51 protein-coding genes, 4 tRNA genes and 2 pseudogenes (1 of these 57 only partly in view) are annotated in these 57,303 nt (G+C 71.1%); 48 read left to right on the plus strand and 9 right to left on the minus strand.

The window, feature by feature from the left end; translation table 11 throughout:
• Positions 1-616, minus strand: a 616-nt coding sequence (locus tag IF83_RS0103505; RefSeq protein WP_037678567.1) for a sensor domain-containing protein, incomplete at its 3' end; no start/stop codon positions are given.
• Between the two features lie 424 nt (positions 617-1,040).
• On the opposite strand from IF83_RS0103505, the gene IF83_RS0103510 reads away from it, so the two are divergent.
• The 13 genes and pseudogenes from IF83_RS0103510 (at position 1,041) to IF83_RS0103570 (ending at position 15,844) form a co-directional block, all read left to right on the plus strand.
• Positions 1,041-1,451 (plus strand): NADH-quinone oxidoreductase subunit A, encoded by a 411-nt coding sequence (locus IF83_RS0103510; protein ID WP_030542530.1) that lies wholly within the window; start codon positions 1,041-1,043, stop codon positions 1,449-1,451.
• The gene (locus tag IF83_RS0103515; RefSeq protein WP_030542531.1) at positions 1,442-2,116 is read left to right on the plus strand and encodes an NADH-quinone oxidoreductase subunit B; all 675 of its coding nucleotides are present in this window, start codon (positions 1,442-1,444) and stop codon (positions 2,114-2,116) included. Before IF83_RS0103510 ends, IF83_RS0103515 begins: the two co-directional genes overlap by 10 nt.
• Entirely contained in the window at positions 2,113-3,624 is a 1,512-nt protein-coding gene (locus IF83_RS0103520) for an NADH-quinone oxidoreductase subunit C (RefSeq protein WP_078843137.1), read from the plus strand. Before IF83_RS0103515 ends, IF83_RS0103520 begins: the two co-directional genes overlap by 4 nt.
• Positions 3,621-4,586, plus strand: coding sequence for a complex I subunit 1/NuoH family protein (locus IF83_RS0103525; RefSeq protein WP_030542533.1), 966 nt, complete (start codon positions 3,621-3,623; stop codon positions 4,584-4,586). Before IF83_RS0103520 ends, IF83_RS0103525 begins: the two co-directional genes overlap by 4 nt.
• Positions 4,586-5,170 carry a NuoI/complex I 23 kDa subunit family protein gene (locus tag IF83_RS0103530; RefSeq protein WP_030542534.1) on the plus strand — a complete coding sequence of 195 codons (585 nt, stop codon included), beginning with the start codon at positions 4,586-4,588 and terminating at the stop codon, positions 5,168-5,170. Before IF83_RS0103525 ends, IF83_RS0103530 begins: the two co-directional genes overlap by 1 nt.
• Positions 5,167-5,937: pseudogene (locus IF83_RS34000) on the plus strand (NADH-quinone oxidoreductase subunit J family protein); the annotation flags it as partial. The gene IF83_RS0103530 and the pseudogene IF83_RS34000, both read left to right, overlap by 4 nt.
• A gap of 240 nt (positions 5,938-6,177) precedes the next feature.
• The gene (gene nuoK / locus IF83_RS34005; RefSeq protein WP_244176834.1) at positions 6,178-6,495 is read left to right on the plus strand and encodes an NADH-quinone oxidoreductase subunit NuoK; all 318 of its coding nucleotides are present in this window, start codon (positions 6,178-6,180) and stop codon (positions 6,493-6,495) included.
• Entirely contained in the window at positions 6,492-8,783 is a 2,292-nt protein-coding gene (locus tag IF83_RS34520; protein WP_244176814.1) for an NADH-quinone oxidoreductase subunit 5 family protein, read from the plus strand. The genes nuoK and IF83_RS34520 overlap by 4 nt, the downstream gene beginning before the upstream one ends.
• 30 nt (positions 8,784-8,813) lie before the next feature.
• The gene (locus tag IF83_RS0103550) at positions 8,814-10,448 is read left to right on the plus strand and encodes a complex I subunit 4 family protein (protein ID WP_030542536.1); all 1,635 of its coding nucleotides are present in this window, start codon (positions 8,814-8,816) and stop codon (positions 10,446-10,448) included.
• Positions 10,445-12,049 carry an NADH-quinone oxidoreductase subunit N gene (locus IF83_RS0103555; RefSeq protein ID WP_030542537.1) on the plus strand — a complete coding sequence of 535 codons (1,605 nt, stop codon included), beginning with the start codon at positions 10,445-10,447 and terminating at the stop codon, positions 12,047-12,049. The genes IF83_RS0103550 and IF83_RS0103555 overlap by 4 nt, the downstream gene beginning before the upstream one ends.
• Positions 12,050-12,500: 451 nt before the next feature.
• Positions 12,501-13,358 (plus strand): zinc metalloprotease HtpX, encoded by an 858-nt coding sequence (gene htpX / locus IF83_RS0103560; protein ID WP_030542538.1) that lies wholly within the window; start codon positions 12,501-12,503, stop codon positions 13,356-13,358.
• A gap of 474 nt (positions 13,359-13,832) precedes the next feature.
• Positions 13,833-15,209 (plus strand): SGNH/GDSL hydrolase family protein, encoded by a 1,377-nt coding sequence (locus IF83_RS0103565; protein ID WP_078843139.1) that lies wholly within the window; start codon positions 13,833-13,835, stop codon positions 15,207-15,209.
• A 242-nt stretch (positions 15,210-15,451) separates the two neighbouring features.
• Positions 15,452-15,844: a YccF domain-containing protein gene (locus tag IF83_RS0103570; RefSeq protein ID WP_030542540.1), complete on the plus strand. Its 393-nt coding sequence runs from the start codon at positions 15,452-15,454 to the stop codon at positions 15,842-15,844.
• A 127-nt stretch (positions 15,845-15,971) separates the two neighbouring features.
• Here IF83_RS0103570 and IF83_RS31615 read toward each other — a convergent pair whose 3' ends face one another.
• On the minus strand, positions 15,972-16,760 hold the full coding sequence (locus IF83_RS31615) for a GNAT family N-acetyltransferase (protein ID WP_078843164.1): 789 nt from the start codon (positions 16,758-16,760) through the stop codon (positions 15,972-15,974).
• 413 nt (positions 16,761-17,173) lie between these two features.
• On the opposite strand from IF83_RS31615, the gene IF83_RS0103580 reads away from it, so the two are divergent.
• Entirely contained in the window at positions 17,174-18,010 is an 837-nt protein-coding gene (locus IF83_RS0103580) for an AAA family ATPase (RefSeq protein ID WP_030542542.1), read from the plus strand.
• Between the two features lie 194 nt (positions 18,011-18,204).
• Here IF83_RS0103580 and IF83_RS0103585 read toward each other — a convergent pair whose 3' ends face one another.
• Positions 18,205-18,693 carry a YajQ family cyclic di-GMP-binding protein gene (locus tag IF83_RS0103585; RefSeq protein ID WP_030542543.1) on the minus strand — a complete coding sequence of 163 codons (489 nt, stop codon included), beginning with the start codon at positions 18,691-18,693 and terminating at the stop codon, positions 18,205-18,207.
• 193 nt (positions 18,694-18,886) lie between these two features.
• On the opposite strand from IF83_RS0103585, the gene IF83_RS0103590 reads away from it, so the two are divergent.
• Positions 18,887-18,968 (plus strand) — tRNA-Tyr (locus IF83_RS0103590).
• 99 nt (positions 18,969-19,067) lie between these two features.
• On the opposite strand, the gene IF83_RS0103595 is transcribed toward IF83_RS0103590, so the two are convergent.
• Together IF83_RS0103595 and IF83_RS0103600 are read right to left on the minus strand one after the other, a co-directional pair.
• Entirely contained in the window at positions 19,068-19,730 is a 663-nt protein-coding gene (locus IF83_RS0103595; RefSeq protein WP_030542544.1) for an NAD(P)H-binding protein, read from the minus strand.
• 323 nt (positions 19,731-20,053) lie between these two features.
• Positions 20,054-21,370 (minus strand): amidohydrolase family protein, encoded by a 1,317-nt coding sequence (locus IF83_RS0103600; RefSeq protein WP_030542545.1) that lies wholly within the window; start codon positions 21,368-21,370, stop codon positions 20,054-20,056.
• 273 nt (positions 21,371-21,643) lie between these two features.
• On the opposite strand from IF83_RS0103600, the gene IF83_RS0103605 reads away from it, so the two are divergent.
• The 6 genes from IF83_RS0103605 (at position 21,644) to IF83_RS0103630 (ending at position 24,645) form a co-directional block, all read left to right on the plus strand.
• Positions 21,644-21,716: transfer RNA gene (locus tag IF83_RS0103605), tRNA-Thr, on the plus strand.
• 46 nt (positions 21,717-21,762) lie between these two features.
• A tRNA-Met gene (locus IF83_RS0103610) sits at positions 21,763-21,835 on the plus strand.
• Between the two features lie 83 nt (positions 21,836-21,918).
• Complete coding sequence (rpmG, locus tag IF83_RS0103615) at positions 21,919-22,083, plus strand: 50S ribosomal protein L33 (RefSeq protein WP_003948671.1); 165 nt, start codon at positions 21,919-21,921, stop codon at positions 22,081-22,083.
• A 155-nt stretch (positions 22,084-22,238) separates the two neighbouring features.
• Positions 22,239-22,691: a MaoC family dehydratase N-terminal domain-containing protein gene (locus IF83_RS0103620; protein WP_030542546.1), complete on the plus strand. Its 453-nt coding sequence runs from the start codon at positions 22,239-22,241 to the stop codon at positions 22,689-22,691.
• Position 22,692: 1 nt separating this feature from the next.
• Complete coding sequence (locus tag IF83_RS0103625) at positions 22,693-23,127, plus strand: MaoC family dehydratase (RefSeq protein WP_030542547.1); 435 nt, start codon at positions 22,693-22,695, stop codon at positions 23,125-23,127.
• A gap of 462 nt (positions 23,128-23,589) precedes the next feature.
• A complete protein-coding gene (locus IF83_RS0103630) occupies positions 23,590-24,645 on the plus strand; it encodes a UDP-N-acetylmuramate dehydrogenase (protein WP_030542548.1) in 1,056 nt (351 codons plus the stop codon).
• Between the two features lie 31 nt (positions 24,646-24,676).
• Here the strand turns inward: IF83_RS0103630 and IF83_RS0103635 are convergent, their stop codons facing one another.
• The gene (locus IF83_RS0103635; RefSeq protein WP_051722428.1) at positions 24,677-25,735 is read right to left on the minus strand and encodes an adenosine deaminase; all 1,059 of its coding nucleotides are present in this window, start codon (positions 25,733-25,735) and stop codon (positions 24,677-24,679) included.
• 309 nt (positions 25,736-26,044) lie between these two features.
• Between IF83_RS0103635 and IF83_RS0103640 the strand changes: the two genes are divergently transcribed.
• From IF83_RS0103640 to IF83_RS0103685, 10 genes are all read left to right on the plus strand, one after another.
• Positions 26,045-26,117, plus strand: a tRNA-Trp gene (locus IF83_RS0103640).
• 107 nt (positions 26,118-26,224) lie between these two features.
• The gene (secE, locus tag IF83_RS0103645; RefSeq protein WP_030542550.1) at positions 26,225-26,515 is read left to right on the plus strand and encodes a preprotein translocase subunit SecE; all 291 of its coding nucleotides are present in this window, start codon (positions 26,225-26,227) and stop codon (positions 26,513-26,515) included.
• 73 nt (positions 26,516-26,588) lie between these two features.
• The gene (gene nusG / locus IF83_RS0103650) at positions 26,589-27,482 is read left to right on the plus strand and encodes a transcription termination/antitermination protein NusG (RefSeq protein WP_030542551.1); all 894 of its coding nucleotides are present in this window, start codon (positions 26,589-26,591) and stop codon (positions 27,480-27,482) included.
• 203 nt (positions 27,483-27,685) lie between these two features.
• Entirely contained in the window at positions 27,686-28,120 is a 435-nt protein-coding gene (gene rplK, locus IF83_RS0103655) for a 50S ribosomal protein L11 (RefSeq protein WP_019707809.1), read from the plus strand.
• A 91-nt stretch (positions 28,121-28,211) separates the two neighbouring features.
• Positions 28,212-28,928, plus strand: coding sequence for a 50S ribosomal protein L1 (gene rplA, locus IF83_RS0103660; protein WP_030542552.1), 717 nt, complete (start codon positions 28,212-28,214; stop codon positions 28,926-28,928).
• Positions 28,929-29,360: 432 nt separating this feature from the next.
• The gene (gene rplJ, locus IF83_RS0103665) at positions 29,361-29,921 is read left to right on the plus strand and encodes a 50S ribosomal protein L10 (RefSeq protein WP_019707811.1); all 561 of its coding nucleotides are present in this window, start codon (positions 29,361-29,363) and stop codon (positions 29,919-29,921) included.
• Between the two features lie 99 nt (positions 29,922-30,020).
• Positions 30,021-30,410, plus strand: a complete 390-nt coding sequence (gene rplL / locus IF83_RS0103670) for a 50S ribosomal protein L7/L12 (RefSeq protein ID WP_030542553.1) — start codon at positions 30,021-30,023, stop codon at positions 30,408-30,410.
• 613 nt (positions 30,411-31,023) lie between these two features.
• Positions 31,024-34,506 (plus strand): DNA-directed RNA polymerase subunit beta, encoded by a 3,483-nt coding sequence (rpoB, locus tag IF83_RS0103675; RefSeq protein ID WP_030542554.1) that lies wholly within the window; start codon positions 31,024-31,026, stop codon positions 34,504-34,506.
• Between the two features lie 141 nt (positions 34,507-34,647).
• Complete coding sequence (locus IF83_RS0103680; protein ID WP_030542555.1) at positions 34,648-38,553, plus strand: DNA-directed RNA polymerase subunit beta'; 3,906 nt, start codon at positions 34,648-34,650, stop codon at positions 38,551-38,553.
• Positions 38,554-38,793: 240 nt separating this feature from the next.
• The gene (locus IF83_RS0103685) at positions 38,794-39,276 is read left to right on the plus strand and encodes a DUF1707 and DUF4190 domain-containing protein (protein WP_030542556.1); all 483 of its coding nucleotides are present in this window, start codon (positions 38,794-38,796) and stop codon (positions 39,274-39,276) included.
• Between the two features lie 37 nt (positions 39,277-39,313).
• Here IF83_RS0103685 and IF83_RS0103690 read toward each other — a convergent pair whose 3' ends face one another.
• The gene (locus IF83_RS0103690; RefSeq protein ID WP_078843141.1) at positions 39,314-40,132 is read right to left on the minus strand and encodes a L,D-transpeptidase family protein; all 819 of its coding nucleotides are present in this window, start codon (positions 40,130-40,132) and stop codon (positions 39,314-39,316) included.
• A 652-nt stretch (positions 40,133-40,784) separates the two neighbouring features.
• Here IF83_RS0103690 and rpsL point away from each other — a divergent pair.
• The 5 genes from rpsL (at position 40,785) to IF83_RS0103715 (ending at position 46,995) form a co-directional block, all read left to right on the plus strand.
• A complete protein-coding gene (gene rpsL, locus IF83_RS0103695; protein WP_003948652.1) occupies positions 40,785-41,156 on the plus strand; it encodes a 30S ribosomal protein S12 in 372 nt (123 codons plus the stop codon).
• A 2-nt stretch (positions 41,157-41,158) separates the two neighbouring features.
• On the plus strand, positions 41,159-41,629 hold the full coding sequence (gene rpsG / locus IF83_RS0103700) for a 30S ribosomal protein S7 (protein ID WP_019707816.1): 471 nt from the start codon (positions 41,159-41,161) through the stop codon (positions 41,627-41,629).
• 38 nt (positions 41,630-41,667) lie between these two features.
• A complete protein-coding gene (fusA, locus tag IF83_RS0103705) occupies positions 41,668-43,806 on the plus strand; it encodes an elongation factor G (protein WP_030542558.1) in 2,139 nt (712 codons plus the stop codon).
• 213 nt (positions 43,807-44,019) lie between these two features.
• The gene (gene tuf, locus IF83_RS0103710; RefSeq protein WP_030542559.1) at positions 44,020-45,213 is read left to right on the plus strand and encodes an elongation factor Tu; all 1,194 of its coding nucleotides are present in this window, start codon (positions 44,020-44,022) and stop codon (positions 45,211-45,213) included.
• A 192-nt stretch (positions 45,214-45,405) separates the two neighbouring features.
• Entirely contained in the window at positions 45,406-46,995 is a 1,590-nt protein-coding gene (locus tag IF83_RS0103715; RefSeq protein WP_037678573.1) for a DUF1254 domain-containing protein, read from the plus strand.
• A gap of 126 nt (positions 46,996-47,121) precedes the next feature.
• On the opposite strand, the pseudogene IF83_RS31020 reads toward IF83_RS0103715, so the two are convergent.
• Both IF83_RS31020 and IF83_RS0103725 read right to left on the minus strand, forming a co-directional pair.
• Positions 47,122-48,822, minus strand: a pseudogene (locus tag IF83_RS31020) (SpoIIE family protein phosphatase); the annotation flags it as partial.
• Positions 48,823-50,733: 1,911 nt separating this feature from the next.
• Positions 50,734-50,967: a hypothetical protein gene (locus IF83_RS0103725; protein WP_244176816.1), complete on the minus strand. Its 234-nt coding sequence runs from the start codon at positions 50,965-50,967 to the stop codon at positions 50,734-50,736.
• Positions 50,968-51,198: 231 nt separating this feature from the next.
• On the opposite strand from IF83_RS0103725, the gene panD reads away from it, so the two are divergent.
• From panD to rpsQ, 12 genes are all read left to right on the plus strand, one after another.
• On the plus strand, positions 51,199-51,630 hold the full coding sequence (gene panD / locus IF83_RS0103730) for an aspartate 1-decarboxylase (protein ID WP_030542563.1): 432 nt from the start codon (positions 51,199-51,201) through the stop codon (positions 51,628-51,630).
• 479 nt (positions 51,631-52,109) lie between these two features.
• Entirely contained in the window at positions 52,110-52,418 is a 309-nt protein-coding gene (rpsJ, locus tag IF83_RS0103735; protein ID WP_004571821.1) for a 30S ribosomal protein S10, read from the plus strand.
• A 13-nt stretch (positions 52,419-52,431) separates the two neighbouring features.
• Positions 52,432-53,076, plus strand: a complete 645-nt coding sequence (gene rplC / locus IF83_RS0103740) for a 50S ribosomal protein L3 (protein ID WP_019707822.1) — start codon at positions 52,432-52,434, stop codon at positions 53,074-53,076.
• A 7-nt stretch (positions 53,077-53,083) separates the two neighbouring features.
• The gene (gene rplD, locus IF83_RS0103745) at positions 53,084-53,758 is read left to right on the plus strand and encodes a 50S ribosomal protein L4 (protein ID WP_030542564.1); all 675 of its coding nucleotides are present in this window, start codon (positions 53,084-53,086) and stop codon (positions 53,756-53,758) included.
• A complete protein-coding gene (gene rplW, locus IF83_RS0103750; protein ID WP_030542565.1) occupies positions 53,758-54,090 on the plus strand; it encodes a 50S ribosomal protein L23 in 333 nt (110 codons plus the stop codon). Before rplD ends, rplW begins: the two co-directional genes overlap by 1 nt.
• A 39-nt stretch (positions 54,091-54,129) precedes the next feature.
• Positions 54,130-54,966: a 50S ribosomal protein L2 gene (gene rplB, locus IF83_RS0103755; RefSeq protein ID WP_030542566.1), complete on the plus strand. Its 837-nt coding sequence runs from the start codon at positions 54,130-54,132 to the stop codon at positions 54,964-54,966.
• Between the two features lie 12 nt (positions 54,967-54,978).
• A complete protein-coding gene (rpsS, locus tag IF83_RS0103760) occupies positions 54,979-55,260 on the plus strand; it encodes a 30S ribosomal protein S19 (protein WP_019707826.1) in 282 nt (93 codons plus the stop codon).
• Positions 55,261-55,303: 43 nt separating this feature from the next.
• Positions 55,304-55,651 (plus strand): 50S ribosomal protein L22, encoded by a 348-nt coding sequence (gene rplV / locus IF83_RS0103765; protein ID WP_030542567.1) that lies wholly within the window; start codon positions 55,304-55,306, stop codon positions 55,649-55,651.
• Positions 55,651-56,490, plus strand: coding sequence for a 30S ribosomal protein S3 (gene rpsC, locus IF83_RS0103770; protein ID WP_019707828.1), 840 nt, complete (start codon positions 55,651-55,653; stop codon positions 56,488-56,490). Before rplV ends, rpsC begins: the two co-directional genes overlap by 1 nt.
• A 3-nt stretch (positions 56,491-56,493) precedes the next feature.
• Complete coding sequence (gene rplP, locus IF83_RS0103775) at positions 56,494-56,913, plus strand: 50S ribosomal protein L16 (RefSeq protein WP_006604880.1); 420 nt, start codon at positions 56,494-56,496, stop codon at positions 56,911-56,913.
• The gene (gene rpmC, locus IF83_RS0103780) at positions 56,913-57,137 is read left to right on the plus strand and encodes a 50S ribosomal protein L29 (RefSeq protein WP_030542568.1); all 225 of its coding nucleotides are present in this window, start codon (positions 56,913-56,915) and stop codon (positions 57,135-57,137) included. The genes rplP and rpmC overlap by 1 nt, the downstream gene beginning before the upstream one ends.
• Positions 57,137-57,303, plus strand: the 5' portion of a protein-coding gene (gene rpsQ / locus IF83_RS0103785) for a 30S ribosomal protein S17 (RefSeq protein WP_030542569.1). The gene runs 118 nt beyond the window's last position; 167 of the gene's 285 nt are visible here — the first part of the coding sequence; the start codon lies at positions 57,137-57,139; its stop codon lies off the right edge, out of view. Before rpmC ends, rpsQ begins: the two co-directional genes overlap by 1 nt.

Consider the following 57,303-nt stretch of genomic DNA (forward strand, 5'->3'; position numbering starts at 1 on the left):
CGAGGCGGGCCTGTGCTCCGTCGTGGAGGTCGCGTTCGATGCGGCGGAGGTCCGCGGCGGCGGTGTCGATGACCGCCCCCCGCCCCGACTCCAGCTCGGCGATGCGCCGCTCCAGTTCGTCCGAGGGCGACAGCAGACCCCGCACCATCGCGCGGTCGCCGTGCGTCAGCGCTCGCGCCGTCCAGCCCAGCACGGGCCAGGCGACGAAGAGCGAGACGAGGGCGACGGTGAAGGTGAGCACCCCCCACGGCAGCCTGATCAGCGAGTACAGCACGGTCCGCCAGCCCACCGGATCCTTCAGGGCGGCCCACAGCCAGGGGAGGAAACCGCCGTGCGCACGGCCCCGGATGGGGCTCGGCTCCTCGACCGTCAGGCCCAGCAGCACCCGCGCCCGCGCCCGCTCCAGCTTTCCGAACTGGCGTGCCCCCAGCAGTCCGAGCGCCAGGATCGGCAGGCCGACCACCGTCAGGGAGAGCGCCGCGCCCGCGTACAGCCACACCGACACGTAGACGAACCCCGCCAGGTCCAGCGGCAGATTGGCGAGGAGATGCGTGATTTCCCGCCAGGTGCGCGCGCCGTACGCGAAACCGGGGGACGGGAGGCGTCCGCCGTCCACCCGGTCCGCGGGAGCCGGGCTCGCTGGGCCCGTTCCCTCCGCCCGGCTCCCCGGGCCCGTCGCGTCCCCCCGGCCCGTTCCGTCCGCACGTCCTCCCCGGCGCCCGGGACGGCCGGCGGCGCGGGGAGGGGAACTGAAGGTCATGCGCTCAGCCTGCCGGAGGCGGAGGGGCCCGCGCCATGGGGAAGCCCGGGGTGCCGGGGTGGGGACAACCCCACCGTTCCCCCACCACGTGCGGTACGGGCTGCTCACACGCGGACGGGCAGGCCCTAGACTCCCTGCGTACAGATCGTCGGACGGGCGGACGACCGGCCGGGAGGGCGCCCGTACGGGCGCCGTCAGAGAGCGCCGCGAGAGTGCGGACGGCGCCGGTGAGACGTCCGGACGACATGGAGACAACGCAGCCGAGTCACGAGGGGCGGACGTGCTGGAGCCGACCGTACGCACGGCACCTGTCCAGTTGGCGGCGGACTACTTCGAGGGCTACGCGGTCGTCGGCGTGCTCGCCGCGGCCGGGGTGCTCTTCGTCGTCGTCGCGTTCACGGCCGGACGGTTGCTCCGGCCCGTGGTGCCGACACCCGAGAAACTGCTGACGTACGAGTGCGGGGTCGACCCCGTGGGCGAGGGCTGGGCGCACACCCAGGTCCGCTACTACGTCTACGCCTTCCTGTACGTGATCTTCGCGGTGGACTCGATCTTCCTGTTCCCGTGGGCGACGATCTTCGCCGCGCCGGGCTTCGGCGGCGTCACCCTGGCCGAGATGTTCGTCTTCCTCGGCTTCCTCGCCGTCGGCCTGCTGTACGCCTGGAAGAAGGGCGTCCTGGAATGGACGTGACGAACAAGGCCGGTACGGCCGGAAACGGCGGCGGTACGGCCGGAAACGGAAGCGGCGCGGCCGGAGGCCCCGAGTTCCTGCCCGAGCCGCGCCGCCTCGGCGTGCTCTCGCGGCTCGCGCCGGAGCCGATGAAGGTCGTCCTCAACTGGGGCCGCCGCTACAGCCTCTGGGTCTTCAACTTCGGACTCGCCTGCTGCGCCATCGAGTTCATCGCCGCCTCGATGGCCCGGCACGACTTCATCCGGCTCGGCGTGATCCCCTTCGCGCCCGGCCCGCGCCAGGCCGACCTGATGGTCGTCTCCGGCACGGTGACCGACAAGATGGCGCCCGCGGTACGCCGGCTGTACGAACAGATGCCCGAGCCGAAGTACGTGATCTCCTTCGGCGCCTGCTCCAACTGCGGCGGCCCGTACTGGGACTCGTACGCGGTGACGAAGGGCGTGGACCAGATCATCCCGGTCGACGTCTACGTCCCCGGCTGCCCGCCCCGGCCGGAGGCGCTGCTCCAGGGCATCCTCAAACTCCAGGAGAAGATCGCGCGGGAGTCGCTGGGCGAGCGGTACGGGCCCGGCGCCGGGACCACCGCCGGACGCCGTCCCACGGCGGACCGGCTCCGCGGCGGACTGGTCCAGCCGCCGGCCACCCCCGAGGAGGACGGCCGATGACCGAGCCGAACCGGCCCGACACGGCGGGCGGGGCAGGCGGGACGGGCGCGGCGGGCGCGGCGGGCGCCGCCGCCGGGCAGCCCCCCGCCGGCTGGCTGCCCGGGGACCCCGAGGAGCTGTTCGGCGCCGGGGCGACGGCCGTGGACGCGTACGACCTGCTCACCGTGGACGTGCCCGCCGCCTCCTGGCTGCTCGCCCTGGAGATCGCCCGGGACGCGCTCCGCTGCACGTACTTCGACTGGCTGAGCGCCGTCGACGAGCCCGGCACCGGTTTCCGGGTCGCCGCGCACCTCGTCGCCCTGCCCGACACCGCCTCCGGCGCCGGCGTGCGGCGGCTGCTCGTCCGGACGACCGTCCCGCACGAAGCGGCCGAACTGCCCACCGCCACCGGCGTGTACGCGGGCGCGGCCTGGCACGAGCGCGAGACGCACGAGATGTTCGGCATCGGCTTCACCGGCCACCCCGGACTGGCGAAGCTGCTGCTCCCCGAGAACTTCGAAGGGCACCCGCTGCGCAAGGACTTCGTGCTGGCGGCCCGGGTCGCCAAGGCGTGGCCGGGAGCCAAGGAGCCGGGCGAGTCCGGACACGGCGGGCCCAAGCGCCGGCAGATGCTGCCACCGGGCGTGCCCGACCCGAACGAATGGGGCCCGCTGAAGGGCCAGTTGCCCCCGGCTCCCACCCGCGCCGCCCGTGGCGCGCGGGCGGCGGGGGCCGCGGGCCGCGCCGGTGCGGCGGGCGCGGGCGGTGCGGCGGGCCCGGGGGCGGCCGCCCCGGGAGCGGCCGAGCGCAGGCCGCGCCGCGCGCGCAGCGCGAGCGCGGGCTCCGCGAGCCAGCGGGCGGCGGCAACGGAGACGGAGACGGCCGCGGGCGGCGGCGCGGACAGCGGTGCTGCCACGCCGGGCGGCGGTGGTGCCCCGGCGGGTGGTGCGAGGGCCGGTGGTACGAAGCCGGGTGGCGCGGAGGCCGATCGCGGAGCGCCGGAGGGTGCCACGGCCGGTGGCGCGGCCCCCGGTGAATCCGTGGCCGGACAGACGGCAGCGACAGGAGACGCCGCCCCGGGCCCGGCGGCCGGACGACCGCCCCGCCGGACCAGCGGCGCGAGTGAGGGCTCGGCGAGCCGGCGAGGCGGACGCCCGGGGGAGAAGGCCCCGGACGACGGGACGGCCACGCCCGCGGCCGGAACCGGCGAGCCCGCCCGGGACGCCGGCACGCCGGAGAGCGGCCCGCGCGGCACCGCCGGCGCGGCGGGCAGCGGCCCGGCGGGGGAGTCCGCCGGGCGGAAGCCCGCGCCGCGCTCCACGGACGCGCCCTGGCTCAACCCCCGTCCGGCCTTCGACGAACCGAGCCCGACGGGCGGCGAGAGCACGCCGGACGCGGAGTCCGGACCCGGGACGTCCGGACACGCGAGCCCCGAGCACGGGACCCCCGGACCGGAGCACCCCGAACAGAAGCCCGGCCGGGACCGCAGGCCCGGCACCGGCCCCGACTCCGCGGGAGGCGACTCGTGACCGACGTGCTCGACGTCGTATGGCGGCTGCTCGCGGTCTTCGTGGCGTTCCTCGTGCTGCCGCTCGTGGTGGGCCAGACCGAACACAAGGTCATGGCCCATATGCAGGGCCGGCTCGGCCCCATGTACGCCGGCGGCTTCCACGGCTGGGCTCAACTCGTCGCCGACGGCGTCAAGTTCGCGCAGAAGGAGGACATCGTCCCGGCGAACGCCGACCGGCGCGTCTTCCGGCTCGCGCCCGCCGTGGCGCTGCTGCCGTATCTGCTGGTGCTGGTCGCCATCCCGGTCGGACCGGGGGACGCCGTCGGCCAGTCCCTGGACGCGGGGATCTTCTTCGTGCTGGCGGTGCTGGGCGTCGGCGTGCTCGGCTCGCTGATGGGCGGCTGGGCGTCGGCGAACAAGTTCTCGCTGCTCGGCGGGCTCCGCACGGCCGCCCAGTTGCTGGCGTACGAGCTGCCGATGCTGCTGGCCGCCGCCTCCGTGGCGATGGCCGCCGGGACGGTGTCCCTCACCGGCATCCTGGACGGCTTCCAGTGGTGGTGGGTGCCGTGGCAGATCGCCGGCGCGCTGGTCTTCTTCACGGCCGGGCTCGCGGAGCTGCAGCGGCCGCCCTTCGACATGCCGGTGGCCGACTCCGAGATCATCTTCGGCGCGTACACCGAGTACACCGGTCTGCGCTTCGCACTGTTCCTGCTCGCCGAGTACGCGGGCATCGTCGTGCTCTGCGCGCTGACGACCGTCCTCTTCCTCGGCGGCTGGCACGGACCCTTCGCGGACGCCGGGCTCGGGTGGGTCTGGACACTCCTCAAGACGGGGCTGCTCGCCTTCGTCGTCATCTGGCTGCGGGTCAGCTATCCGAGGCTCCGCGAGGACCAGTTGCAGAAGCTCGCCTGGACCGTGCTCGTCCCGCTCGCGCTCGCGCAGATCGCGCTCACCGGTGTCGTCAAGGTGGTGATTTCCTGATGTCCCCCATGCCGGGCAGCGGCCTCGCCAAGGGGCTGGCCGTGACGCTGCGGACGATGACGCGGCGCGCGCACACCGCCCGTTACCCGGACGTGCAGCCCGAACTGCCGCCCCGCTCGCGTGGAGTGATCGGGCTGTTCGAGGAGAACTGCACGGTCTGCATGCTCTGCGCCCGCGAGTGCCCCGACTGGTGCATCTACATCGACTCCCACAAGGAGACGGTGCCCCCGGCCGCGCCGGGCGGGCGCGAGCGCAGCCGCAATGTGCTGGACCGCTTCGCCATCGACTTCGCACTCTGCATGTACTGCGGTATCTGCATCGAGGTGTGCCCCTTCGACGCGCTGTTCTGGTCGCCGGAGTTCGAGTACGCCGAGACGGACATCCTCGAACTCACTCACGAGCGCGACAAGTTGCGCGAGTGGATGTGGACGGTGCCCGCTCCGCCGGCGCTCGACGCGGCGGCCGAGGAACCGAAGGAGGTCGCGGCGGCGCGCAGGACGGCCGACAAGATCGCGGCGGCCGAAGAGGCGGCGGGTGGAGAGCAGCCGGGGCAGCCGGAACAGCGGCGGGAGGGCGGCGCATGACCGGGACCGGTCCGGCGCTCCTCGCCGCCGGCACCCTGGCCGCCGACGCGTACGCCGGTCTGCGGGCCGCCGCGCCGGCCGCGGTGTCCGCGGCCGCATCCGCCCAGACCCGGGGTTTCCTGTCGCCGTCCGGCGTGGAGATCGCCTTTCTGCTGGTCGGCCTGGTCACCCTGGGCGCGGCCGTCGTCACCGTCACCACCCGGCAACTGGTGCACGCCGCGCTCTGGCTGGTGGTGGCGCTCGGCGGGCTGGCCGTCGAGTACCTGCTGCTGACGGCCGAGTTCATCGCCTGGGTGCAGGTGCTGATCTATGTGGGCTCGGTGGTGGTCCTGCTGCTCTTCGGGCTGATGCTGACCCGGGCTCCCATCGGCCGCTCCCCGGACGCGGATTCGGGCAACCGCCCGGTCGCCCTGGCGGTGGCGTCGGTGGCCGCGGTGACCCTGGTCTGGGTGGTCGCCGACGCCTTCCGCACCACCTGGATCGACCTCGACGGGCCCGCGCGGGGCAGCACGGAGGCCTCCGGCAGGATGCTGTTCAGCCACTGGGTGCTGCCGTTCGAGGCGCTGTCCGTGCTGCTGCTCGCCGCCCTCGTGGGAGCGATCGTCCTCTCCCGCCGCAACGGCACTCCGGCCACCTCGCCGGCCGCCGCCCGCACCGCGGGCCTCTCCGCCCCGTCGCGCGGCAAGCCCTCGGGCTCCTCGGGCACCTCGGCCCGGGGCCGGAACGGTGACGGGACCAGCGCCGGCCCCAGCGGCAGCGCGGCCGACGGCGGCGCGGGCAAGGGCAGCACCGGCAACAGCGCCGCCCCCGGCAGCGTCGGCAACAGCGCCGGCACGGCGGACGCAGGCGGCGCAGGCGCCGGCACGGCGGACACCGGCACGGCGGACACCGGCACGGCGGACACCGGCACGGCGGACACCGGCACGGCGGACACCGGCACGGCGGACGCCCTCCTCTTCTGCACCGGCCTCTACGGCGTCCTCGCCCGGCGCAACGCGATCCTGGTCCTGATGTCGGTCGAGCTGATGCTCAACGCCGTCAACCTCAACCTCGTCGCCTTCGACGTCTGGCTCCGCGACACCCTGCACGCCGGGCAGGCGCTGACCCTCTTCACCATCACCATCGCCGCCGCCGAGATCGGCATCGGCCTCGCCATCGTCCTCCTCGTGTACCGCAACCGGGGCAGCTCCGACATCGACCGGCTCCGGGACACCGCCGACTCCGGCGGCCCCGACCCGGACACGGACCCGGACGGGGCCGCGGCCGCCGCGGCGGCGGACGGCACCCAGCAGGCACCGGAACAGAAGGCAGAGGCCGCCGCGTGACGACCACGACCCTCGCCGTCCTCGTCCCCCTCCTGCCGTTCCTCGGCGCCGTGGCGATCCTGCTCCTCGGCCGGCGGGCCCCCGGCTTCGTCCAGCCCCTCGCCGTGCTGCCGACGCTCGCGGCCGCAGTCCTGGCCGCGTTCACCGCCGTGCGCCAGGGCGGCGGCGAGGCCCTGGACGCCGGGACCCGGCTGACGCCCACCGGCTCCGTCCCCATCGACCTCGCCCTGCACCTGGACGGGTTCGCGGTGCTGGTGGCCGTGCTCGTCGGCACCGTCGCCACCTGCGTGCAGCTCTACTCGGCCGGCTACCTCCGGGACGACCCCCGCTACGCCTCCTACGCCGCCCTGGTCTCCCTCTTCACCGCCGCGATGCTGCTCGTCGTCTACTCCGGCGATCTGATGGTGCTGCTGGTCGGCTGGGAGGTCATGGGCATCTGCTCGTACTTCCTGGTCGGCCACTACTGGGAGACGGAGGCCGCCCGCGCCGCCTCCCTCAAGGCGTTCCTCGTCACCAAGCTCGGTGACGTCCCCCTCCTGATCGGCCTGTTCGCGCTCGCCGACGAGGCCGGCACCTTCCGCATCACCGGCATCCTCACCGCCGCCTCCTCCGGTGACGGGCTCGAGCACCCCACCCTGATCGCGCTGCTGCTGCTCGCGGGCGTGGCGGGCAAGTCCGCGCAGTTCCCGCTGCACACCTGGCTGCCCGACGCGATGGCCGGCCCCACGCCGGTCTCCGCGCTGATCCACGCCGCGACCATGGTCGCCGCCGGTGTCTACTTCGTCGCCCGGCTGCTGCCGGTCTTCACCTCCTCCGCCGTCGCGCTCACCGTCCTCGGGCTGATGGCCGCCGTGACGATGGCCGGCTCCGCGCTCGCCGCGCTCGCGCAGGACGACATCAAACGCGTCCTCGCCTACTCCACCCTCGGCCAGCTCGGCTATATGACCGGGGCGCTGGCCGTCGGCGAGCGGGGCGCCGCCGTCTTCCACCTCCTCACCCACGGCGCGTTCAAGGCTCTCCTCTTCCTCGGCGCGGGCGTGCTCATCCACGTCGCCGGGACCAACTCGCTCGCCGCCATGTCCCGCATGCCGGAGCTGCGCCGGCGCGCGCCCGACGCCTTCTGGACGATGACGGTGGCGCTGCTCGCCCTGGCCGCCGTTCCGCCGTTCAGCGGCTTCTTCTCCAAGGAGGCCGTGCTCGGTGCCGCCGAGCACGCCGCCCTCGGGGACTCCCCGGGCATCCCGGCCGCCGCGGGCTGGACCGTGCTCGCCGCCGGCCTGCTCACCGCCCTCCTCACCGCCGCCTACGCCACCCGCCTCTGGCTCCTCATGGGCGTCCCCGGCGCCCGCACGGCCGCCGCCCCCGGCTCCGGCCGCGACACGGAGCCGGGCGCGGCCGCCGCCGGCGGTGACGCCCGCGCCGCCGCCGACGCCGCCAACCCCGACGCCGGTGACGGCGCGCGGCCCGGGACAGCCGCCGTCCCCGCCGCCGAGGAGGGCGCGCACCCCGGGCCGCCGGCCACTCCCGCCGCGAGCTCCGCCCCCGGTCCGGCCCCCGCCGAGGTCTCCGCCCCCGGCCGAGGCCGGGAGTCCGGGACGGACGCCGCTCCGGGGCTCGCCCCGGAGGCCCCGCACCACGCCCGCACCCCGGTCGTCATGAACGCCGTCCTCTGGGTGCTGTTCCTTCCCGCCGCCGGGCTCGGCGCCGCCGTCGGGTGGCTGCCCCGCTGGTTCGACGGCGACTCGCTCGCCCCGACCCTGGTCACCTCCGTCCTCGGTACCGGTCTCGCCCTCGTCGGCATCCTCCTCACCTACGCCACCTGGCGGCACACCACCGCCCTGGCCGCCCGCCCGGCGCCCCGCCCCCTCCCGGTGGCGGCGGTGGCCGCGCACCCCGGAACCCCGGAGCCCGCGCGGTCCGAGGCCGAGGCCATCGCCACCCACGAACCGGCGTACGGCGACATCGCCTCCGCCCCCGACCCGGCCGACCCGGGGCGGCTCCTCCTCGGCCCGCTGCACCGGCACGCCGCCGCCGGCTTCCACCTCGACCGGCTCTACTCGGCGGTCTTCGTCCGCCCCGTCCGCGCCGCCGCGCGGCTGGTGGGCTTCCTGGACCGCGAGGTCGTCGAGACCTGGGTCCGGGGTGCCGCCGCCGGACCGGGCCTCCTGGGCGCGGCCGTCCGCCGGGCCCAGACCGGCAATGTGCAGAGCTATCTGGGCGCCCTGCTGGCGGGCTCCGTCGTCCTGGCCGTAGCCGCCGTCCTCGTCGCCACCGGAACCGGAGCGTGACCCGTGAGTGGCCTGCTCAATGACACCGTGATGCGGTACCTCCTCGTCGCGATCGTCCTCCTCCCCCTGCTCGGCTCCGCCGCCGCCCTGCTCCCCGCACCCCCCGGCCTCAAGGGCCGCGGCCCGGAGCAGGCCGTGCTCCGCCACGGCGTCACCGTCACCGGCGCCGTCCTCCTGCTGTCCATCGCCCTGGCCGCGGGCTTCGACCGGGACGACCCGGCGCGGATGCAGGCCACCACGGACGTCAGCTGGATCCCCGCCCTGGACACCCGGATCCATCTGGGCGTCGACGGCGTCTCGCTCCCCCTTCTCGTCCTGACCGCGTTGCTGACCTTCCTGTGCGCGGTGCACGCCTACTACCGCGGGCCCGCCGGAGCCCGGGCCTCCTCCGGCTCCGCCGCTTCCGCCGCCGAAGCCGCCGGCTCGCCCGATTCCGCCGGCTCCGCCCATTCCGCCAAGGGCTATGTCGCGCTGCTCCTCCTGCTGGAGGGCGGCACCCTCGCCACCTTCGCCGTCCTCGACCTCCTCCTCTTCTTCCTGGCCTTCGAGACCGTCCTGATCCCGATGTACTTCCTCATCGCCCGCTGGGGCGGCGAGGGCCGGGAGCGGGCGGCCTGGAAATTCATCCTCTACACGCTGCTCGGCTCCGTCGTGATGCTGCTGGGCCTCCTCCTTCTCGGACTCCGCGGCGGCACGTTCGACATGGTGGCACTCGCCACTGACAACGGGTCGTCGATCGGTCACACAACGCAACTGATCGCGGTCCTCGCGGTCGGCATCGGCCTCGCCGTGAAGACCCCGATGTGGCCCCTTCACAGCTGGCTTCCCGACGCCCACACCGCCGCCCCCACCACCGGCTCCGTCCTCCTCGCCGGTGTCCTGCTGAAGATGGGCACCTACGGCTTCGTCCGCATCGCGCTGCCCATCGCCCCCGACGGGATGCTCACCCTCGCCCCCTACTTGGCCGCCTTCGCCGTCGCCGGCATCGTCTACGGCTCCCTCGCCTGCCTGGCCCTGGCCCGCAGCGGCGCGGGCGGCGATCTGAAACGCCTCATCGCCTACTCCTCCGTGGGCCACATGGGCTTCGTGCTCCTCGGCATCGCCACCCTCACCCCCACCGGCGTCAACGGCGCCCTGTTCGCCAACGTCGCCCACGGCCTCATCACCGGCCTCCTCTTCTTCCTCGTCGGCGCGGTCAAGGAGCGCTACGGCACCGCCGACCTGGACCGCCTCGCCGGCGTCTCCGGGGGCGCCCTCTACGGCCGCGCCCCGCGCCTCGGCGGGCTGCTCGCCTTCGCCGCCGTCGCCTCCCTCGGCCTTCCCGGACTCGCCGGATTCTGGGGCGAGATGCTGACCCTCTTCGGGGCCTTCCGGCCGGCCGAGGGCCTGAGCCGCCCCGCCTTCCTCGTCTTCATGTCGGTGGCCGCCTTCGGCACCCTGCTCACCGCCGCGTATCTGCTCGTCGTCGTCCGCCGCGTCTGCATGGGCGACGGGCCCGACGGCGGCGAGGCCGCGCCCGCCGTGTTCACCGACGTCCGGGGCCACGAGTTCGCCGCTTGGACGCCGCTCGTCGTCCTCACCGTCCTCGCCGGCCTCTGGCCCGCCGTCCTCCTCGGCCTGACCGATCCGGCCGTGCAGACGCTCCTGACCGGAGGCAGCCGATGACCTCCCTCGTCCAGTCCGTCGACTGGCTCGCGATCGCCCCGCCCGCCGTCGCGGCCGGGGCCGCCCTCGTGGTGCTCGTCGCCGACCTCTTCCTGCCCGAACGCCGCAAGCCGCTGCTCGGGGCCCTCGCGTGCGGCGGCCTCGCCCTCGCGACGCTGGCCCTGCTGCCGCTGCTCGACGGCGGCCGGCGCACCTTCTGCCTGACGACCGCGCCGGACACGTGCAGTTACGCGGCCGACCCGTTCGCGCTCGCCCTCCAGTTCCTGGTGCTCGGCGGGGCGCTGCTGACGGCGCTGCTCTCCGTGCACACCGTCCGGGACCTCGGCCTCCCCGCCGGCGAGTACTGGTTTCTGCTGCTCGCCTCCGCCGCCGGCGCCGCCCTGCTCCCCGCCTCCCGCGATCTGGCCACTTTGGTCGTCGCCCTGGAAGTCGCCTCGCTGCCCGCCTTCGCCCTCGTCGGCCTGCGGCGCGGGAGCCGGCTCTCCTCGGAGGCGGCGCTCAAGTTCTTCCTGTCGTCCGTGGCCGCCACCGCCGTCATGCTGCTCGGCGTGAGTTTCGTCTACGCGGCCACCGGCTCGATGCACCTCTCGCGGGTCGCGGACGGTCTCGACGCGGTGCCCGCGCAGTTGTCCACCCTCGCCACCGCGGGCGTCGCCCTCACCCTCGTCGGTTTCGCCTTCAAGACGGCCGCCGCGCCCTTCCACTTCTGGGTGCCCGACACCTATGTCGGCGCGCCCGTGCCCATCGCGGGCTATCTGTCGGTGGTCGGCAAGGCGGCGGGGTTCTCCGGCCTGATCCTGGTGGCCGTCCTGGCGTTCCCCTCCCACGCGGAGGTCTGGGGCCCGGTCGTCGCCGTGCTCGCCGCGCTCACCATGACGGCGGGCAACGCGGCCGCGCTGCGCCAGCGCCCCGAGCGCGCGCACAGCGCCGTCCGCCTGCTGGCCTGGTCGTCCGTCGGTCAGGCCGGTTACCTGCTGGTGCCGATCGCCGCCGCCGCGTACACGGACGACCCGAACGACGCCATCGGCACCACCGTCGCCTACGCCCTGATGTACGCGGTGGTGAACCTCGGTGCCTTCGGCGTCACCGCCCTGGTCGCCCGGACGCACCCGGCGGGCCGGATCACCGACTTCCGGGGACTGTGGGCCGGCCGGCCGCTGGCCGCGCTGTCCCTCGGCTTCTTCCTGCTCGCCCTCGCCGGGCTGCCCCCGGGGATCATCGGGCTCTTCGCCAAGGTGGCGGTCTTCTCGACGGCGGTCGAGGCCGGGCTCGGCTGGCTCGCGGTCGTCATGGCCGTCAACGTCGTGATCGCGCTCTACTACTACCTCCGCTGGACCGCGGTGCTCTTCCGGGGACCGGCGGCGGAGGCGGAGCCGGCCGCGGAGCCGGCCGTGGCGGCGGCGACCACGGCGGCGTCGCGGACGGTGACCGAGCGGACGGCAGGCGAAGGACCCGCGGCCCCACCGGCCGCCGCCCCGCCCCGGCCGCCGAGGGCCCCGGCCTCCCTCGCCGCGGCCATCGCCCTCGCCGCCGTCCTGGGCATCGCCCTCTCCGGCGCGCCCCAGCTCGTCCTGCGCTTCGCCACCGCCGCCCTCCTGTGAGCTGACCGCTCCGGGGCCGAGCCGCGCGGACACAGACCGCTGCCGTCCGCCCGGCGCCGCGCCCGGTGACTCCGCCCGCGCCGCCCGCGCCCCCGTGCCGGGACCGGTCTGCCCGCTCGCGCACGGACCGTCCTCGCCACGGCCGCTTCTCCGACGCGGCTGCCCGCGCCCGGCGCGGGGCGGGGAAGGGCGCCGCGCGGAAGCCCGTCGTGCGCCCAACCGCGGCACCCGGGGCGTGCGCCTGAGCGCGTTCCCCGGGCGCACAGCTCCGGCACGCCGCGCCCGCGGACGGCCGGAAGCCCCCGCGCCCGGCTCGGCGGCGCCCCGGCACCCCGGCGTCCACCTGGGAACTCACCGCCCCCGCCCCGCGTTGACGGGGAGAACAACGGGGCCACTGGAAGGTGGAGCACGCAGCGGCAAGTTCCCCACCACAGCACCAGGAGGGCGTACAGTGCACCGCCGGCACAACGGGCTGAAAACCGCCGTACTCCTCGGCGCGCTGTCGGCACTGATCATCGTGATCGGTGGGCTCTTCGGCCGTACGGGCCTCGTCGTCGCCGTGTTCGTGGCGCTCGGTACCAACGCCTACGCGTACTGGAACAGCGACAAGCTCGCCCTGCGCGCGATGCGCGCCCGGCCTGTGAGCGAGTTCGAGGCCCCGCAGCTGTACCGCATCGTGCGCGAGCTCTCCACCGCCGCCCGGCAGCCCATGCCGCGGCTCTACATCTCCCCGACGCAGGCACCGAACGCCTTCGCGACCGGCCGGAACCCGCGCCACGCGGCCGTCTGCTGCACCGACGGCATTCTGCGCATCCTCACCGAGCGTGAGCTGCGCGGCGTCCTCGGCCATGAGCTCAGCCACGTCTACAACCGCGACATCCTGATCTCCTCGGTCGCCGGCGCCCTCGCCTCCGTCGTGATGTTCCTGGTGAACTTCGCCTGGCTGATCCCCTTCGGCCGCACCGACGACGACGAGGGCCCGGGCCTCTTCGGCTTTCTGCTGATCATGCTGCTCGGTCCGCTCGCGGCCTCCCTCATCCAGCTCGCGGTCAGCCGGTCCCGGGAGTACGAGGCCGATGCGTCCGGCGCCGGGATGACGGGTGACCCGCTGGCCCTGGCCAGCGCCCTCCGCAAGCTCGACGCGGGGGCGAAGCAACTGCCGCTGCCCCCCGAGCCGCGCCTGGAGACGGCGAGCCACATGATGATCGTCAACCCGTTCCGCCCCGGCACGGTGTCAAAACTCTTCTCGACCCACCCGCCGATGGCCGAGCGCGTCGCCCGGCTGGAGCGCATGGCGGGCGGCCGCTGACGGAAACGCCGGCCCGCTCGGCTCGCCCGGCCGGCCCGGCGGACCGCGGATCCCGGGCCCGTGGACCCCGGGTCTCCTGCCCGGGGCCGGGGCAACCCCGCACCCCGCTGTCACCGCCGGTGGCCGGAGTCGGCCTCGTCCACCGCCTCCACGACCGCGACAGGCCAGGTGGGAACCCCTCGCCGGTCGCACGGCGGCCCGAGCCCACCGGGACGCGAGGGCAGCCGGAGGACCGGGCGCGGCCGGCGAAAGGGCACAGCGGCTGCCCGGTCGTAACGAGGCCGCCCCTTTTTCCCGTGATGAGCCCGGCGTACGATCCCGAATTGCGCCGCGCTGCCCCGTAACTCCGAACAGACCGCGAGAAGCCGCACCCCTGCTCCGCACACTCCGTACCGGCGCCCGCGCCGCCGACACCGGCCACGGGGCGCCCCGTCCACGCCCCGCCCCGACGCCAGCGAAGGAAAGTGCCAGCAGATGACCCTGATACGGCGGCTCACCCGCTTGTCCCGCCCCGCGCGCACCGCGCGCCCCGTGGTCCCCGCGCCGTCGACCGCACAGGCCCCCGCCGGCGGCGGCCGGGGACCGGCGAGGCGACGAACCTCCCCCAGCCCCGGACTCCGGGGCGGCGGACTGCTCGCAGCCGCCACCGCGGCCGTCCTGTTCAGCACGTCCGGGGCGGCGGCCGCCGACTGCGCGGACGGAGCGGACGGAGGCACGGCCGGCCAGGGCGCCACCTACTACATCTCCCTCGGCGACTCCCTCGCCTCCGGCTACCAGCCGGACGCCGGCAAGGACACGGACACCGCCTACACCGACAAGCTGTTCGAGACCCTCAAGAAGAGCAACCCCGGTCTCGAACACATACGCCTCGGATGCGCGGGGGAGACCACCGAGACGTTCATCGGCGGTGGCAAGTGCGACTACCCCGACGCGACCTCCCAGCTCGACGCCGCCCTCAAGGCGCTGGAGAAGCACGAGGGCAGCGTCGCCTACGTGACCATCGACATCGGCGCCAACGACATCAGGGCGTGCTCCGCCGCCACCGGCGCGATCGACCCCGTCTGCATGGCCGAGGCGTCCCAGGCGATCGGGACCAACCTGACCGGGATCACCGGCAAGCTGCGCAAGGCCGGTTCGGCGAGCACCCAGTACGCGGGCATGACGTACTACAACCCGTTCCTGGCCGCCTGGCTCCTCGGCGAGTCCGGGCAGCAGACCGCCAGGAGCTCGGCAGCCGTCGTCAAGGCCGGCAACGAGGCCATCGCGGGGGTCTACCGCACCGCGGACTACAAGGTCGCCGACGTGGCCGCCGCCTTCGGCTCGGACGACTTCGACACCCGCGTCGAACTGCCCGGCATGGGGTCGGTTCCCGCCAACGTCGCCAAGATCTGCGAGCTGACCTGGCAGTGCACGCATCAGGACATCCACGCCAACGCCGCAGGCCACGAGCTGATCGCCGGCACCTTCGCGAAGGTCCTGCCGCGGACTCCGCCGGGCGACGACTGCACACCCCCGGAGGCGACCCCGTCCACGGAGCCGTCCGGGGGCGGCAACGCCCCGGGGACCGAGACGGACGGCAAGAAGCCCGCCCCGGGCACCGAGGGCACCGACGGCGGCGACGAGGACGAGGACCAGGACAGGGACAAGGCCGGGACGACCGGCTCCCGCGACGGCTCCGCACCCGGCCCCAAGGGCGACCTCGCCGACACGGGCTCGTCGAGCACCACCCCGATCGTCGCGGGCGCGGCCGCACTGGTCCTGGCGGCCGGCGCGGGCATGGTCTTCGCGGTACGCCGCCGCGGCGGACGGCCGGACGGCAGCGGAACGACGGAGCCGCCGCGGTCCGGGTGACGCGGACGAGCCGCGCCGGCGCACCGGACGACGCCGAAGCGGCGCGTCCGGACACCGAGTGAACGACCGAGGGCGCCCGTGCACCAGCGGGCGCCCTCGGCCCGCCCCGGACGAGCCCGCCCCGGACGAGCCCAAGCCGCCGTACCCGCGACGAGCACCGATGGCGCCGCCCACCGGCCGCGGCAGGCACCGGTCGGGCGACGGGCCGGGCACGAGGGCGCCGCCCCTGGCAGGCTGGAGGAGTGAAGACTCTTCTGAACCTGATCTGGCTCGTGCTCTCCGGCTTCTGGCTGGCCCTCGCCTATGTGCTCGCGGGGCTCATCTGCTTCGTTCTGATCATCACGATCCCGTTCGGCATCGCGTCGTTCCGGATCGCGGGCTACGCCCTGTGGCCGTTCGGCAAGACGACCGTCGAGCGGCGCGACGCGGGCGCGGGCTCGCTGATCGGCAACATCGTCTGGATCGTCTTCGCGGGCTGGTGGCTCGCCCTCGGGCACATCGTCACCGGCCTGGCCCTCTGCGTGACCATCATCGGAATCCCGTTCGGCATCGCCAACTTCAAGATGATCCCGATCTCCCTGATGCCGCTCGGCCGCGAAATCGTCCCCACGGACCGCCCGTTCGCCACCCGCTGAGACCCGGCCGCCGAAGCGGGCAGCCGCCGAACCGGCGACGCGCGGCCGCCCGCGCCCACCACCGCGGCCTCGCCGCACGTGATCCGCCGCCCGGTGACCGGTGCCTTCCGGCCGGCCGGGCGGCGGCTCAACTCCCGGACGAACCCGAACCCGAACCCGAACCCGGATCCGAACCCGAACCTGCACCCGAACCCGCAGCCCCGGAGGCCGGAGCCCTCGAAGTACCAAAAGACCCTGGAGAACAGGGAGAAGAAGAACCGGCAGAGCCGCCGGAACGAACGGGATCGGGATCCGCAGGGCCGCCGGAACCGGACCGGGCCTCCCCGCCCCCCGGTGCCTGGAGCAGCCGCGGCGAGGCCGCGAACCCGTGCCGCGAGTACACCGGGACCGCCCGGGAGCTCGAGTGCACCGTCACCCGCTCCAGCCCCGCCTCCCGAGCCAGCTCCCGCACCGCGTCGATGAGCCGCCCGCCCAGCCCGCCGTCCCGCTCCGCCGGCACGACGTACACGCACTGCACATCACCGGACGCCCGTTCCAGGGCCCGCGGGCTCGGTACCCGCCGCACGACCGCCAGCCAGGCCATCCCGATGATCTCCGCGCCCCGCAGCATCACCAGACAGCGGTGCGAACCCGCGTTCTCCCGCGCCCAGTCCACGAAATGGCGGAGGAACTCCCCGCGCGTGGCGACCGGCGTCCCCCCGTTCTCCAGCACCCACTGCCACCGCAGCGCGGCGACGGCCTCCAACTCCCCGTCCAGCACGGGCCGGACGACGACGTTGTCGGGAACCCCGTCCACCGCGCCGCCGGGCACGCCGTCCGCCGCGTGGCCGGGCACCTCGCCCACCGCGTGGCCGGGCAGTCCATCCGCCGCGCCACCGCGAACGCCCGCCGCGCCGTCACCCGCGATACCGTCCATGCCGCCATTCTGGCGGAGCCCGCCCACCGCTCCACCGCCTCACCGGCCACGGAGCACATCCGCACCCCTCGACCGCGAGGGCCGGGTGCAGGGCCGTGTGCAGGGTCCCGACAAGGGTTTTCCCCGTATCGGGTCCGCCGCCCCGAACCTACGCTCGGGGAACCGGTCACCACCTCCCCCTCTGTGGCGACCCGGTCCGGCTGGTCCCCCGCGCTCCGCGATCCCGTCTCCACCCCAACTCCCCAACGCGACACGGGATCGCGGCCCGTGGACCACGATGCGGCGACGCAACGACGCGCGAAGGCGGTGGACGTGTCATGCGGTCGGTAGTGCACGGCGGAGCACCCGCCGGACAACCCGGGGCGCTCGGAGACGCCGGAGGCCCCGGAGGCCCCGGAGACCCCGAAGCTCCCGTGGGACGCCCGGATCTCCTCGACCGGCTCCACCAGACCCTGCGCGCCCACGGCCGCGCCGTGCTCACCGGCGCGCCCGGAGCCGGCCGGTCGGCCGTCCTGGACGTGGTCGCGCGGACCGCCGAGTCGCGCGGCGAGACCGTGCTGCGCCTGGCCCCGGCCGAACGCGACCGCGCGGTGCCCGGCGCCGCCGCCACCGCACTGCTCGCCGCCATCCCGACCGCCGCGCTCGCCCCACTGCCCGGCATGTCCTTCCGCGCGGTCCCCGGCAGCCTGCCCGCTCCCGGCGCCGGCACCGGACTCCGTTCCGGCCGCGGCACGAGACCGGGCGCGGACGGAACCGGAACTGCGCGCACCATCCCCCGTACCAGCGGCGGACGGAGCACCGGCCGGGCCCGCAGGGGCGGCCCGCTCGGCGCCGCGCCCGCCGCCTCCGTACCGGCACTCCTCCGCAGACTGGCGGGGGAGTGGCCGGTGCTCCTCGTCATTGACGACGCCCAGTGGCTGGACGAGGAGAGCGTGCTCCTGCTGCGCTCCGTCCTGCACCCGGGCGCCGGGACCGTACCGGCGGAGCTGCGGCTGCTGATCGCCGAACGCACCGCGCCCGGTGCGCCGCGCGAGGCCGTCGCCCCCGCCCTCTGCGGCGCCGCACCCCGGGACACCATCGCCCTGCCGCCGCTCGACACGGCGGCGACGGCCGAACTCCTCGCCCGCCACCGGCTGCCGCGGCGGCTGACCGACGCGGTGCACCGCGCCTCCGGCGGCAACCCGGCCCGCGCCCTGGCCGTCGCCCGCACCCTGTCCGCCACCCCGTCCCCGGAGCTCGCCGCCGGCTGACCCGGGCCGGCGCCCACCGCCTCCGGCACACGCGAGCGCCTCCGGGAACGCCCCGCCCCGTCACCCGTAACCCACACTCCACAACCCACAACGCAAGACGCACAACGAGGGCAGTGCGTCGGACGGGGATTCCGACGTACTGCCCTCGCTGTGTCGCAGCCGACCGCGCGGACGCGGACCTCAGCCCACCGGCCTCACCGGTAGTTCACGAACTGCACCGCGAAGTCCAGGTCCGCGCCCTTGATGAGCTGCTGCACCGCCTGCAGGTCGTCCCGGCTCTTGGACGACACCCGCAGCTCGTCGCCCTGCACCTGCGCCTTGACGCCCTTCGGGCCCTCGTCGCGGATCATCTTCGCGACCTTCTTCGCGTTCTCCTGGGAGATGCCCTCCTGGATGGTCGCGAAGATCTTGTACTCCTTGCCGGAGAGCTGCGGCTCCCCGGCGTCCAGCGCCTTGAGCGAGATCCCGCGCTTGACCAGCTTGGACTGGAAGACGTCCAGGATCGCGTTGACCCGGTCCTCCGAGTTCGCCTGCATCAGGATCTTCTCGCCCGACCACTCGATCGACGCGCCGACGTTCCTGAAGTCGTAGCGCTGCGAGATCTCCTTGGAGGCCTGGTTGAGAGCGTTGTCGACCTCCTGCCGCTCGACCTTCGAGACGATGTCGAAACTGGAGTCGGCCATCGTGAGTTGGCTCCTCATCCCTAGATCATCCGGTACAGCGGAACCATCCCGGTCCGCAGCGCCCAGCCTAGCCATCCGAGCCATGATCCAACCGCGATCAACCGGGTGGCGGACCACCCCGGTTCATCGGGTATGGTTTACGACGTTGCCACCGAGCACCGCCACCGGGCGGGACGGCGGCGACACCCTCCTAGGCGGTGTGCCCGAGCGGCCAAAGGGAGCAGACTGTAAATCTGCCGGCTCAGCCTTCCCAGGTTCGAATCCTGGCGCCGCCACAGGAACAGAAGAGGCCCCTGATCTGCGCATCAGCAGATCAGGGGCCTTCTTCGTGCCCTATCCACCCAGCCCCTCCCGGCCGGGCGCACCCGCCCCGTTCAGCCCGCCCCGGAGGCCTTCACCGCCTCCGCCACCGGCACCGTTCCGCTGATCAGCTCCAGCGTCTTCCCGATGGTCCCCGGTTCGTCCAGCAGGGCGGCCAGCACCGCCGCCACATCGTCCCGCGGCACCGCGTCCCGCCCGGTGCGCTCGGCGAGCGTGACCAGCCCCGTCCCCGGATCGTCGGTGAGCCGGCCCGGCCGCAGGATCGTCCAGTCCAGCCCGGTACGGGCCCGCACGGCCGCGTCCGCCGCGCCCTTCGCCCGCAGATAGGCGGCGAAGACCGGATCGGTCTCCGGCGGCGGCTCGCTGCCGGCCCCCATCGACGAGACGACGAGGAAACGCCGCACTCCGGCCCGCTCGGCCGCTTCCGCGAACAGTTCGGCGGCCGCCCGGTCCACGGTGTCCTTCCGGGCGACGCCGCTGCCGGGCCCGGCGCCGGCCGCGAAGACCGCCGCGTCGGCGCCCTGCAGATGGGCCGCGACCTCCTCGGTGATCGCCGACTCCAGGTCGCACAGCACGGGTTCGGCTCCCGCTTCCCGCAGGTCGTCGCCCTGCTCGCGGTTGCGGATGAGGCCCGCGACCTCGTCACCGCGCCCGGCGAGCAACCGCTCCAGCCGCAGCGCGATCTGACCGTGTCCTCCAGCGATGACAATGCGCATGGTCCCGACCGTACGCCGAGGGCGCGAGGCGCGGGCAGAGGGCGCGCTGGCCACACGGGGCGCCCGCCGCAGCCCGTTCCGCGCCCCACACGCTCACCGGATCCGCCCCGCGCCCCCACCGGATCCGCCCCGCGCCCCCACCGGATCCGCCCCGCGCCCCCACCGGATCTGCCGTGGAGCCGCCGCGGGCCGGCCCCGGGTCCGTCCCGGAGCTGCCGCTCCCGCGGCACCGTCACCAGGCGCACCGCCGTCCGGTGCCGACGTCCGCAACACCGCCGTCCGGGCCCCTCGGCAGCCGGCGCCGGCCGTAACACCCCCACCCGTCAGGGGACTTCGCGCCCCGGCCCCTGCCGCGCCTGGCGCGGCAGATCGAGCGAGGCCACCGTCTCCGAGTCGCAGTACTCGCGCACCGCGCTGGTACGCGCCACGATCCGCCCCTCGTGCACCACGATCCGGCTGTACGCCAGCGACAGGGCCCCGGCCACGCTCTCCCCGCGCACCGCCAGCAACTCCGCCGGGAAACCGGCCTCCAGCCGCACCGGCCGCAGGCCCATCACCGCCCTGGCGCGGTCACTGACCGCGGCGTACGCCGCCTCCGGACTCTCCCCGCCCTGCGTGGCCAGCAGATACGCGGCCTCCAGCGGATCACCGCGCCCCACCGGATTGGCCGCGTCCCGCAGCGCCCCGCTGCCCGCGGCCACCCGCACCCCGGCCGCCCGCAGCAGCCGTACCGGGGCGGCCGCGGGAACCGGCGGTCCGGGGCGCGCCGCTCCGTCGCACTCCATGGCCGCGCAACCGCCCTGCGGCAGCAGGACGACGGAGACACCCGCGGCCGCGAGCCGGTCGGCGGCCCGGCGCGCGTCGGGCCGGGGGAGCAGCGAGAGCCCCGCGCACGGTCCGATGGACACCCCGGGCCGCAGGCCGCCGGCCATCGCCGCCAGCCGCGCCAGCCGGGCCGGGTCGTCGCCCTCCGTGTGCAGGTCCACGGAGCAGCCGTGCTCCGCCGCCACCCCGAGCACGGCCTCGACGTAGCCGGAGGGGTCCGGGTCGAGATCCGGGCAGCCGCCGACGACCGCCGCCCCCATCTTGACCGCGTCCCGCAGCATCGCCAACCCGTCCGCGCCCGCCGCCCCGGTCAGCAGCCGCGGCACGGCGACGGTCGTCAGCTCGGTCAGCCCGCCCAGCGCCCGCCGCGCCTGGAGCGTCCCCTCCAGCGCGCGCAGCGCGTGCACTCCGCCGACGCGGACATGGGCCCGCAGGGCAGTGGCGCCGTGGCCCAGGTGGAGCAGGGCGGCCTCGGTGGTGCGGCGCTGCACGTCGCCGGTGCTGTACGGGGCCGGGCCGTTCCCGCCGGCGGTGAGCGCGGTGTCGGTGTGGGCGTGCGGCTCGGCGGGGGCGGGGAGCAGGAGATAGCCGCTGAGGTCGATCCGGGTGGCCTCGCCCGCGCGGTCCCCGGCGCGCTCTCCCGTACGGGAGGACCGGGTGAGGCTGCCGGCCGTGCCGACCGCCTCGATGCGCCCTTCGCTGATCCGGACGTCCACGGTGCGGCCGTCGGGGAGCCGGGCGCCGGAGAGGACGAGCGCGGACGGCGCGGGTGCGCTCTCGCTGCCGGAGGGCTGCGGTCGGCGGCTGTCGGGCATCGCGCTCCTGCGGGGGCTTCTGCGGGGGTTCCGTTACGGGCCCCGGGTCCGGGGCCGCGGGGTCCGGAGTCACGGGTTCCGGGGTAAAGATCACGAAGCGTGAGCCGAGCCTAGGGGGCCGCCGCGGAGGTCACGAGCAGGAGCGCAATAGTCGTACCGGTGGGGTCGCGGGTGCGCGCGGGGCGGGACGGACCGGGCGGTGAGCGGTGGGGCCGGGCGGGGCCGATACGGATTTCACCTTCGGCCGTTCAGCGTGTAATGTCTTCATCGCTCGCCCCAATAGCTCAGTCGGCAGAGCGTCTCCATGGTAAGGAGAAGGTCTACGGTTCGATTCCGTATTGGGGCTCTGGTGTGGGAACAATCCGTCCGCCGGGCGGGTTGTCCGACATCGAAGCGGTGTAGCTCAGTCGGTAGAGCAAGCGGCTCATAATCGCTGTGTCACCGGTTCAAGTCCGGTCACCGCTACGAACAGTAGCCGATTGCAGGCTAAGTCCTTCGATCGGCTACTCTTTCTGCGTTCATCCACTGTTCGTCCAAGGAGCACTCACGTGGCTGCCACCGACGTCCGCCCGAAGATCACGCTGGCCTGCGTGGAGTGCAAGGAGCGGAACTACATCACCAAGAAGAACCGGCGTAACAACCCGGACCGACTGGAGATGAAGAAGCACTGCCCGCGCTGCAACGCGCACACCGCGCACCGCGAGACGCGATAACAACAGGCTCGTCCATGAGGCCGTCCCCAGCCGGGGGCGGCCTCATGGCGTTGCCGGGTCCACCGGAACCCCGGGGTCCGCCAGACGGCCGGGACGGGCGCCGGGACCATCTGGTAGACCGATCAGATCAGCCCCGAGCAGGAGGTGCCGAGCAGATGGCGCTCGACCAGTCCTTCGTCGGCCGGGCGTACCCGCCCACCGCGCCGTACGAAGTCGGACGCGAGAAGATCCGCGAGTTCGCCGAGGCCATCGGCGACGTGCATCCGGCCTACACGGAGCCGGACGCGGCCAGGGCGCTCGGCCACCCGGATGTGATCGCCCCGCCGACCTTCGTGTTCTCGCTCACGTACCGGGCCGCCGGACAGGTGGTCGACGACCCGCAGCTCGGCCTCGACTACAGCCGGGTGGTCCACCGCGACCAGCGGTTCGTCTACAGCCGCCCGGTGCGCGCCGGCGACCGGCTCTCGGTCACCACCACGATCGACGAGGTCAAGACCCTCGCGGGGAACGACATCCTCGACATCCGCGGAGACGTGCACGACGCCGACGGTGAGCACGTCGTCACCGCCCACACCGTGATCGTCTCGCGCGCCCCGGAGGGGAACTGACATGGCCGCCGCCCTCTCCTACGACGACGTCGAGCCCGGCTCCGAGCTGCCGCCCCGGTCCTTCCCGGTGACCCGCGCGGACCTCGTGCAGTACGCGGGCGCGTCCGGCGACTTCAACCCGATCCACTGGAACGAGCGCTTCGCGAAGAGCGTCGGCCTGGAGGACGTCATCGCGCACGGCATGTTCACCATGGCCGAGGCCGTCCGTGTCGTCACCGACTGGGCGGGCGACCCGGCTGCCGTCGTCGAGTACGGGGTGCGCTTCACCAAGCCGGTGGTGGTCCCGGACGACGACAAGGGCGCCGTGATCGAGGTCTCGGCGAAGGTCGCGGCCAAGCTGGGCGAGGACACGCGCAGGGTCCGCGTCGACCTGACGGCGACGAGCGCGGGCCAGAAGGTCCTGGGCATGTCCCGCGCGGTGGTCCAGCTGACCTGATGCGTGCGGGGCGGGGCGGGCAACGCCCCGCCCCGCGTCGGCCGTCCCCGCGTCGGCCGTCCCCGCGTCGGCCGTCCCGACCCGGGAGCTTGGACCGGACCCTCCGGCAGGTCTGGTACCGGCCAGGACCGTCCGCCCCTCCGGGTCCCGAGGGCCGGACCACCCGGCACCGGGAAGGTGCGGCCGGGAGCCACAACCCGGCCCTCCTGCTGTCCGGAGCAAGCTCCGCCGCCTCGGAGCACACCCCGCGCATCCGCCTTCTCCGCTCCGGAGAAACGGGTGGGCGGGAGGGAAAACACCCGCGCGCAGCGCGAAACGGCGCCGCACCCGGCACAGAAGCGAACCCGGCGCAGAAGCGAACCCGGCACAGAAGCGAACCCGGCGCAGAAGCGAACCCCGCACAGAGGCGAACCCCGCGCCCGGAGAACCCCGCGCCGGAGGCGCCCCCGTACGCTGGTGCCCGTGCAGGTACTCCACGACGCCCCGCTGGCCCCGCTCACCACCTTCCGCCTCGGCGGCCCGGCCAACCGCCTGGTCACCGCGGAGACGGACGAGGAGGTGATCGCGGCCGTCCGCGAAGCCGACGCCGCCGGCACCCCGCTCCTCCTCATCGGTGGCGGCAGCAACCTCGTCATCTCCGACAAGGGGTTCGACGGCACGGCCCTGCGCGTCGCCACCCGCGGCTTCCTTCTCGACGGCACCCGCCTCGAACTCGCCGCCGGCGAGAACTGGTCCGAGGCCGTGGCCCGCACCGTCGAGGCGGGCCTCGCCGGTGTGGAGTGTCTCGCGGGCATCCCCGGCTCCGCCGGCGCGACGCCGATCCAGAACGTCGGCGCGTACGGCCAGGAGGTGGCGACCACCATCACCGAGGTGGTGGCCTACGACCGCCTGTCCGGCGAGACGGTCACCATCCCGAACGCGGACTGCGGCTTCTCCTACCGTCACAGCCGCTTCAAGGCCGAGCCCGACCGCCATGTCGTCCTGCGCGTCCGCTTCGAACTGGAGGACGCCGGCGGTCTGTCGGCCCCACTGAAGTACGCCGAGACGGCCCGCGCCCTGGGCGTCGAACCGGGCGAGCGCGTCCCCGCCGCCGCGGCCCGCGAGACCGTTCTCGGACTCCGCGCCGGCAAGGGCATGGTGCTGGACCCGGAGGACCACGACACCTGGTCGGCCGGCTCCTTCTTCACCAACCCCGTCCTGGACGCGGACGAGCACGCCGCCTTCCTGGCCCGCGTCACCGACCGGCTCGGCCCCGGCACCGAGCCTCCCGCGTACCCGGCGGGGGAGGGACGGGTGAAGACCTCCGCGGCCTGGCTCATCGACAAGGCGGGCTTCACCAAGGGCTACGGCACCGGCCCGGCCCGCATCTCCGGCAAGCACACCCTGGCCCTCACCAACCGCGGCGAGGCCACGACCGAGGACCTTCTCGCCCTGGCCCGGGAGGTCCGCGACGGTGTGCGCGAGGCCTTCGGGGTGACCCTGGTCAACGAGCCGGTGACGGTGGGCGTCAGCCTCTAGACCGGCCCCGGCCGCGCCCACTCCTCGCCGGCTACTCCTCCGCCAGCCAGTCGTCGATGCCGCTCAGCATCCGCTTGCGCACGTCCTCCGGCGCCCGGGACGCCCGCACCGACTGCCGTGCCAGCTCGGCCAGTTCCGCGTCGGTGAACCCCTGCACCGACCGCACCAGCTCGTACTGGTCGGCCAGCCGCGACCCGAACAGCAGCGGGTCGTCCGCGCCCAGCGCCACGGGCACGCCCGCGTCGAACAGCGTCCGCAGGGGAACGTCCTCCGGCTTCTCGTAGACGCCCAGCGCCACATTGGACGCCGGGCAGACCTCGCAGGCCACCCCCCGTTCGGCCAGCCGTTCCAGCAGCCGCGGGTCCTCCGCGGCCCGCACCCCGTGCCCCACCCGGTCGGCGTGCAGATCGTCCAGGCAGTCCCGTACGCTGCCGGGCCCCGACAGCTCGCCCCCGTGCGGGGCGGCGATCAGCCCGCCGGCCCGGGCGATGGCGAACGCCCGGTCGAAGTCCCGTGCGAAACCGCGTCGTTCGTCGTTGGACAGCCCGAAGCCGATCACACCGCGGTCCGCGTACCGCACCGCCAGCCGCGCCAGGGTGCGCGCGTCCAGCGGGTGCTTCACCCGGTTCGCCGCGACGAGCACCCGCATGCCGACGCCCGTCTCCCGCGAGGCCGCGTCCACCGCGTCCAGGATGATCTCCATGGTGGGGATGAGCCCGCCGAGCCGCGGCGCGTACGAGGTCGGGTCCACCTGGATCTCCAGCCAGCCCGAACCGTCCCGCGCGTCCTCCTGCGCGGCCTCGCGCACCAGCCGCTGGATGTCCTCGGCGGTCCGCAGGCACGACCGGGCGATGTCGTAGAGCCGCTGGAACCGGAACCAGCCGCGCTCGTCCGTCGCCCGCAGCCTCGGCGGCTCGCCGCCGCTCAGCGCCTCCGGCAGGTGCACACCGTGCTTGTCGGCGAGTTCGAGCAGCGTCGTGGGCCGCATCGAGCCGGTGAAGTGCAGATGCAGATGGGCCTTCGGCAGCAGCCGGACATCACGTGTGGCGGTGCGGGGGAGCGGGGGATTCCCGTGGTGGTACGGCGACATTCCAAAATCCTGCCGTATGACCCGGCCGCCACGGTAGGGGATTCGGAATCCCCCTCTCCGAACGTTCTTGCCTCCCGGCCCGGACCCCGTACGGCCCGGAGCCCGCCCGGAGGGGACCCGCGTACCGCGGGAGCGGAGGGCGGCCGCCGGCGGAAGGGGCGCGGTTGATCCCGCGCGGGGCCCCCGATCCGGTACCTGTTCGACGCCCGGCCGCAGAACACGTACACTCACTGGGCGTTGGCCCTCACGGCCGTTCCGGTCACGCCCACTCCATGGGGCGCTCCGGATGCGGTAGGTTGAGGGGGACAAAGGGTCGTAGCTCAATTGGTAGAGCACTGGTCTCCAAAACCAGCGGTTGGGGGTTCAAGTCCCTCCGGCCCTGCTACACGCATCTTCGCCAGGATGTGTGCGCAGGTACGTACGACAACGCACCGCCGTGCGGCTCCACCGGGCGCGGCACGGCCACGACCCGGATTCAGGTGAGGACGAGTGACGGACGCCCTGGGCTCCATCGACACGCCTGAGAGCGGTCGGTCCGACGAGGCGGATGAGCAGAAGAAGGTCCGGCGCGGCGGCAAGCGCGGCAAGAAGGGCCCGCTGGGCCGGCTTGCGCTCTTCTACCGGCAGATCGTGGCCGAGCTGCGGAAGGTCGTCTGGCCCACCCGCACCCAGCTCACGACCTACACCACCGTGGTGATCATCTTCGTCGTCATCATGATTGCCCTGGTGACTGTGATTGACTTTGGATTCGCCGAAGCGGTCAAGTACGTCTTCGGCTGATCCCGCGTCGGCGCCGCTCTCGGCGCCCCACGACGCATGTTCAACCCCTTGTAGCCAGGAAGAAGCAGCCACCGTGTCTGACCCGAACCTGAACGACGCCATCGAGCCCGACCAGGGCGAAGAGGCTGCGGCGACGGCCGAGGCGGCCCAGGCTGCACCGGACACGGTCGGCGACGGCACCGAGGGCACCGCACCGGCCGCCGAGGCCGGGGAGACCGCGGAGTCCGTGGAGCCCGCCGCCGCGGAGGAGACGGCGGAGCCCGCCGAAGCCGCCCAGGCCGAAGCCGAGGCGGCGGAAGGCGCGGAGGCCGAGGCCTCCGCCGAGCCGGCCGCGGCCGAGGAGCCCCAGGCCGACCCGATCGAGGAGCTCCGCCGCGAACTGCGCGCCCTGCCCGGCGAGTGGTACGTGATCCACACCTACGCGGGCTACGAGAAGCGCGTGAAGGCCAACCTGGAGCAGCGCGCCGTCTCGCTGAACGTCGAGGAGTTCATCTACCAGGCCGAGGTCCCCGAGGAAGAGATCGTCCAGATCAAGAACGGGGAGCGGAAGAACGTCCGCCAGAACAAGCTCCCCGGCTATGTGCTGGTGCGCATGGATCTGACGAACGAGTCCTGGGGCGTCGTCCGGAACACCCCGGGTGTCACCGGCTTCGTGGGCAACGCCTACGACCCCTACCCGCTGACGCTGGACGAGATCGTCAAGATGCTCGCCCCGGAGGCCGAGGAGAAGGCCGCCAAGGCCGCGGCCGAGGAGGCCGGCGTCCCGGTGCCCAGCCGCAAGGTCGAGGTCCAGGTGCTGGACTTCGAGGTCGGCGACTCGGTCACCGTCACCGACGGCCCGTTCGCCACCCTGCAGGCCACCATCAACGAGATCAACGCCGACTCGAAGAAGGTCAAGGGCCTGGTCGAGATCTTCGGCCGCGAGACCCCGGTCGAGCTGAGCTTCGACCAGATCCAGAAGAACTAGGCGTCCGGCCCACGAGGGCCGCGCCCGACAGCTTCCGAACAGGTCGGACGGCTCTCCGGACATCCCGTACGCGGGAGCACGGAGAACCGTCTGACCTGCTCGGTTTTTGGCCGCACTGTCGTACCCGTTATCGTGGTGCGGTATGCCTCCGTCCGGATGACCGGACCGGGGCGGAAACCTCTCACTAGGACCCGGAGAGAGCAATGCCTCCCAAGAAGAAGAAGGTCACGGGGCTGATCAAGCTCCAGATCCAGGCCGGCGCCGCCAACCCGGCTCCGCCGGTCGGCCCGGCGCTGGGCCAGCACGGCGTCAACATCATGGAGTTCTGCAAGGCCTACAACGCCGCGACCGAGTCGCAGCGCGGGATGGTCGTGCCGGTGGAGATCACGGTCTACGAGGACCGCTCCTTCACCTTCGTGACGAAGACCCCGCCGGCCGCGAAGCTGATCCTCAAGGCCGCGGGCGTGGACAAGGGCTCCGGCGAGCCGCACGTCAAGAAGGTCGCCAAGATCACCCGCGACCAGGTGCGCGAGATCGCCACGACCAAGATGCCCGACCTCAACGCCAACGACCTGGACGCCGCCGAGAAGATCATCGCCGGCACCGCCCGTTCCATGGGCGTCACGGTCGAGGGCTGACGCCCGTCCCGGTCGAGGGCCCCCTCGCACCGTCACCGTGGAAGGGCCGGCGCGGCCCGCACCACGACTCCCAAGAACCCGAGGAGCAGCAGTGAAGCGCAGCAAGTCCCTCCGCGCTGCGGACGCAAAGATCGAGGCGGGCAAGCTCTACGCCCCGCTCGAGGCCGTCCGTCTGGCCAAGGAGACCTCTCCCACCAAGTTCGACGCGACCGTCGAGGTCGCCATGCGCCTGGGTGTCGACCCGCGCAAGGCCGACCAGATGGTGCGCGGCACCGTGAACCTTCCGCACGGCACCGGCAAGACCGCCCGGGTCCTGGTCTTCGCGACCGGTGAGCGTGCAGCGGCCGCGGAGGCCGCGGGCGCCGACATCGTCGGCTCCGACGAACTGATCGACGAGGTCTCCAAGGGCCGTCTGGACTTCGACGCCGTCGTCGCCACCCCGGACCTCATGGGCAAGGTCGGCCGCCTGGGCCGCGTGCTCGGTCCCCGTGGCCTGATGCCGAACCCGAAGACCGGCACCGTGACCCCGGACGTGGCCAAGGCCGTGACCGAGATCAAGGGCGGCAAGATCGAGTTCCGTGTCGACAAGCACGCGAACCTCCACTTCATCATCGGCAAGCTCTCCTTCGACGAGAAGCAGCTGGTGGAGAACTACGGCGCCGCGCTGGAGGAGATCAACCGCCTCAAGCCGTCCGCCGCCAAGGGCCGCTACATCAAGAAGGCGACCCTGAGCACCACGATGGGCCCCGGCATCCAGCTGGACTCCAACCGCACCCGCAACCTCCTGGAGGAGGAGGCCGCCGTCTGACCGACGGCGGCACCGCGCTGCGAACGACCGGGCCCCGTACCTCCCCGGAGGTGCGGGGCCCGGCCCGTGCACCGCCGCCGCGGGCCGTCGGTGAGGCCGGGAAGGCGCCTGCGCCGTTCCGATTTGCCTGTACCCGTGCCGTCCGCGTACGCTGCTCCAGTAGCCAAAGACCGCTGGTCGTTGCCGTGCACTCCATGAGTGTCGGTGGCCGAAGGATCCGCTTCCGCGGACGGCCCGTGCAGGTGAATGAGGAGAGACTCCCCCGGAGCCCTTGAGGCTTCCGTGGTCGAGCCACGCCCCGTGCGCCTGCACCGGGGCGTTTCGTTTTTGTTGAGCCCCCTTCTTCGCGTGCCCGATGCGGGCGGTCCGGCGACGTGTGCGGCTGATCGTGAGGTCAGTCGAGGATCATCACCCGGAAGGAGGCCGAGGCTCATGGCGAGGCCCGACAAGGTCGATGCCGTCGAGGAGATGAAGGACAAGTTCCAGAACTCCAACGCGGCCGTTGTGACCGCGTACACCGGTCTCACCGTGGCTCAGCTCAAGGAGCTGCGCCGTTCGCTCGGTGAGAACGCTCAGTACCGTGTGGTGAAGAACACGCTGACCAAGATCGCGGCTAACGAAGCCGGGATCACGACGATCGACGACCTGTTCGCGGGTTCGTCGGCCGTGGCCTTCGTGACCGGTGACCCGGTCGCGGCGGCGAAGGGTCTCCGTGACTTCGCCAAGGACAACCCCAGTCTCGTCATCAAGGGCGGTGTCCTTGACGGCAAGGCGCTGTCCGCCGACGAGTTCAAGAAGCTTGCGGACCTCGAGTCCCGCGAGGTGCTGCTCGCCAAGCTGGCCGGTGGCATGAAGGCGTCCATGGCCAAGGCCGCGGCGACCTTCCAGGCCCCGCTCTCGAAGTTCGTCCGCACCGCGGACGCGCTTCGCAGCAAGGTCGAGCAGGGCGGTGCCGGTACGCCGGCTCCCGCCGAGGCCGAGTCCGCCGAGTAAGAGGACGCGGTCGCAGCGGGCCCGTGAAGTAACGCCGCCAGGCGCACGCCCGCCGAAATGTAGATCCGGCACCTGCCGAATGAGTGGAAGGACGCCATCATGGCGAAGCTGTCCCAGGAAGACCTGCTCGAGCAGTTCAGCGAGATGACCCTCATCGAGCTCTCCGAGTTCGTGAAGGCCTTCGAGGAGAAGTTCGACGTCGAGGCCGCCGCCCCGGTCGCCGTCGCCGCCGCCGGCGGTGCCGCCAGTGGTGCCGCCGCCGAGGCCCCCGAGGAGAAGGACGAGTTCGACGTCATCCTCACCGGCGCCGGCGACAAGAAGATCCAGGTCATCAAGGTCGTGCGTGAGCTGACCTCCCTGGGTCTCAAGGAGGCCAAGGACCTCGTCGACGGCACCCCGAAGCCGGTCCTCGAGAAGGTCAACAAGGAGCAGGCCGACAAGGCCGCCGAGTCCCTCAAGGGCGCCGGCGCCTCCGTCGAGGTCAAGTGACCCCTGCGGCCTGAAGCAGGGCGGCTCTCAGAGGCCGTCGGCTCCGGGTCCGCATCCGAGGGCGGCCACCCGCACGGGTGGCCGCCCTCGGGCGTTCTCCGGGCCCGGTGTGGCGGGCGTCCTTGCCCTGCCGGGCCCGGCGGGTATGGTGATCACCGCTGCTCCGGCGGCGCCTCCGGAACGATCTCCGCGGGGCGGGGGCCTTGACGTACGGCACCGAGGCAGGCGATTCTCTCCACGCGCCGCGACATCGATCCCGGGTTCGATGCATGGATCGGGTACGAAGTGGGAAACCTTGCCGCAGGCGTTGGACAGCGTGAAGGACAACGAAGTGCGGCCCCTTTTCCGAGGGGGCGGCCGTCACTTCCCGGAGGGAGAGAGTGGTACTGCGCCGGTCTCCGGAAATCTGCTCTGGACATCAGTGTGCCTTGTGGCTACACTGACCCTTTGCGCTGCCTGTTAGCTGCCCTCTGCCCGTCACCAGGGGCATGACCCGTTCTCGAAAACTGCTGAAGACTCCCCGGACCAGGGATCTGACCTGGGACGTCTTCTCCACGCACGGAACGGGGCCGGTACGCGCGTAGTGAGTCCGAGCCCTCGGAAGGACCCCCTCTTGGCCGCCTCGCGCAACGCCTCGACCGCCAATACGAACAACGGCGCCAGCACCGCCCCGCTGCGCATCTCCTTTGCAAAGATCAAGGAGCCTCTTGAGGTTCCCAATCTCCTTGCGCTGCAAACCGAGAGCTTCGACTGGCTGCTCGGCAACGCCGCTTGGAAGGCCCGGGTCGAGTCGGCCCTGGAGAGTGGGCAGGACGTCCCCACGAAGTCCGGTCTGGAGGAGATCTTCGAAGAGATCTCCCCGATCGAGGACTTCTCCGGGTCGATGTCGCTGACCTTCCGCGACCACCGCTTCGAGCCGCCGAAGAACTCCCTCGAGGAGTGCAAGGAGCGCGACTTCACGTACGCCGCGCCGCTCTTCGTCACCGCCGAGTTCACCAACAACGAGACCGGCGAGATCAAGTCCCAGACGGTCTTCATGGGCGACTTCCCGCTCATGACCGACAAGGGCACCTTCTGCATCAACGGCACCGAGCGTGTCGTCGTCTCGCAGCTGGTCCGCTCGCCGGGCGTTTACTTCGACAGCTCCATCGACAAGACGTCCGACAAGGACATCTTCTCCGCCAAGATCATTCCGTCCCGGGGTGCCTGGCTGGAGATGGAGATCGACAAGCGCGACATGGTCGGTGTCCGCATCGACCGCAAGCGCAAGCAGTCCGTCACCGTCCTGCTCAAGGCGCTCGGCTGGACCACCGAGCAGATCCTTGAGGAGTTCGGCGAGTACGAGTCCATGCGCGCCACCCTGGAGAAGGACCACACCCAGGGGCAGGACGACGCGCTGCTCGACATCTACCGCAAGCTGCGTCCGGGCGAGCCCCCCACGCGCGAGGCGGCCCAGACCCTGCTGGAGAACCTCTACTTCAACCCGAAGCGCTACGACCTCGCCAAGGTCGGCCGCTACAAGGTGAACAAGAAGCTCGGCGGGGACGAGCCGCTGGACGCCGGCGTGCTCACCACCGCCGACATCATCGCCACCATCAAGTACCTGGTGAAGCTGCACGCGGGCGAGACCGAGACGGTCAGCGCCGAGGGCCAGACGATCGTCGTCGAGACCGACGACATCGACCACTTCGGCAACCGCCGCCTGCGCAACGTCGGCGAGCTCATCCAGAACCAGGTCCGCACCGGCCTGGCCCGGATGGAGCGCGTCGTCCGCGAGCGGATGACCACCCAGGACGTCGAGGCGATCACGCCGCAGACCCTGATCAACATCCGGCCGGTCGTCGCCTCCATCAAGGAGTTCTTCGGCACCAGCCAGCTGTCCCAGTTCATGGACCAGACCAACCCCATCTCGGGGCTGACCCACAAGCGCCGTCTGTCGGCGCTGGGTCCGGGTGGTCTGAGCCGTGAGCGGGCCGGCTTCGAGGTCCGTGACGTGCACCCCTCGCACTACGGCCGCATGTGCCCGATCGAGACGCCCGAAGGCCCGAACATCGGTCTGATCGGCTCGCTCGCCTCGTACGGCCGGGTGAACGCGTTCGGCTTCGTCGAGACCCCGTACCGCCGGGTCACCGAGGGCATCGTCACCGACAGCGTGGACTACCTCACGGCCGACGAGGAGGACCGCTTCGTCATCGCGCAGGCCAACGCCCCGCTGACGGACGACTTCCACTTCGCCGAGGGCCGGGTCCTGGTCCGCCGCCGCGGCGGTGAGGTCGACTACGTCCCCGGGACCGAGGTCGACTACATGGACGTCTCGCCGCGCCAGATGGTGTCGGTCGCGACCGCCATGATCCCGTTCCTGGAGCACGACGACGCCAACCGCGCGCTCATGGGCTCCAACATGATGCGCCAGGCCGTGCCGCTGCTGAAGGCGGAGGCCCCGCTGGTCGGCACCGGCATGGAGTACCGCTGCGCGGTCGACGCCGGTGACGTCATCAAGGCCGAGAAGGACGGTGTGGTCCAGGAGGTCTCCGCGGACTACATCACCGTCGCCAACGACGACGGCACCTACACCACCTACCGGGTGGCCAAGTTCTCCCGCTCCAACCAGGGCACCTCCTTCAACCAGAAGGTCGTCGTGGACGAGGGCGCCCGGGTGGTCGAGGGCCAGGTCCTCGCCGACGGCCCCTCCACCGAAGAGGGCGAGATGGCCCTCGGCAAGAACCTCCTCGTGGCGTTCATGCCGTGGGAGGGCTACAACTACGAGGACGCGATCATCCTCAGCCAGCGTCTGGTGCAGGACGACGTCCTCTCCTCGATCCACATCGAGGAGCACGAGGTCGACGCCCGTGACACCAAGCTGGGCCCCGAGGAGATCACCCGGGACATCCCGAACGTCTCCGAGGAGGTCCTCGCCGACCTCGACGAGCGCGGCATCATCCGTATCGGTGCCGAGGTCGTCGCCGGCGACATCCTGGTCGGCAAGGTCACGCCCAAGGGCGAGACCGAACTGACCCCGGAGGAGCGGCTGCTCCGCGCGATCTTCGGCGAGAAGGCCCGCGAGGTCCGTGACACCTCGCTGAAGGTGCCGCACGGCGAGACCGGCAAGGTCATCGGCGTCCGCGTCTTCGACCGCGAGGAGGGCGACGAACTGCCGCCCGGCGTCAACCAGCTCGTCCGCGTCTACGTAGCCCAGAAGCGCAAGATCACCGACGGTGACAAGCTCGCCGGCCGCCACGGCAACAAGGGCGTCATCTCCAAGATCCTGCCGGTCGAGGACATGCCGTTCCTGGAGGACGGCACCCCGGTCGACATCATCCTCAACCCGCTCGGCGTCCCGTCCCGGATGAACCCGGGACAGGTGCTGGAGATCCACCTCGGCTGGCTCGCCAGCCAGGGCTGGAAGGTCGAGGGCGACGAGGAGTGGATGCAGCGCCTCAAGGCCATCGGCGCCGACGAGGTCGCACCGCGCACCAACGTCGCCACCCCGGTGTTCGACGGCGCCCGCGAGGACGAGATCGCCGGTCTCTTCGAGGCCACGATCCCCAACCGCGACGGCGACCGCATGGTGCAGGGCTCCGGCAAGGCGCGGCTGTTCGACGGCCGCTCCGGCGAGCCGTTCCCGGACCCGATCTCGATCGGGTACATGTACATCCTCAAGCTCCACCACCTGGTCGACGACAAGCTGCACGCCCGGTCGACCGGTCCGTACTCGATGATCACCCAGCAGCCGCTGGGTGGTAAGGCCCAGTTCGGTGGCCAGCGCTTCGGTGAGATGGAGGTGTGGGCGCTGGAGGCGTACGGCGCCGCTTACGCCCTCCAGGAGCTGCTGACCATCAAGTCCGACGACGTCACCGGCCGCGTGAAGGTCTACGAGGCCATCGTCAAGGGCGAGAACATCCCCGAGCCCGGCATTCCCGAGTCCTTCAAGGTGCTCATCAAGGAAATGCAGTCGCTCTGCCTCAACGTGGAGGTGCTGTCCTCGGACGGCATGTCCATCGAGATGCGTGACACCGACGAGGACGTCTTCCGCGCCGCGGAGGAGCTCGGCATCGACCTGTCCCGGCGCGAGCCGAGCAGCGTCGAAGAGGTCTGACGGTCGGGCCGGGACCCGCTGCCCACGGGTGGCGGGCCCGGCCGGCCCGGACCGTCCAGACCACGATGAAGACACAGCCGCAGCCGGCAGGCGCCCCCCTCGGCAGCGGCGACAAACCCCGAAAGAGGGATTGACGACAAAGTGCTCGACGTCAACTTCTTCGACGAGCTGCGGATCGGCCTGGCCACCGCTGACGACATCCGTCAGTGGTCGCACGGTGAGGTCAAGAAGCCGGAGACCATCAACTACCGCACCCTCAAGCCCGAAAAGGACGGACTCTTCTGCGAGAAGATCTTCGGTCCGACCCGGGACTGGGAGTGCTACTGCGGAAAGTACAAGCGCGTCCGCTTCAAGGGCATCATCTGCGAGCGCTGCGGCGTCGAGGTCACTCGCGCCAAGGTGCGCCGTGAGCGGATGGGCCACATCGAGCTGGCCGCTCCCGTCACCCACATCTGGTACTTCAAGGGCGTTCCGTCGCGGCTGGGCTACCTGCTCGACCTCGCCCCGAAGGACCTGGAGAAGGTCATCTACTTCGCCGCGTACATGATCACGTACGTGGACGAGGAGCGCCGCACGCGCGATCTGCCCTCGCTGGAGGCCCACGTCTCCGTCGAGCGCCAGCAGATCGAGCAGCGCCGTGACGCCGACCTCGAAGCCCGCGCCAAGAAGCTCGAGACCGACCTGGCCGAGCTGGAGGCCGAGGGCGCCAAGGCGGACGTCCGCCGCAAGGTGCGCGAGGGCGCCGAGCGCGAGATGAAGCAGCTCCGGGACCGCGCCCAGCGCGAGATCGACCGTCTCGACGAGGTGTGGAACCGCTTCAAGAACCTCAAGGTCCAGGACCTGGAGGGCGACGAGCTGCTCTACCGCGAGCTGCGCGACCGCTTCGGCACCTACTTCGACGGCTCGATGGGTGCCGCGGCGCTGCAGAAGCGCCTGGAGACCTTCGACCTCGACGAGGAGGCCGAGCGCCTCCGCGAGATCATCCGGACCGGCAAGGGCCAGAAGAAGACCCGTGCGCTCAAGCGCCTCAAGGTCGTCTCCGCCTTCCTGCAGACCCGCAACAGCCCCAAGGGCATGGTGCTGGACTGCGTCCCGGTGATCCCGCCGGACCTGCGTCCGATGGTGCAGCTGGACGGTGGCCGCTTCGCGACCTCCGACCTGAACGACCTGTACCGCCGTGTGATCAACCGGAACAACCGCCTCAAGCGGCTTCTCGATCTCGGCGCGCCCGAGATCATCGTCAACAACGAGAAGCGGATGCTGCAGGAGGCCGTCGACGCGCTCTTCGACAACGGCCGCCGCGGCCGCCCGGTCACGGGTCCCGGCAACCGTCCGCTGAAGTCGCTGTCCGACATGCTCAAGGGCAAGCAGGGCCGGTTCCGCCAGAACCTGCTCGGCAAGCGCGTCGACTACTCGGCCCGTTCCGTGATCGTCGTCGGCCCGCAGCTCAAGCTGCACCAGTGCGGTCTGCCGAAGGCCATGGCGCTGGAGCTCTTCAAGCCGTTCGTGATGAAGCGCCTGGTGGACCTGAACCACGCGCAGAACATCAAGTCGGCGAAGCGCATGGTCGAGCGCGGCCGCACGGTCGTGTACGACGTGCTCGAAGAGGTCATCGCCGAGCACCCGGTGCTGCTGAACCGTGCGCCGACGCTGCACCGCCTCGGCATCCAGGCCTTCGAGCCGCAGCTGGTCGAGGGCAAGGCCATCCAGATCCACCCGCTCGTCTGCACCGCGTTCAACGCGGACTTCGACGGTGACCAGATGGCCGTCCACCTGCCGCTCTCCGCGGAGGCGCAGGCCGAGGCGCGCATCCTGATGCTGTCCTCGAACAACATCCTCAAGCCCGCCGACGGCCGTCCGGTGACGATGCCGACCCAGGACATGGTGCTGGGTCTGTTCTTCCTCACCACCGAGCCCGAGGAGCGCGAGGTCAAGGGCGAGGGACGGTCGTTCGCGTCCACCGCCGAGGCGATCATGGCGTTCGACGCCAAGGAGCTCTCGCTCCAGGCGAAGATCGACATCCGCTTCCCGGCCGGCACGGTCCCGCCGCGCGGCTGGACCCCGCCGGCCGACCAGGCCACCGAGGGCGGCGAGGACTGGCAGATCGGCGACGGCTTCCGGCTCCGCACCACCCTGGGCCGGGCGCTCTTCAACGAGCTGCTGCCCGAGGACTACCCGTTCGTCGACCACGTCGTGGGCAAGAAGCAGGTCTCCGAGATCGTCAACGACCTCGCGGAGCGCTACCCCAAGGTGACGGTCGCGGCGACCCTCGACAACCTGAAGGCGGCCGGCTACCACTGGGCCACCCGCTCCGGCGTCACCGTCTCGATCTCCGACATCGTGGTCCCCGAGGCCAAGAAGGAGATCATCAAGGGCTACGAGGCGCAGGACGAGAAGGTCCAGAAGCAGTACGAGCGCGGCCTGATCACCAAGGACGAGCGCACCCAGGAGCTCATCGCGATCTGGACCAAGGCGACGAACGAGGTCGCCGAGGCCATGAACGTGAACTTCCCGAAGACCAACCCCATCTTCATGATGGTCGACTCGGGTGCTCGCGGAAACATGATGCAGATGCGTCAGATCGCCGGTATGCGTGGTCTGGTGTCCAACGCGAAGAACGAGACCATCCCGCGGCCGATCAAGGCGTCGTTCCGCGAGGGTCTCTCCGTGCTGGAGTACTTCATCTCCACGCACGGTGCCCGCAAGGGTCTCGCGGACACCGCCCTCCGCACCGCCGACTCCGGGTACCTCACCCGTCGTCTGGTGGACGTCTCGCAGGACGTCATCATCCGCGAGGAGGACTGCGGCACCGAGCGCGGCCTCAAGCTGCGGATCGCGGTCAAGGGCACCGACGGCAAGCTGCGCAAGGCGGACGACGTCGAGTCCAGCGTGTACGCGCGGATGCTGGCCGAGGACGTCGTCGTGAACGGCAAGGTCATCGCGCCGGCCAACGTCGACCTGGGCGATGTGCTCATCGACCAACTCGTCGCGCACGGCGTGGAGACGGTCAAGACCCGTTCCGTCCTCACCTGCGAGTCGGCGGTCGGCACCTGCGCCTACTGCTACGGCCGCTCCCTGGCCACCGGCAAGCTGGTGGACATCGGCGAGGCCGTCGGCATCATCGCGGCCCAGTCGATCGGTGAGCCCGGCACCCAGCTGACGATGCGTACCTTCCACACCGGTGGTGTGGCCGGTGACGACATCACGCAGGGTCTGCCCCGTGTCGTCGAGCTCTTCGAGGCCCGTACCCCCAAGGGTGTGGCCCCGATCAGCGAGGCGGCCGGCCGGGTCCGCATCGAGGAGACCGAGAAGACCAAGAAGATCGTCGTCACCCCGGACGACGGCTCCGACGAGACGGCCTACGCCATCTCCAAGCGGGCCCGTCTCCTGGTGGGTGAGGGCGACCACGTCGAGGTCGGCCAGCCGCTGACCGTGGGTGCCACCAACCCGCACGACGTGCTGCGCATCCTCGGGCAGCGCGCCGTCCAGGTCCACCTGGTCGGCGAGGTGCAGAAGGTCTACAACTCGCAGGGTGTGTCGATCCACGACAAGCACATCGAGATCATCATCCGGCAGATGCTGCGCCGGGTGACGATCATCGAGTCCGGCGACGCGGAGCTGCTGCCGGGCGAGCTGGTGGAGCGCACGCGCTTCGAGGGTGAGAACCGTCGTGTGGTGCAGGAAGGCGGCCACCCGGCCTCCGGCCGTCCGCAGCTGATGGGTATCACCAAGGCCTCGCTCGCCACCGAGTCGTGGCTGTCGGCGGCGTCCTTCCAGGAGACGACCAGGGTCCTCACCGACGCGGCGATCAACGCCAAGTCGGACTCCCTGATCGGCCTCAAGGAGAACGTCATCATCGGTAAGCTCATCCCGGCCGGTACGGGCCTGTCCCGTTACCGCAACATCCGGGTGGAGCCCACCGAGGAGGCGAAGGCCGCGATGTACTCGGCCGTCGGTTACGACGACATCGACTACTCGCCCTTCGGCACCGGCTCCGGCCAGGCGGTCCCGCTGGAGGACTACGACTACGGTCCGTACAACCAGTAGGCCCCGGTCTGCGTCTTCCAGGGCGGCCACTCCTCTCGGGGTGGCCGCCCTGCGGCGTTGCCGGGGGCTGTGGTGAGAACGCCTCCACCGGAACTCCCCGGCCCTGCCCTGCGTCGGGGATGATGAGGGAGAGACGCGAGACGGGGAGGTTCTGCGGTGACATTCGAACCGTGGCAGGGGGGCAAGCCCCCGCAGCACATGCAGCCCACTCAGGCCGTGCACCTTCCGCAGATGTCGGTGATGCGCGCCTCGGACGCCGACCGGGAGCGCGCGGTGGACGTGCTCAAGGCCGGCTTCGCCGAGGGCCGGCTCTCCCAGGGGGAGTACGAACAGCGCATCGGCCGGGCCTACCAGGCGCAGACGCACGGCCAGTTGCAGGCGATCGTCGCGGACCTGCCCCAGGGGCCCGTGCCGCAGAGTTTCCCGATGCACCCGGTGCACCCGGTGCATGCGGCGGTCCCCCACACGTTCCTCCCGGCCCCGCCGCCCACCCGGACGAACGGCAGCGCCACCGGCGCCCTGGTCTGCGGCATCCTCTCCCCGATGACCTGGGGCCTGACGGCCATCCCCGCCGTGATCCTGGGCCACAAGGCGCGGGCCGAGATCCGCAGGACGGGCGAGGGCGGCGACGGCTTCGCCATGGCGGGGATCGTGATCGGCTGGCTGTCGATAGCGTTCGGCCTGCTCTTCGTGCTGCTCCTGGTGGGGGCGGCCACGGTCTGACCGCGCGGGAGGGGTGCGGCGTCCCCCGAGCGAGGGCTCACCGCGGCCCCGGCTGCCAGCCGATGGAGATCAGGGGATGGGCGGACGGGGTGATCCAGCGCAGGATCCGGTCCATCGTCCGGTACGGCACCGACACGCAACCCCCCGTCGCACTCCGGCCGTTGACATGCAGGAAGATGCCCGCACCGCGGCCGGGCACGGCCGGCCACCGGTTGAAGTCGACGACCAGCGTCTTGGCGTACTGGACCGGGTAGTCCACCAGATGCTCGCTGGAGTGGGGGCCCTGCGTCGTGAGGGGGTAGTCCATCTCCTCCGGAGTGCGCATCTGGTTGTAGTACTTCGACCGGGTGTCCTGCACCCACCAGTGCCGGTCGTCGACGCGGGTGTACGGCATGGCGGTCCGGCCGGGTTCGAGGCCGAAGCCCTCGGTCAGGGTGTAGGTCCCGGACGGCGTGGTGGAGGTGCCCTGTTTCCGCGCGGCGCCGTCGACCACGCCGTTCTCCCCGACACGCCCCCCGCCGGTGGAGAAGGCCGGTCTCCAGGTGCCGTCCTCCTTCTCCCAGGCGGTGACGGTGGCGTACGTGCCCAGGGCGCTCACCGTGATCAGTTGGGTGCTCCGTCCTGTGACCACGGAGGCGGGCAGGGCGCGCGCGGGAGCGCCACCCGGGTCCGTGGCCGGCAGCTCCGGTACGGGAGATCCGCCGCCGTTCCCCGGGGCGGCGGCCCGGGCGTGGGCGCCCGGTGCCTGTGCCGAGGCCGGAACCGCCGCTCCGCCGAGCACAGTGAGGGCGAGAACGGAACCCGCCAGGGCGAGCACGGCGCCGGCGGGACGGGAGGGGCGTGGGGGGAAGGGCATGGGCTGATTCCTCTGCGCTGCCCGGCCGGACGCGCCGACCGGTTACCGGATGCGGGTCGGGGAGGGGAGGGGAGGGGAGGCGAGGGGAGGCGAGGGGAGGACGCGGCCACGGTTACGGCCCCGCGGTGCCGGCGGCCGGGCGCGCCGGCAGGCTTCCGCGCCTGCCCCGGGTCCCACCTTCCCCCGGCGCCCGCGGCCGCGCGCGGCGTACATCCGGCGCCGACGGGCCGGGAAGCAGGGCCGTGCCCGGCTGCGGACGCCGCCGAGCGCTGATTTCCCGGGCCGGCGCGGGGGCCGGCGGAAGCCGGGGAGACGAGGATCCGGGGCGGGATTCACTCCCCTGTCCGTCGCTCCGCTGCGCGTGCGGACTTGTTTTGACCGGAGCCCATGCGGTAGGTACGCTCTGACCTTGTGCCTGGGGTGTCCCTGGGCTCCTGTGCGTGCATTTCCTCCCGTCATCGGCGGGGAAATGCCTTCCGTCCGGGAGCCGGAGGCCGTTGCGGTCCGCGACACCGATTCTGTGTCCTGACTGCCCCGCAGGAAGTCCGCCGCTTCGACACACCCGACCGCGTGGGTCGGGGAAGTGGTCGGGAATCCGTACAAAACCCCAGGTTAGCTTTAACGAGACTGGCACACAGAAACCGGAGAAACGGTGCCTACGATCCAGCAGCTGGTCCGCAAGGGCCGGCAGGACAAGGTCGAGAAGAACAAGACGCCCGCGCTCGAGGGGTCCCCTCAGCGGCGCGGCGTCTGCACGCGTGTGTTCACCACCACCCCGAAGAAGCCGAACTCGGCCCTGCGTAAGGTCGCACGTGTGCGTCTCACCAGCGGCATCGAGGTCACCGCTTACATCCCGGGTGAGGGACACAACCTGCAGGAGCACTCCATCGTGCTCGTGCGTGGTGGCCGTGTGAAGGACCTGCCGGGTGTTCGCTACAAGATCATCCGTGGCTCTCTCGACACCCAGGGTGTCAAGAACCGCAAGCAGGCCCGCAGCCGCTACGGCGCCAAGAAGGAGAAGTAAGCATGCCTCGTAAGGGCCCCGCCCCGAAGCGCCCGGTCATCATCGACCCGGTCTACGGTTCTCCTCTGGTGACGTCGCTGATCAACAAGGTGCTGCTGAACGGCAAGCGCTCCACCGCCGAGCGCATCGTCTACGGCGCCATGGAGGGCCTCCGCGAGAAGACCGGCAACGACCCGGTCATCACGCTGAAGCGCGCTCTGGAGAACATCAAGCCGACCCTCGAGGTCAAGTCCCGCCGTGTCGGTGGCGCCACCTACCAGGTGCCGGTCGAGGTCAAGCCCGGCCGCGCGTCCACCCTCGCGCTGCGCTGGCTCGTCGGCTACTCCCGCGCCCGCCGGGAGAAGACCATGACCGAGCGGCTCATGAACGAGCTCCTGGACGCCAGCAACGGTCTGGGCGCCTCCGTGAAGCGCCGCGAGGACACCCACAAGATGGCCGAGTCCAACAAGGCCTTCGCGCACTACCGCTGGTAGTCGCTACCCCCATCGAGACCGAGAGAAGACTGAGCCATATGGCCACCACTTCACTTGACCTGGCCAGGGTCCGCAACATCGGGATCATGGCCCACATCGACGCGGGCAAGACGACGACCACCGAGCGGATCCTGTTCTACACCGGTGTGAGCTACAAGATCGGTGAGGTCCACGAGGGCGCTGCCACGATGGACTGGATGGAGCAGGAGCAGGAGCGCGGCATCACCATCACGTCCGCCGCGACGACCTGCCACTGGTCCCTGGACGACGTCGACCACACCATCAACATCATCGACACCCCGGGTCACGTCGACTTCACCGTCGAGGTGGAGCGTTCGCTCCGCGTCCTCGACGGCGCGGTCACCGTGTTCGACGGTGTCGCCGGTGTGGAGCCGCAGTCCGAGACCGTGTGGCGGCAGGCGGACCGCTACGGCGTTCCGCGCATCTGCTTCGTCAACAAGCTCGACCGGACCGGCGCCGAGTTCCACCGCTGCGTCGACATGATCGTTGACCGCCTGGGCGCGGTGCCGCTGGTCATGCAGCTCCCGATCGGTGCCGAGGCGGACTTCAAGGGCGTCGTCGACCTCGTGGCGATGAAGGCCCTGGTCTGGTCCGCCGAGGCGACCAAGGGCGAGATGTACGACGTCGTCGACATCCCCGACACCCATGCGGAAGCCGCCGAGGAATGGCGCGGCAAGCTGCTGGAGACCGTCGCGGAGCACGACGAGGAGATGATGGAGATGTACCTGGAGGGCCAGGAGCCCACCCAGGAGCAGCTCATCGCCGCCATCCGCCGTGCCACCATCGCGTCCACCCACACCGACAACGCGGGTCAGCCGACCTTCACCCCGGTGTTCTGCGGCACCGCCTTCAAGAACAAGGGCGTTCAGCCCCTGCTCGACGCGGTCGTGCGCTACCTGCCGTCTCCCCTGGACGTCGAGGCCATCGAGGGCACCGACGTCAAGGACACCGAGACGATCATCAAGCGCAAGCCCAGCGAGGACGAGCCCTTCGCGGGTCTCGCCTTCAAGATCATGAGCGACCCCCACCTGGGCAAGCTCACCTATGTCCGGGTGTACTCCGGCCGCATGGAAACGGGCACCGCGGTGCTCAACTCCGTGAAGGGCAAGAAGGAGCGCATCGGCAAGATCTACCGCATGCACGCGAACAAGCGTGAGGAGATCTCGGGCGTGGGCGCCGGCGACATCGTCGCCGTCATGGGCCTGAAGCAGACCACCACCGGTGAGACGCTCTGCGACGAGAAGAACCCGGTGATCCTGGAGTCCATGGACTTCCCGGCCCCGGTCATCGAGGTCGCGATCGAGCCCAAGTCCAAGGGCGACCAGGAGAAGCTGGGTGTCGCCATCCAGCGGCTCTCGGACGAGGACCCCTCGTTCCAGGTCCACTCGGACGAGGAGACCGGCCAGACCATCATCGGCGGCATGGGCGAACTGCACCTCGAGGTGCTGGTCGACCGCATGAAGCGCGAGTTCAAGGTCGAGGCCAACGTCGGCAAGCCGCAGGTCGCCTACCGCGAGACCATTCGCAAGGCGGTCGAGAAGGTCGACTACACGCACAAGAAGCAGACCGGTGGTACCGGTCAGTTCGCCAAGGTGCAGATCTCGATCGAGCCCCTGGAGGCCACGGACGGCTCGGCCTACGAGTTCGTCAACAAGGTCACCGGTGGCCGCATCCCCAAGGAGTACATCCCCTCGGTGGACGCGGGCTGTCAGGAGGCCATGCAGTTCGGCATCCTGGCGGGCTACGAGATGGTGGGCGTCCGCGTCACCCTGCTCGACGGCGCCTTCCACGACGTGGACTCCTCGGAGCTCGCGTTCAAGATCGCCGGTTCCCAGGCGTTCAAGGAGGCCGCTCGCAAGGCGTCTCCCGTGCTCCTGGAGCCGATGATGGCCGTGGAGGTCACCACCCCCGAGGACTACATGGGTGATGTGATCGGCGACCTGAACTCGCGTCGTGGCCAGGTACAGGCCATGGACGAGCGCAGCGGCGCCCGTGTCGTCAAGGCCCTGGTCCCGCTGTCGGAGATGTTCGGCTATGTCGGCGACCTCCGCAGCAAGACCTCCGGTCGCGCGAGCTACTCCATGCAGTTCGACTCCTACGGCGAGGTTCCGCGGAACGTCTCCGAGGAGATCATCGCGAAGGCCAAGGGCGAGTAGCACTAGGCTGCTCAGCTATTAGGCTGGAGCACACAAGGCTGCGGGAATCTCCGCCGCGGGCCGTCACGGTCCGCGGCGGGGGCCCCGGCAGTCTGCCCCCAAGCGAATACGGCCAAGGGCATCCCCTCGGGGTCCTGGTCGGTTCGGAAAGACCACCTGAACCCATCCGCAAGGCGTGGATGGAGTACAGCACCAGTCCACAGGAGGACCCCAGTGGCGAAGGCGAAGTTCGAGCGGACTAAGCCGCACGTCAACATCGGCACCATCGGTCACATCGACCACGGTAAGACGACGCTCACCGCGGCGATTACCAAGGTGCTGCACGACGCGTACCCGGAGCTGAACGAGGCCTCGGCCTTTGACCAGATCGACAAGGCGCCGGAAGAGCGCCAGCGCGGTATCACCATCTCCATCGCGCACGTCGAGTACCAGACCGAGTCGCGTCACTACGCCCACGTTGACTGCCCGGGTCACGCGGACTACATCAAGAACATGATCACCGGTGCGGCGCAGATGGACGGCGCCATCCTCGTGGTCGCCGCCACCGACGGCCCGATGCCGCAGACCAAGGAGCACGTGCTCCTGGCCCGCCAGGTCGGCGTGCCGTACATCGTCGTCGCGCTGAACAAGGCCGACATGGTGGACGACGAGGAGATCATGGAGCTCGTCGAGCTCGAGGTCCGTGAGCTGCTCTCCGAGTACGAGTTCCCGGGCGACGACCTCCCCGTCGTGCGCGTCTCGGCGCTGAAGGCGCTCGAGGGCGACAAGGAGTGGGGCGAGTCCGTCCTCAAGCTCATGCAGGCCGTCGACGAGGCGATCCCGGAGCCGGAGCGCGACGTCGAGAAGCCGTTCCTGATGCCGATCGAGGACGTCTTCACCATCACCGGCCGCGGCACGGTCGTCACCGGCCGTATCGAGCGTGGTGTCCTCAAGGTCAACGAGAACGTCGACATCATCGGCATCAAGACCGAGAAGACCAGCACCACGGTCACCGGCATCGAGATGTTCCGCAAGCTGCTCGACGAGGGCCAGGCCGGTGAGAACGTCGGTCTGCTCCTCCGTGGCATCAAGCGCGAGGACGTCGAGCGCGGCCAGGTCATCATCAAGCCGGGCTCGGTCACCCCGCACACGGAGTTCGAGGCGCAGGCGTACATCCTGTCGAAGGACGAGGGTGGCCGTCACACCCCCTTCTTCAACAACTACCGCCCGCAGTTCTACTTCCGTACCACGGACGTGACCGGCGTCGTGACCCTCCCCGAGGGCACCGAGATGGTCATGCCGGGCGACAACACCTCCATGTCCGTCCAGCTGATCCAGCCGGTCGCCATGGAGGAGGGCCTCAAGTTCGCCATCCGTGAGGGTGGCCGGACCGTCGGCGCCGGCCAGGTCACCAAGATCGTCAAGTGACCCCGGTCGCCGTCTAGGCAACCGCCGGCTCCGGCCGGCACGCGAGGGCCCGTACGACTCCGGTCGTACGGGCCCTTCGCGTTGCCCACGGCGGCCCCGGTGCCCTCCAACGGCCCAGGTGGGGTGAGGCTCTGCGCGGTATGTATGGCTCATGGCCGACAGGACGCCTTCTCCCGGGAACGGAGCGTTTCCTTGCAGCGAGCCGCACAGCTCTCACCTCAGGTCATCGAGTCCGTCTCGACTCCCGAGCGGGTCGAGACGCACCTGGGCACTCTGGACTTCCCGTTGGGCGTGCCCACCGACGAGACCGCCGACCGCCTCTACGACCATCTGGACCGGCTGGACGGCGTCCGCGCGTTCCTCGACGCCTACTCCGGCGTCAGTGTGTGGGCGGCCCGTAAGGGCTTCCTGGACACGGGGGCCAGGGACCACGATGTCCTGCTCTTCTCGGAGTTCATGGACCCCAAGGCGCTGGTGCTGACAGGGAACGCGGACACCGTCTACTTCCTGACCTTCCTCGACCTGACCGAGGGGCCCGTGGTGGTGGAGATGCCGCCCCTCACCCTCAGCTTCGTCAACGACATGTGGTTCCGCTGGGTCGCCGACCCCGGCATGCCCGGACCGGATCGCGGCACCGGCGGCGCCTATCTCTTCGTACCGCCCGGCTATCAGGGCCCGCTTCCGGAAGGCGGGTTCTTCACGTACCGGGTCCGCACCACGCGGCTCATCCTGGGCGGGCGGGCGTTCCTCGAGGACGGCGATCCGAAGCCGGCGGTCGAGCGCATCAAGCAGCGGCTGCGCATTCACCGTTACGTGCCGGGGCTGTACGGAACGAGCGTCGGGGAGATCGTGACCGGGGGCACGGCCCCGCCGCTGCCCTGGACCGCGGAGACGTGGACCGCCGCCCTGCGCAGGCCCGGCCCGCCGCGCTTCGTCGAAGCCTCCGGGCTGCCCCTGAACACGGTCCCGCCCGCGGACGAGACATACTTCGACCTCGCGAACGAGCTGGTGCAGGACCAGCCGGCCGAGTCGTTCGACCCCGAGATCGCCGGCGCGCTGGCCGCGGTTGGGATCGTCAAGGGCGAGCCCTTCCGGCCGGACGCGCGGATGCGGAGGCTCCTCACCGAGGCGGCCGCGGTGGGGAACGCCACGGCCCGCACCCTCGCCTGCCGTCCGCGTCCCGATGAGGGAGCGCACTTCTACGGCACGTCCTCCCAGTGGGTCAACGGTCTGCTCGCGTCCGGCCACGACTTCGCGACCCCGCCCGCGGACATCACCGGCAGGGGTGCCGAACCCCGTCCGAGCAGTGGCGCCCGGAAGCTGAACCTGCGGTCCTGGTGGTGGTACCTGGCCGTGGGGATCAGCCCGACGTTCGCCACGCGGCTGACCGGAGTCGGCTCGCAGTACCTGTTCTCGTTCGCGGACCGGGAGGGCCGGCCCCTCGACGGCGGCAGACACCACCGCCTGGTGCTTCCGCCGGGTATTCCCGCCGCCCGGTTCTGGTCGGTCACCGTCTACGACAACCAGACGCGGTCGATGATCGACACGCCGCAGCGGTTCCCACGGGCCGGCAGCCAGGACTACCCCACCCCGGCAGCGGTCGTCGCCGCCGACGGCACGACCACGGTGCACTTCGGGCCCGGCCGTCCCGACGGCGTGCCGGAGGGCAACTGGATCCGGACCACGCCGGCCCGGGGGTGGTTCGTGGTGCTGCGGCTCTACAGCCCGCTGCAGCCGTTTTTCGACAAGACCTGGCGCCCGGGCGAGATCGAACCGGCGTGAGGCCGGCGGCCGTGGGTGAGGTGACCGGCCGGGTTCCGTCCTGCGGTGTCGCGGTGGCGCCGCCGGCGGATACGCCGTCCGGCGGCGGCGGCGGGGGCGGGCGGCCGGGTCCGCGGGCGGCGCCGGTCAGCCGCCGAGCGTCCCCGGTGTCGCCTGCTCCGCCCAGATGACCTTGCCGTCCTTGGTGTAGCGCGTGCCCCAGCGCTCGGCGAACTGGGCCACGAGGAAGAGGCCCCGTCCGCCCTCGTCCGTGCTGGCCGCGTAGCGCAGATGCGGCGAGGTGCTGCTGTGGTCGGAGACCTCGAAGGTGAGCGCACGGTCGCGGATCAACCGCACCTTGATGGGCCCCGTGGCGTGGCGCATGGCGTTGGTGATCAGTTCGCTGCAGATCAGCTCCGTGGTGTAAACGAGGTCCTCCAGCTCCCACTCCATGAGCCGGGCGGAGACGGCAGCGCGTACGCGGCGAACGGCGGCAGGCTCGCCCTCCACGTCCCACTCGGCGACCTGCCCGGGCCCCACCACCCGCGTACGGGCGACGAGCAGCGCGATGTCGTCGCTCTGGACCTCCGGGAGCAGGGCGTCGAGCACGGCGTCGCAGGTCTCCTCGGGCGAACGGTCCGCGCGCGCCAGCGTCTCGCGGAGCAACTGGAGCCCGGTGTCGACGTCCAGGTCGCGGCGCTCGACGAGGCCGTCGGTGAACAGGACGAGCCTGCTGCCCTCGGGCAGACGCAACTCGGCGCCTTCGAAGGGCAGTCCGCCGATGCCGAGGGGAAGGCAGGACGGCACGTCCAGGAACTCCACCGTCCCGTCGGGGTGTACGAGCGCGGGCGCAGGGTGGCCGGCGCTGGCGATGGCACAGTCGCCGGACACGGAGTCGTAGACCGCGTACAGGCAGGTGGCGCCGGTGACGGTGGTCTTGTCGCCGGCCGCGATCGCGTCCTGGTCGATAAGGGCGACCAACTCGTCGAGGTGGCTGAGGAGTTCGTCGGGCGGCAGGTCCAGGGGGGTGGAGAAGTTGTGCACGGCGGTGCGCAGCTGCCCCATGGTTGCCGCGGCATGCAGTCCGTGCCCGACGATGTCGCCCATGACCAGCGCCACCCTGGCGCCCGGCAGCGGGATGACGTCGAACCAGTCGCCGCCGACTGCCTGCGCGGGGAGGTAACGGGAAGCGACCTCGACGGCGTTCTGTTCGGGCAGCGCGCGGGGCAGCAGTCTCCGCTGCAGCGCCATGGCCAAGCCGTGCTCGCGGGTGTAGCGGCGTGCGTTGTCGAGGGACAGGGCGGCTCGAGTGGCCAGTTCGGCCGCGAGGGCCAGATCGTCCTGATCGAAGGGCTCGGGCTTCTCGGAGCGCCAGAAGTGGACGACGCCCAGCAGCACGCCGCGGGCGGACAGCGGCGCCGTGATGAGCGAATGGATCCCGTAGCCGATGATGCGGGAGCCCCGCGCGGGGTCCACCTCCTGCCATCGCGCGGCATCACGCAGACGAGGCACCAGGACCGCCTGCCCGCTCTCGACACTGCGGGCCTGTGGCGAGGACGGCCCGAAAGTGATCAGGTCACCGACGGCGAAGAAGGGCGCGTCGTCGCGGATACCGCTGACGGCCGCGCGCTGCATCCGCTTACTGCCGGTGCTTATGCCGTTCATCCCCGGTTCCTCATCGCGCAGCACGGACTCGGCCAGGTCGACGGCGACGTAGTCGGCGAAACGCGGAACCGCGACCTGCGTCAGCTCCTCGGCTGTACGGGTCACATCGAGGGTGGTGCCGATGCCGCCGGTCGCGTCGTAGAGCAACTTCAGCCGCCACCGGACCAGCTCGACCCTCTGCGACGCCTCGCCGATCATCTCCATCACTTCATCGGTGCCGACCTCCTCCTCTCCGGCCACCGCGGCGACCGCGAGCCGCGCGGACGCGGCGCCTACCGAACCAACGAGCTGGGCTTCCGCGTGATGGACCAGCTCCGGCGGCGCTTCGGCTGCCGGTGAGTCGGGTTTCCTTCCGTGGTAGGAGCGCAACGCCCGCTGGGCGCCCTCCCGCCCGAGGAAGCGCTCCAGCAGGGTCTGCAGTTCGCCGACCGTGGCACGGACCTGCCAGCGCCGCTCCCTGACGGGCTCTTCGAGAATTTCGACGAACTGCACCGCCTGCGCCCGCTCGGCAGCGTCCGGTCGGTCCGCGAGGGAGACTGCGACATACAGGCCGAAGTTCAGCAGTGCACTCCAGAACATCGCATGGCTGATCGGGTCCATCCCCGCCAGGCCGAGCAGCTGCTGTGGCCGGAGCAGTCCAATGCCGAGCGGGCCCTCCCGCAAGAAGGAAGCAGACAGTAGATCGGCATCGGCGAAGGTCGGCAGCACCAGGGTGTACGCCCACACGGCGAACCCCGCCACCAGGCCGACCAGCACGCCCCGGCGGGAACCACCCTTCCAGAACAGGCCGCCCAGGATGGCGGGCGCGAACTGTGCGACAGCCGCGAACGACACCAGGCCGATCGATACCAATGTCGTCTGCTCGCCCGCAACCCGGAAGTACGCGTACCCGAGCAGCAGGATCAGCACTATGGTCGCCCGGCGAATGCCCAGCACCAGCCCGGCGAGGTTGTCCCGGTGCGCCAGCCGGGATTTGCTGCGCAGCAGCAGCGGCATCACGAGTGAGTTCGACACCATGGTGCTGAGCGCGGTCGTCTCGACGATGACCATGCTGGTGGCCGCGCTGAGGCCGCCGATGAAGACGAGCAGGGCGAGTGCCTCCTGGCCTCCGGCCATCGGCAGGGTCAGCACATAGGTGTCGGCGTCGACGGCCTGTCCGAACCGCAGGAGCCCGCCGGCTGCGATCGGAAGCACGAAGATGCTGATCGCGAGCAGGTACAGCGGGAACAGCCACATCGCCCGCCTGAGGTGCTTCTCGTCGACGTTCTCGACAACGCCGATCTGCCACTGCCGGGGCAGCAGCACGATCGCCAGCATGGACAGCACCGTGAGCCAGACCCACATGCCGTAGCCGGTCTGCTCGCGCAGCGTGAACAGCGTGGTGAGGCCGGCGTCCGCGGCCCGGGAGAACAGGTCGTGGAGCCCTCCGAACATCCAGAAAGTCACAAAAATCCCGGCCGAGAGGAACGCCACGAGCTTGACCACGGACTCGAACGCGATGGCTGCGACCATGCCCTCGTGGCGTTCGGTGGCGTCCAGATGACGGGTGCCGAAGACGATGGTGAACGCGGCGAGCACCAGCGCCGCGTACAACCCGGTGTCCTGCAACAGCGGGATATGGCCCGGCTCGGACGTGACCACGGGGTGCCGCCGAATGACCGTAAAGGTGAGGGAGACCGCCTTGAGCTGCAGCGAGATGTAGGGAACAACCCCCACCACGGCGATGATCGTCACCAGACAGCCCAGTGCGGTGCTCTTGCCGTAGCGGGCGGAGACGAAGTCGGCCAGCGAGGTGACCCGGTGCCGGCGGCTCATCAGGATGATTCTGCGCAGCACCAGCCAGCCCAGCGCGAGCATGAGCGTCGGCCCCAGGTAGATCGGCAGGAAGCCGACGCCGGCCCTGGCGGCCCAGCCCACGCTGCCGTAGTACGTCCACGAGGTGGCGTACACGCCGAAGGACAGCGCGTAGATCGTGGGATTGTTGATGATGCTCCGACCGGAATCCGCCCGCCGGTCACCGTAGAAGGCCACAGCGAAGAGCAGGCCCAGATATCCGGCCGACACAGCGACGATGAACCAGGTCTGGAGCACGGCCTACCTCGATCTGCAGCCGATCACGGCGACCAGACCGATCACGGTCGCCCAGACGAGAAACAGGTAAGCCGCGAGAACGGGGACGCCCAGGACCTGGCCCATGTGATCGAACCGAGCCAGGAACGGCGGAACGGTCAGCACGAACCCCAACGCTGCTGCGGCCGTCAGGCGCAGACTGAGCTGCTCGTCGTCTCGCGACTCCGCCATGAGCTGCCTCCACGTCCTCAATGTCACGCTTCGCAACGTACACCCGCACTTGAGCAATATCACACTGCGGAGTCGGTCGGTGCCGTGGTGTGAAGGGCGCGCTGCTCGGTTCAACACGGCACTGAGGACGCCTGCCGGTCAGTGTGAGTGCTCGAACACCTGCCGGCGGCTGACTGGACATGCGGAACGATGTAGCCTCCAGTGAACGCCCTTGACCTGCGGGAGCGGGCAGGGAGCAGACGAATCGGGAGTTTCTTCGTGCTTCGTACCATGTTCAAGTCCAAGATCCACCGTGCCACCGTGACCCAGGCCGACCTGCACTACGTCGGCTCCGTCACCGTCGACGCCGATCTGCTGGACGCCGCCGACCTGCTGCCCGGCGAGCTGGTGCACATCGTGGACATCACCAACGGTGCCCGGCTGGAGACCTACGTCATCGAGGGCGAGCGGGGCTCCGGCGTCATCGGCATCAACGGGGCCGCCGCTCACCTGGTGCACCCCGGCGATCTGGTCATCCTGATCAGCTACGCCCAGGTCGAGGACGCCGAGGCGAGGGCGCTCAAGCCCCGTGTGGTGCACGTCGACGCGGACAACCGGATCGTCGAGCTCGGCAGCGACGCCTCCGCGCCCGTCCCGGGCACCGACCAGCAGCGCAGCCCCCAGGCGGTCCCGGCGGTCCCGGTCGGCTGACGGGGGCGGAGGCCGGCCGGAACGACTGGAGTCTGGACGCCGCCCGGGCCCGGCTCCCGTACGGGAGCCGGAAGCCGCGCGCGTGGGAGGGTTCCGGGCCCGTCCGGCGGGGTACGATCCCGGGTTCCCAATTGGCTACGGGCCTGCCCCGTGTGGCACACTGTCCAGGTTGCTCGGTTGAGTGCCGATGCTGCGCGCCTCCCGCCGGGAGGACTGGAAGCGAGTCCCGCAGTACTCGTCGCCTCTTATCAGGGGCGGAAGTACGGGAATCTTCCGGGAAGCGTCAGCGGGGTACCGGCCAGGCGCCCGGTGGGTGTCTTCCCCCGGCTCGCGGTCTTCGGGCCGCACCCCCTCAGCAGGGAATCCTTCGGGAAATCCGTACTGGCGGGAGTGCGACACGCCCGACCGCGTGGGTCGGAGAAAAGACGCTCACCCGCCGGGTCCCAGAGCGTTACGAGAGACAGGACTACGAAGTAGCCATGGCGGGACAGAAGATCCGCATCCGGCTCAAGGCCTACGACCACGAGGTCATCGACACTTCGGCGAAGAAGATCGTCGAGACGGTGACGCGCACTGGTGCGTCGGTCGCGGGCCCGGTGCCGCTGCCCACAGAGAAGAACGTGTACTGCGTCATCAAGTCGCCGCACAAGTACAAGGACTCGCGCGAGCACTTCGAGATGCGCACGCACAAGCGCCTCATCGACATCCTCGACCCCACGCCGAAGACCGTCGACTCGCTCATGCGTCTCGACCTGCCGGCGGGCGTCGACATCGAGATCAAGCTCTGAGGTGACGCGCGAGATGGCTAAGCAGATCAAGGGCGTCCTGGGCGAGAAGCTCGGCATGACGCAGGTGTGGGACGAGAACAACCGCGTCGTCCCGGTCACCGTCGTCAAGGCCGGTCCCTGCGTCGTGACCCAGGTCCGTACCGCTGACTCCGACGGCTACGACGCCGTCCAGATCGCCTTCGGCGAGATCGACCCGCGCAAGGTGAACAAGCCCCTCAAGGGCCACTTCGCCAAGGCCGACGTCACCCCGCGCCGCCACCTGGTGGAGCTGCGTACCACCGACGCCGGTGAGTACACGCTCGGCCAGGAGGTCACCGCCGAGGTGTTCGAGTCCGGTGTCAAGGTCGACGTGACCGGCACCAGCAAGGGCAAGGGCACCGCCGGTGTCATGAAGCGCCACGGCTTCGCCGGCCTCGGCGCCGGCCACGGCACCCAGCGCAAGCACCGCTCGCCGGGCTCCATCGGTGGCTGCGCCACGCCGGGCCGCGTGTTCAAGGGCCTGCGCATGGCCGGCCGCATGGGCAATGAGCGGGTCACCACCCAGAACCTGACCGTCCATGCCGTTGACGCGGAGAAGGGCCTGCTCCTGATCAAGGGAGCGGTTCCTGGTCCGAACGGCGGCCTCGTCCTGGTCCGTACCGCGGCCAAGGGGGCCTGAGGTAACGATGAGCACCATTGACATCCTTTCGCCGGCAGGCGACAAGGCCGGGACCGTCGAGCTCCCCGCGGAGATCTTCGACGCGCAGGTCAGCATTCCGCTGATCCACCAGGTCGTCGTCGCCCAGCTGGCCGCTGCCCGTCAGGGCACGCACAAGACCAAGACCCGTGGCGAGGTCCGCGGCGGTGGCAAGAAGCCGTACCGCCAGAAGGGCACCGGCCGCGCCCGTCAGGGCTCGACCCGCGCGCCGCAGTTCGCCGGTGGTGGCGTCGTGCACGGTCCCGTGCCGCGCGACTACTCGCAGCGCACCCCGAAGAAGATGAAGGCCGCCGCGCTCCGCGGTGCCCTCTCGGACCGGGCGCGCCACGGCCGTATCCACGTCGTCACCGGCGTGGTCGAGGGCGAGATCTCCACCAAGGCCGCGAAGTCCCTGCTGGGCAAGGTCAGCGAGCGCAAGAACGTGCTCCTGGTCGCCGAGCGGTCCGACGAGGCCGCGTGGCTCTCCGCCCGCAACCTGCCCCAGGTGCACCTCCTGGAGCCGGGCCAGCTGAACACGTACGACGTGCTCGTCTCCGACGACGTGGTCTTCACGCAGGCCGCCTACGAGCGTTTTGTGGCGGGTCCCGCCGCGGCCGCCAAGGCTGTCGCCTCCGAGGCTGAGCTCGAAGGGAGCAACGCCTGATGAGCGAGGCAACGGCAACCGCGGTCACCAGCAAGACCTTCACGGACCACCGTGACATCCTGGTCAAGCCGGTGGTCTCGGAGAAGAGCTACGCGCTGCTGGACGAGAACAAGTACACGTTCATCGTCGACCCGCGCGCCAACAAGACCCAGATCAAGCAGGCCGTCGAGGCGGTCTTCTCGGTCAAGGTCACCGGGGTCAACACGATCAACCGGCAGGGCAAGCGCAAGCGCACCCGCACCGGTTACGGCAAGCGCAAGGACACCAAGCGCGCCATCGTGACCCTCGCCGAGGGCGACCGTATCGACATCTTCGGCGGCCCGGTCTCCTAAGGGAGTCCGAGTCGTCCGGAATCGGACGAGGACTGAGAAATGGGTATCCGCAAGTACAAGCCGACGACCCCGGGCCGTCGTGGCTCCAGCGTCGCCGACTTCGTCGAGATCACGCGGTCCACGCCGGAGAAGTCGCTGGTCCGCCCCCTGCACAGCAAGGGCGGCCGTAACAACGCCGGTCGTGTGACCGTTCGCCACCAGGGCGGTGGCCACAAGCGCGCCTACCGCGTGATCGACTTCCGTCGTCACGACAAGGACGGCGTGCCGGCCAAGGTCGCGCACATCGAGTACGACCCCAACCGCACCGCGCGCATCGCGCTGCTGCACTACGTGGACGGCGAGAAGCGCTACATCCTCGCCCCGCGCGGTCTGAAGCAGGGCGACCGGATCGAGAACGGCCCGGGCGCGGACATCAAGCCGGGCAACAACCTGGCGCTCCGCAACATCCCGGTCGGTACCACGCTGCACGCCATCGAGCTGCGGCCCGGCGGCGGCGCCAAGTTCGCCCGCTCCGCGGGTGCCTCGGTGCAGCTGCTGGCGAAGGAGGGCACCATGGCCCACCTCCGCATGCCGTCCGGTGAGATCCGCCTGGTCGACGTCCGCTGCCGCGCCACGGTCGGCGAGGTCGGTAACGCCGAGCAGTCGAACATCAACTGGGGCAAGGCCGGCCGCATGCGCTGGAAGGGCGTCCGCCCGACCGTCCGCGGTGTCGTGATGAACCCCGTCGACCACCCGCACGGTGGTGGTGAGGGCAAGACCTCCGGTGGTCGCCACCCGGTCTCGCCGTGGGGTCAGAAGGAGGGCCGTACGCGCTCGCCGAAGAAGGCCAGCAACAAGTACATCGTCCGCCGCCGCAAGACGAACAAGAAGCGCTAGGAGCGGGTTCAGATGCCGCGCAGTCTCAAGAAGGGGCCCTTCGTCGACGACCACCTGATCAAGAAGGTGGACGTACAGAACGACGCGGGGACCAAGAACGTCATCAAGACCTGGTCCCGCCGCTCCATGATCGTCCCGGCCATGCTCGGCCACACGATCGCGGTGCACGACGGCCGCAAGCACGTCCCGGTGTTCATCACCGAGTCGATGGTCGGCCACAAGCTCGGCGAGTTCGCGCCGACCCGCACCTTCCGCGGCCACGTCAAGGACGACCGCAAGTCGAAGCGTCGTTGACGGGCGGGGTGTGAAGACCATGACAGACACCGAAGGGACAACCATGGAAGCCAGGGCCCAGGCGCGGTACATCCGCGTCACGCCCATGAAGGCCCGCCGCGTGGTGGACCTCATCCGTGGCATGGATGCCACGGAGGCTCAGGCGGTCCTGCGTTTCGCCCCGCAGGCCGCGAGCGTGCCGGTGGCCAAGGTGCTCGACAGCGCCATCGCCAATGCCGCACACAACTACGACCACACCGACGCCGGCAGCCTCTTCATCTCCGAGGCGTACGTCGACGAGGGCCCGACCCTGAAGCGGTTCCGGCCGCGCGCCCAGGGCCGCGCCTACCGGATCCGCAAGCGGACCAGCCACATCACCGTGGTCGTCAGCAGCAAGGAAGGAACCCGGTAATGGGCCAGAAGGTTAACCCGCACGGGTTCCGGCTCGGCATCACCACGGACTTCAAGTCCCGCTGGTACGCCGACAAGCTGTACAAGGACTACGTCAAGGAAGACGTCGCCATCCGCCGGATGATGACGAAGGGCATGGAGCGTGCCGGTATCTCCAAGGTGGAGATCGAGCGCACCCGTGACCGCGTCCGCGTCGACATCCACACCGCCCGGCCGGGCATCGTCATCGGCCGCCGCGGTGCGGAGGCCGACCGCATCCGCGGCGAGCTGGAGAAGCTCACCGGCAAGCAGGTCCAGCTGAACATCCTCGAGGTCAAGAACCCCGAGACGGATGCCCAGCTGGTCGCGCAGGCCGTCGCCGAGCAGCTCTCCTCCCGCGTCTCCTTCCGTCGCGCCATGCGCAAGAGCATGCAGTCGACGATGAAGGCCGGCGCCAAGGGCATCAAGATCCAGTGCGGTGGCCGCCTCGGCGGCGCCGAGATGTCCCGCTCGGAGTTCTACCGCGAGGGCCGTGTGCCCCTGCACACGCTTCGCGCGAACGTCGACTACGGCTTCTTCGAGGCCAAGACCACCTTCGGCCGCATCGGCGTGAAGGTGTGGATCTACAAGGGCGACGTCAAGAACATCGCCGAGGTTCGGGCCGAGAACGCCGCTGCCCGTGCCGGTAACCGCCCCGCCCGCGGCGGCGGCGACCGGCCGGCCCGCGGTGGCGGCCGTGGTGGCGAGCGCGGTGGCCGCGGTCGTAAGCCCCAGCAGCAGTCGGCTCCGGCCGCCGAGGCCAAGGCCGAGGCTCCCGCTGCCGCCGCCGCTGAGCCGAGCGCTGCCGGAAAGGAGAGCTGACCCATGCTGATCCCTCGTAGGGTCAAGCACCGCAAGCAGCACCACCCCAAGCGCAGCGGTATGGCCAAGGGTGGTACGGAGCTGGCGTTCGGCGAGTACGGCATCCAGGCCGTGACCCCGGCCTATGTGACCAACCGGCAGATCGAGTCCGCTCGTATCGCCATGACCCGTCACATCAAGCGTGGCGGCAAGGTCTGGATCAACATCTACCCGGACCGCCCGCTCACGAAGAAGCCCGCCGAGACCCGCATGGGTTCCGGTAAGGGTTCTCCCGAGTGGTGGGTCGCGAACGTCAAGCCCGGCCGGGTGATGTTCGAGCTGTCCTTCCCGAACGAAAAGGTTGCCAAGGAGGCGCTGACCCGCGCCGCCCACAAGCTTCCGATGAAGTGCCGGATCGTCCGGCGCGAGGCAGGTGAGTCGTGATGGCGGCCGGTACCAAGGCGACCGAGCTGCGTGAGCTGGGCGACGAGGATCTCGTCGCGAAGCTTCGCGAGGCCAAGGAGGAGCTGTTCAACCTCCGCTTCCAGGCGGCGACCGGACAGCTCGAGAACCACGGCCGGCTGAAGGCCGTCCGCAAGGACATCGCCCGCATCTACACCCTGATGCGTGAGCGCGAGCTCGGCATCGAGACGGTGGAGAGCGCCTGATGAGCGAGACGAATGTGACTGCTGAGAAGAACGAGCGCGGCTTCCGCAAGACCCGTGAGGGTCTGGTCGTCAGCGACAAGATGGACAAGACCGTCGTCGTCGCCGTCGAGGACCGCGTCAAGCACGCGCTGTACGGCAAGGTCGTCCGCCGTACCAACAAGCTCAA

Source organism: Streptomyces albus subsp. albus (genome assembly GCF_000719865.1).
GTDB lineage: Bacteria > Actinomycetota > Actinomycetes > Streptomycetales > Streptomycetaceae > Streptomyces > Streptomyces albus_E.

Excerpts from the sequence above, each read along its gene's own strand:
- IF83_RS0103515 (WP_030542531.1), top strand. The coding sequence starts at position 1,442 with ATGGACGTGACGAACAAGGCCGGTACGGCCGGAAACGGCGGCGGTACG.
- IF83_RS0103520 (WP_078843137.1), top strand. The coding sequence starts at position 2,113 with ATGACCGAGCCGAACCGGCCCGACACGGCGGGCGGGGCAGGCGGGACG.
- IF83_RS0103530 (WP_030542534.1), top strand. The coding sequence starts at position 4,586 with ATGTCCCCCATGCCGGGCAGCGGCCTCGCCAAGGGGCTGGCCGTGACG.
- IF83_RS0103550 (WP_030542536.1), top strand. The coding sequence starts at position 8,814 with ATGCGGTACCTCCTCGTCGCGATCGTCCTCCTCCCCCTGCTCGGCTCC.
- IF83_RS0103555 (WP_030542537.1), top strand. The coding sequence starts at position 10,445 with ATGACCTCCCTCGTCCAGTCCGTCGACTGGCTCGCGATCGCCCCGCCC.
- IF83_RS0103565 (WP_078843139.1), top strand. The coding sequence starts at position 13,833 with ATGACCCTGATACGGCGGCTCACCCGCTTGTCCCGCCCCGCGCGCACC.
- IF83_RS31615 (WP_078843164.1), bottom strand. The coding sequence starts at position 16,760 with ATGGACGGTATCGCGGGTGACGGCGCGGCGGGCGTTCGCGGTGGCGCG.
- IF83_RS0103585 (WP_030542543.1), bottom strand. The coding sequence starts at position 18,693 with ATGGCCGACTCCAGTTTCGACATCGTCTCGAAGGTCGAGCGGCAGGAG.
- IF83_RS0103595 (WP_030542544.1), bottom strand. The coding sequence starts at position 19,730 with ATGCGCATTGTCATCGCTGGAGGACACGGTCAGATCGCGCTGCGGCTG.
- IF83_RS0103600 (WP_030542545.1), bottom strand. The coding sequence starts at position 21,370 with ATGCCCGACAGCCGCCGACCGCAGCCCTCCGGCAGCGAGAGCGCACCC.
- IF83_RS0103620 (WP_030542546.1), top strand. The coding sequence starts at position 22,239 with ATGGCGCTCGACCAGTCCTTCGTCGGCCGGGCGTACCCGCCCACCGCG.
- IF83_RS0103625 (WP_030542547.1), top strand. The coding sequence starts at position 22,693 with ATGGCCGCCGCCCTCTCCTACGACGACGTCGAGCCCGGCTCCGAGCTG.
- IF83_RS0103635 (WP_051722428.1), bottom strand. The coding sequence starts at position 25,735 with ATGTCGCCGTACCACCACGGGAATCCCCCGCTCCCCCGCACCGCCACA.
- rplK (WP_019707809.1), top strand. The coding sequence starts at position 27,686 with ATGCCTCCCAAGAAGAAGAAGGTCACGGGGCTGATCAAGCTCCAGATC.
- rplJ (WP_019707811.1), top strand. The coding sequence starts at position 29,361 with ATGGCGAGGCCCGACAAGGTCGATGCCGTCGAGGAGATGAAGGACAAG.
- rplL (WP_030542553.1), top strand. The coding sequence starts at position 30,021 with ATGGCGAAGCTGTCCCAGGAAGACCTGCTCGAGCAGTTCAGCGAGATG.
- IF83_RS0103685 (WP_030542556.1), top strand. The coding sequence starts at position 38,794 with ATGCGCGCCTCGGACGCCGACCGGGAGCGCGCGGTGGACGTGCTCAAG.
- IF83_RS0103690 (WP_078843141.1), bottom strand. The coding sequence starts at position 40,132 with ATGCCCTTCCCCCCACGCCCCTCCCGTCCCGCCGGCGCCGTGCTCGCC.
- rpsG (WP_019707816.1), top strand. The coding sequence starts at position 41,159 with ATGCCTCGTAAGGGCCCCGCCCCGAAGCGCCCGGTCATCATCGACCCG.
- fusA (WP_030542558.1), top strand. The coding sequence starts at position 41,668 with ATGGCCACCACTTCACTTGACCTGGCCAGGGTCCGCAACATCGGGATC.
- rpsJ (WP_004571821.1), top strand. The coding sequence starts at position 52,110 with ATGGCGGGACAGAAGATCCGCATCCGGCTCAAGGCCTACGACCACGAG.
- rplC (WP_019707822.1), top strand. The coding sequence starts at position 52,432 with ATGGCTAAGCAGATCAAGGGCGTCCTGGGCGAGAAGCTCGGCATGACG.
- rplD (WP_030542564.1), top strand. The coding sequence starts at position 53,084 with ATGAGCACCATTGACATCCTTTCGCCGGCAGGCGACAAGGCCGGGACC.
- rplW (WP_030542565.1), top strand. The coding sequence starts at position 53,758 with ATGAGCGAGGCAACGGCAACCGCGGTCACCAGCAAGACCTTCACGGAC.
- rplB (WP_030542566.1), top strand. The coding sequence starts at position 54,130 with ATGGGTATCCGCAAGTACAAGCCGACGACCCCGGGCCGTCGTGGCTCC.
- rpsS (WP_019707826.1), top strand. The coding sequence starts at position 54,979 with ATGCCGCGCAGTCTCAAGAAGGGGCCCTTCGTCGACGACCACCTGATC.
- rplV (WP_030542567.1), top strand. The coding sequence starts at position 55,304 with ATGGAAGCCAGGGCCCAGGCGCGGTACATCCGCGTCACGCCCATGAAG.
- rpsC (WP_019707828.1), top strand. The coding sequence starts at position 55,651 with ATGGGCCAGAAGGTTAACCCGCACGGGTTCCGGCTCGGCATCACCACG.
- rplP (WP_006604880.1), top strand. The coding sequence starts at position 56,494 with ATGCTGATCCCTCGTAGGGTCAAGCACCGCAAGCAGCACCACCCCAAG.
- rpmC (WP_030542568.1), top strand. The coding sequence starts at position 56,913 with ATGGCGGCCGGTACCAAGGCGACCGAGCTGCGTGAGCTGGGCGACGAG.